The organism is Rhizobium sp. MHM7A (assembly GCF_005862215.1).
Lineage (GTDB): Bacteria > Pseudomonadota > Alphaproteobacteria > Rhizobiales > Rhizobiaceae > Rhizobium > Rhizobium bangladeshense.
Window position 1 is genome coordinate 57,672 of sequence record NZ_VCHT01000014.1, and the last position, 57,064, is coordinate 114,735.

The 57,064-nt window shown below is 61.8% G+C and carries 52 protein-coding genes and 2 pseudogenes (1 of these 54 running past the window's edge); 35 read left to right on the forward strand and 19 right to left on the reverse strand.

Annotation, left to right across the window (positions count from 1 at the left end; all coding sequences use genetic code 11):
- Positions 1-349 precede the first annotated feature (349 nt).
- Positions 350-532 (reverse strand): hypothetical protein, encoded by a 183-nt coding sequence (locus FFR93_RS31805; protein WP_138396128.1) that lies wholly within the window; start codon positions 530-532, stop codon positions 350-352.
- 69 nt (positions 533-601) lie between these two features.
- Between FFR93_RS31805 and FFR93_RS31810 the strand changes: the two genes are divergently transcribed.
- Positions 602-1,243 (forward strand): alpha/beta fold hydrolase, encoded by a 642-nt coding sequence (locus FFR93_RS31810; RefSeq protein ID WP_138396130.1) that lies wholly within the window; start codon positions 602-604, stop codon positions 1,241-1,243.
- A 4-nt stretch (positions 1,244-1,247) separates the two neighbouring features.
- On the opposite strand, the gene FFR93_RS31815 is transcribed toward FFR93_RS31810, so the two are convergent.
- The 3 genes from FFR93_RS31815 to pcaQ all read right to left on the reverse strand — a co-directional run bounded on the left by FFR93_RS31815 (position 1,248) and on the right by pcaQ (position 3,440).
- Positions 1,248-1,943 carry an RES family NAD+ phosphorylase gene (locus FFR93_RS31815; protein ID WP_138396131.1) on the reverse strand — a complete coding sequence of 232 codons (696 nt, stop codon included), beginning with the start codon at positions 1,941-1,943 and terminating at the stop codon, positions 1,248-1,250.
- Positions 1,940-2,452 (reverse strand): MbcA/ParS/Xre antitoxin family protein, encoded by a 513-nt coding sequence (locus tag FFR93_RS31820; protein ID WP_064707313.1) that lies wholly within the window; start codon positions 2,450-2,452, stop codon positions 1,940-1,942. The genes FFR93_RS31815 and FFR93_RS31820 overlap by 4 nt, the downstream gene beginning before the upstream one ends.
- A 70-nt stretch (positions 2,453-2,522) precedes the next feature.
- Entirely contained in the window at positions 2,523-3,440 is a 918-nt protein-coding gene (gene pcaQ, locus FFR93_RS31825) for a pca operon transcription factor PcaQ (protein ID WP_064707314.1), read from the reverse strand.
- Positions 3,441-3,904: 464 nt separating this feature from the next.
- On the opposite strand from pcaQ, the gene pcaD reads away from it, so the two are divergent.
- The 8 genes from pcaD to FFR93_RS31865 all read left to right on the forward strand — a co-directional run bounded on the left by pcaD (position 3,905) and on the right by FFR93_RS31865 (position 10,202).
- Complete coding sequence (gene pcaD, locus FFR93_RS31830; RefSeq protein ID WP_138396133.1) at positions 3,905-4,714, forward strand: 3-oxoadipate enol-lactonase; 810 nt, start codon at positions 3,905-3,907, stop codon at positions 4,712-4,714.
- Entirely contained in the window at positions 4,711-5,109 is a 399-nt protein-coding gene (gene pcaC / locus FFR93_RS31835) for a 4-carboxymuconolactone decarboxylase (RefSeq protein WP_064707316.1), read from the forward strand. Before pcaD ends, pcaC begins: the two co-directional genes overlap by 4 nt.
- Positions 5,110-5,118: 9 nt before the next feature.
- Positions 5,119-5,868 (forward strand): protocatechuate 3,4-dioxygenase subunit beta, encoded by a 750-nt coding sequence (gene pcaH, locus FFR93_RS31840; protein WP_138396135.1) that lies wholly within the window; start codon positions 5,119-5,121, stop codon positions 5,866-5,868.
- A gap of 2 nt (positions 5,869-5,870) precedes the next feature.
- Entirely contained in the window at positions 5,871-6,482 is a 612-nt protein-coding gene (gene pcaG, locus FFR93_RS31845) for a protocatechuate 3,4-dioxygenase subunit alpha (protein ID WP_138396136.1), read from the forward strand.
- Between the two features lie 158 nt (positions 6,483-6,640).
- The gene (locus FFR93_RS31850) at positions 6,641-7,687 is read left to right on the forward strand and encodes a 3-carboxy-cis,cis-muconate cycloisomerase (protein ID WP_138396138.1); all 1,047 of its coding nucleotides are present in this window, start codon (positions 6,641-6,643) and stop codon (positions 7,685-7,687) included.
- A gap of 325 nt (positions 7,688-8,012) precedes the next feature.
- Complete coding sequence (locus FFR93_RS31855) at positions 8,013-8,843, forward strand: MBL fold metallo-hydrolase (protein WP_138396139.1); 831 nt, start codon at positions 8,013-8,015, stop codon at positions 8,841-8,843.
- Between the two features lie 112 nt (positions 8,844-8,955).
- Complete coding sequence (locus tag FFR93_RS31860; RefSeq protein WP_064707321.1) at positions 8,956-9,330, forward strand: GFA family protein; 375 nt, start codon at positions 8,956-8,958, stop codon at positions 9,328-9,330.
- Positions 9,327-10,202: an alpha/beta hydrolase gene (locus FFR93_RS31865; RefSeq protein ID WP_246569454.1), complete on the forward strand. Its 876-nt coding sequence runs from the start codon at positions 9,327-9,329 to the stop codon at positions 10,200-10,202. The genes FFR93_RS31860 and FFR93_RS31865 overlap by 4 nt, the downstream gene beginning before the upstream one ends.
- 60 nt (positions 10,203-10,262) lie before the next feature.
- On the opposite strand, the gene FFR93_RS31870 is transcribed toward FFR93_RS31865, so the two are convergent.
- Together FFR93_RS31870 and FFR93_RS31875 are read right to left on the reverse strand one after the other, a co-directional pair.
- Positions 10,263-11,009 (reverse strand): polysaccharide deacetylase family protein, encoded by a 747-nt coding sequence (locus FFR93_RS31870; RefSeq protein WP_138396143.1) that lies wholly within the window; start codon positions 11,007-11,009, stop codon positions 10,263-10,265.
- Positions 11,009-12,097, reverse strand: a complete 1,089-nt coding sequence (locus FFR93_RS31875; protein ID WP_138396225.1) for a glycosyltransferase family 4 protein — start codon at positions 12,095-12,097, stop codon at positions 11,009-11,011. The genes FFR93_RS31870 and FFR93_RS31875 overlap by 1 nt, the downstream gene beginning before the upstream one ends.
- Before the next feature lie 271 nt (positions 12,098-12,368).
- Here FFR93_RS31875 and FFR93_RS31880 point away from each other — a divergent pair, with 271 nt between their 5' ends.
- Together FFR93_RS31880 and FFR93_RS31885 are read left to right on the forward strand one after the other, a co-directional pair.
- The gene (locus FFR93_RS31880) at positions 12,369-14,078 is read left to right on the forward strand and encodes an adenylate/guanylate cyclase domain-containing protein (RefSeq protein ID WP_138396145.1); all 1,710 of its coding nucleotides are present in this window, start codon (positions 12,369-12,371) and stop codon (positions 14,076-14,078) included.
- Entirely contained in the window at positions 14,078-14,956 is an 879-nt protein-coding gene (locus tag FFR93_RS31885; protein WP_064707325.1) for an FkbM family methyltransferase, read from the forward strand. Before FFR93_RS31880 ends, FFR93_RS31885 begins: the two co-directional genes overlap by 1 nt.
- Positions 14,957-15,297: 341 nt before the next feature.
- Here FFR93_RS31885 and FFR93_RS31890 read toward each other — a convergent pair whose 3' ends face one another.
- Entirely contained in the window at positions 15,298-15,738 is a 441-nt protein-coding gene (locus tag FFR93_RS31890; protein ID WP_064707326.1) for a DUF805 domain-containing protein, read from the reverse strand.
- Positions 15,739-15,903: 165 nt separating this feature from the next.
- Positions 15,904-16,809, reverse strand: coding sequence for an NAD(P)/FAD-dependent oxidoreductase (locus FFR93_RS31895; RefSeq protein ID WP_138396146.1), 906 nt, complete (start codon positions 16,807-16,809; stop codon positions 15,904-15,906).
- Between the two features lie 133 nt (positions 16,810-16,942).
- Here FFR93_RS31895 and FFR93_RS31900 point away from each other — a divergent pair, with 133 nt between their 5' ends.
- Positions 16,943-17,398 carry an Rrf2 family transcriptional regulator gene (locus tag FFR93_RS31900; protein WP_064707328.1) on the forward strand — a complete coding sequence of 152 codons (456 nt, stop codon included), beginning with the start codon at positions 16,943-16,945 and terminating at the stop codon, positions 17,396-17,398.
- On the opposite strand, the gene FFR93_RS31905 is transcribed toward FFR93_RS31900, so the two are convergent.
- Together FFR93_RS31905 and FFR93_RS31910 are read right to left on the reverse strand one after the other, a co-directional pair.
- Entirely contained in the window at positions 17,373-17,918 is a 546-nt protein-coding gene (locus tag FFR93_RS31905) for a GFA family protein (RefSeq protein WP_138396148.1), read from the reverse strand. The genes FFR93_RS31900 and FFR93_RS31905 overlap by 26 nt on opposite strands.
- A 96-nt stretch (positions 17,919-18,014) precedes the next feature.
- A complete protein-coding gene (locus tag FFR93_RS31910; protein ID WP_138396149.1) occupies positions 18,015-18,494 on the reverse strand; it encodes a class I SAM-dependent methyltransferase in 480 nt (159 codons plus the stop codon).
- A gap of 124 nt (positions 18,495-18,618) precedes the next feature.
- Here FFR93_RS31910 and FFR93_RS31915 point away from each other — a divergent pair, with 124 nt between their 5' ends.
- On the forward strand, positions 18,619-19,791 hold the full coding sequence (locus FFR93_RS31915) for a DUF3095 domain-containing protein (protein ID WP_138396151.1): 1,173 nt from the start codon (positions 18,619-18,621) through the stop codon (positions 19,789-19,791).
- A gap of 35 nt (positions 19,792-19,826) precedes the next feature.
- Here the strand turns inward: FFR93_RS31915 and FFR93_RS31920 are convergent.
- The 3 genes and pseudogenes from FFR93_RS31920 to FFR93_RS31930 form a co-directional block, all read right to left on the reverse strand.
- Positions 19,827-20,096: pseudogene (locus tag FFR93_RS31920) on the reverse strand (Txe/YoeB family addiction module toxin); the annotation flags it as partial.
- Between the two features lies 1 nt (position 20,097).
- Positions 20,098-20,349, reverse strand: a complete 252-nt coding sequence (locus FFR93_RS31925; protein ID WP_138396152.1) for a type II toxin-antitoxin system prevent-host-death family antitoxin — start codon at positions 20,347-20,349, stop codon at positions 20,098-20,100.
- Between the two features lie 112 nt (positions 20,350-20,461).
- Complete coding sequence (locus FFR93_RS31930) at positions 20,462-21,799, reverse strand: nucleotide sugar dehydrogenase (RefSeq protein WP_138396154.1); 1,338 nt, start codon at positions 21,797-21,799, stop codon at positions 20,462-20,464.
- A gap of 692 nt (positions 21,800-22,491) precedes the next feature.
- On the opposite strand from FFR93_RS31930, the gene FFR93_RS31935 reads away from it, so the two are divergent.
- From FFR93_RS31935 to FFR93_RS31980, 10 genes are all read left to right on the forward strand, one after another.
- Positions 22,492-23,835 carry an adenylate/guanylate cyclase domain-containing protein gene (locus tag FFR93_RS31935; protein WP_138396155.1) on the forward strand — a complete coding sequence of 448 codons (1,344 nt, stop codon included), beginning with the start codon at positions 22,492-22,494 and terminating at the stop codon, positions 23,833-23,835.
- A gap of 155 nt (positions 23,836-23,990) precedes the next feature.
- Positions 23,991-25,880 carry an ABC transporter ATP-binding protein gene (locus FFR93_RS31940; protein ID WP_138396157.1) on the forward strand — a complete coding sequence of 630 codons (1,890 nt, stop codon included), beginning with the start codon at positions 23,991-23,993 and terminating at the stop codon, positions 25,878-25,880.
- Positions 25,880-27,787, forward strand: a complete 1,908-nt coding sequence (locus FFR93_RS31945; RefSeq protein ID WP_064707336.1) for an ABC transporter substrate-binding protein — start codon at positions 25,880-25,882, stop codon at positions 27,785-27,787. The genes FFR93_RS31940 and FFR93_RS31945 overlap by 1 nt, the downstream gene beginning before the upstream one ends.
- 3 nt (positions 27,788-27,790) lie before the next feature.
- Positions 27,791-28,789 (forward strand): ABC transporter permease, encoded by a 999-nt coding sequence (locus FFR93_RS31950; protein WP_064695601.1) that lies wholly within the window; start codon positions 27,791-27,793, stop codon positions 28,787-28,789.
- Positions 28,789-29,961: an ABC transporter permease gene (locus tag FFR93_RS31955; protein WP_064707337.1), complete on the forward strand. Its 1,173-nt coding sequence runs from the start codon at positions 28,789-28,791 to the stop codon at positions 29,959-29,961. Before FFR93_RS31950 ends, FFR93_RS31955 begins: the two co-directional genes overlap by 1 nt.
- Positions 29,962-30,058: 97 nt before the next feature.
- Positions 30,059-31,267, forward strand: a complete 1,209-nt coding sequence (locus tag FFR93_RS31960; RefSeq protein ID WP_138396159.1) for a glycosyltransferase family protein — start codon at positions 30,059-30,061, stop codon at positions 31,265-31,267.
- Positions 31,268-31,276: 9 nt separating this feature from the next.
- Positions 31,277-32,524 carry a glycosyltransferase gene (locus FFR93_RS31965; RefSeq protein ID WP_138396161.1) on the forward strand — a complete coding sequence of 416 codons (1,248 nt, stop codon included), beginning with the start codon at positions 31,277-31,279 and terminating at the stop codon, positions 32,522-32,524.
- Positions 32,506-33,687 carry a glycosyltransferase gene (locus FFR93_RS31970; RefSeq protein WP_246661387.1) on the forward strand — a complete coding sequence of 394 codons (1,182 nt, stop codon included), beginning with the start codon at positions 32,506-32,508 and terminating at the stop codon, positions 33,685-33,687. Before FFR93_RS31965 ends, FFR93_RS31970 begins: the two co-directional genes overlap by 19 nt.
- A gap of 161 nt (positions 33,688-33,848) precedes the next feature.
- Entirely contained in the window at positions 33,849-36,563 is a 2,715-nt protein-coding gene (locus tag FFR93_RS31975) for an ABC transporter ATP-binding protein (protein WP_064707340.1), read from the forward strand.
- A 98-nt stretch (positions 36,564-36,661) separates the two neighbouring features.
- Positions 36,662-37,129, forward strand: a complete 468-nt coding sequence (locus FFR93_RS31980; RefSeq protein ID WP_004679746.1) for a cyclic nucleotide-binding domain-containing protein — start codon at positions 36,662-36,664, stop codon at positions 37,127-37,129.
- Between the two features lie 107 nt (positions 37,130-37,236).
- Here FFR93_RS31980 and FFR93_RS31985 read toward each other — a convergent pair.
- From FFR93_RS31985 to FFR93_RS31995, 3 genes and pseudogenes are all read right to left on the reverse strand, one after another.
- Positions 37,237-37,491 (reverse strand): annotated as a pseudogene (locus FFR93_RS31985) (hypothetical protein); the annotation flags it as partial.
- 117 nt (positions 37,492-37,608) lie between these two features.
- A complete protein-coding gene (locus tag FFR93_RS31990; protein ID WP_064707341.1) occupies positions 37,609-38,940 on the reverse strand; it encodes an MFS transporter in 1,332 nt (443 codons plus the stop codon).
- 54 nt (positions 38,941-38,994) lie between these two features.
- Complete coding sequence (locus FFR93_RS31995; protein WP_138396164.1) at positions 38,995-39,255, reverse strand: hypothetical protein; 261 nt, start codon at positions 39,253-39,255, stop codon at positions 38,995-38,997.
- 60 nt (positions 39,256-39,315) lie between these two features.
- On the opposite strand from FFR93_RS31995, the gene cyoA reads away from it, so the two are divergent.
- The 6 genes from cyoA to FFR93_RS32025 all read left to right on the forward strand — a co-directional run bounded on the left by cyoA (position 39,316) and on the right by FFR93_RS32025 (position 45,635).
- Positions 39,316-40,467, forward strand: a complete 1,152-nt coding sequence (gene cyoA / locus FFR93_RS32000) for a ubiquinol oxidase subunit II (RefSeq protein WP_138396166.1) — start codon at positions 39,316-39,318, stop codon at positions 40,465-40,467.
- Positions 40,468-40,509: 42 nt separating this feature from the next.
- Entirely contained in the window at positions 40,510-42,513 is a 2,004-nt protein-coding gene (gene cyoB, locus FFR93_RS32005) for a cytochrome o ubiquinol oxidase subunit I (protein ID WP_064713268.1), read from the forward strand.
- A gap of 5 nt (positions 42,514-42,518) precedes the next feature.
- Positions 42,519-43,139, forward strand: coding sequence for a cytochrome o ubiquinol oxidase subunit III (gene cyoC, locus FFR93_RS32010; RefSeq protein ID WP_064707488.1), 621 nt, complete (start codon positions 42,519-42,521; stop codon positions 43,137-43,139).
- Positions 43,136-43,537 (forward strand): cytochrome o ubiquinol oxidase subunit IV, encoded by a 402-nt coding sequence (cyoD, locus tag FFR93_RS32015; RefSeq protein ID WP_064713269.1) that lies wholly within the window; start codon positions 43,136-43,138, stop codon positions 43,535-43,537. The genes cyoC and cyoD overlap by 4 nt, the downstream gene beginning before the upstream one ends.
- 30 nt (positions 43,538-43,567) lie before the next feature.
- Complete coding sequence (locus FFR93_RS32020; RefSeq protein WP_138396167.1) at positions 43,568-44,326, forward strand: SURF1 family protein; 759 nt, start codon at positions 43,568-43,570, stop codon at positions 44,324-44,326.
- A gap of 127 nt (positions 44,327-44,453) precedes the next feature.
- On the forward strand, positions 44,454-45,635 hold the full coding sequence (locus tag FFR93_RS32025; RefSeq protein ID WP_138396169.1) for an acyltransferase: 1,182 nt from the start codon (positions 44,454-44,456) through the stop codon (positions 45,633-45,635).
- An 18-nt stretch (positions 45,636-45,653) separates the two neighbouring features.
- Here FFR93_RS32025 and FFR93_RS32030 read toward each other — a convergent pair whose 3' ends face one another.
- The 3 genes from FFR93_RS32030 to FFR93_RS32040 form a co-directional block, all read right to left on the reverse strand.
- Entirely contained in the window at positions 45,654-47,582 is a 1,929-nt protein-coding gene (locus FFR93_RS32030) for a PAS domain-containing sensor histidine kinase (RefSeq protein ID WP_138396170.1), read from the reverse strand.
- Positions 47,583-47,651: 69 nt separating this feature from the next.
- Complete coding sequence (locus FFR93_RS32035) at positions 47,652-49,058, reverse strand: FAD/NAD(P)-binding protein (protein ID WP_138396171.1); 1,407 nt, start codon at positions 49,056-49,058, stop codon at positions 47,652-47,654.
- A 404-nt stretch (positions 49,059-49,462) separates the two neighbouring features.
- Complete coding sequence (locus FFR93_RS32040; protein WP_138396172.1) at positions 49,463-50,359, reverse strand: LysR family transcriptional regulator; 897 nt, start codon at positions 50,357-50,359, stop codon at positions 49,463-49,465.
- Between the two features lie 113 nt (positions 50,360-50,472).
- Between FFR93_RS32040 and FFR93_RS32045 the strand changes: the two genes are divergently transcribed.
- The 6 genes from FFR93_RS32045 to FFR93_RS32070 all read left to right on the forward strand — a co-directional run.
- Positions 50,473-51,555, forward strand: a complete 1,083-nt coding sequence (locus FFR93_RS32045) for a 4-oxalomesaconate tautomerase (RefSeq protein ID WP_138396173.1) — start codon at positions 50,473-50,475, stop codon at positions 51,553-51,555.
- A 48-nt stretch (positions 51,556-51,603) separates the two neighbouring features.
- The gene (locus tag FFR93_RS32050; protein ID WP_138396174.1) at positions 51,604-52,605 is read left to right on the forward strand and encodes an ABC transporter substrate-binding protein; all 1,002 of its coding nucleotides are present in this window, start codon (positions 51,604-51,606) and stop codon (positions 52,603-52,605) included.
- Positions 52,606-52,617: 12 nt separating this feature from the next.
- Positions 52,618-53,448, forward strand: coding sequence for an ABC transporter ATP-binding protein (locus FFR93_RS32055; RefSeq protein WP_138396175.1), 831 nt, complete (start codon positions 52,618-52,620; stop codon positions 53,446-53,448).
- Positions 53,432-54,205: an ABC transporter permease gene (locus FFR93_RS32060; RefSeq protein ID WP_064707354.1), complete on the forward strand. Its 774-nt coding sequence runs from the start codon at positions 53,432-53,434 to the stop codon at positions 54,203-54,205. Before FFR93_RS32055 ends, FFR93_RS32060 begins: the two co-directional genes overlap by 17 nt.
- Positions 54,206-54,634: 429 nt before the next feature.
- Positions 54,635-56,443: an ABC transporter ATP-binding protein gene (locus tag FFR93_RS32065; protein ID WP_138396226.1), complete on the forward strand. Its 1,809-nt coding sequence runs from the start codon at positions 54,635-54,637 to the stop codon at positions 56,441-56,443.
- Between the two features lie 81 nt (positions 56,444-56,524).
- On the forward strand, positions 56,525-57,064 hold the start of the coding sequence (locus FFR93_RS32070; protein WP_138396176.1) for an ABC transporter ATP-binding protein. The gene runs 1,359 nt beyond the window's last position; 540 of the gene's 1,899 nt are visible here — the first part of the coding sequence; the start codon lies at positions 56,525-56,527; its stop codon lies off the right edge, out of view.

Sequence of the window (57,064 nt, forward strand, 5' to 3'; positions counted from 1 at the left end):
ATCCCGAAATTCCCTCGCTTCGGGATTCCGAAATTCGAGCCGGTTTGCGCGGTGTCTCCGTGGAGAAATAGTCAAGGACTTCAATCCCCCAACCTATTTCGGGATTCCGAAGCGCTATATAGATCTTGGTGGGTATTCACGCTCGCTACACACAAACTGCTCGGACGCACTGATGCCTGAAAAGCAAAAAGGGCGCTCGACCCTTGCGGGGAGCGCCCTTATCCTGTCGGACAGCGAACAGCTCGACGACGTCGATACCGGGCGCATCCATTTTTCAGGCAGGACCGCTATATGGACGCTTGCATTCGCCGTTTCAAGGGGTTTTTGCATCATCTTTAGCGAGCGGCCGCTAGAGAGCGGCGCCGGTCACCGGATTGACCACCGGCCGCTCGCTTTTGTCTCCATCCCCAGCCGGCTGCACGGTCGTTGGCGCCATCGATTCCGCGTCGCCGGGTTCCGGCTTGCCGGGAACGGCATTGACATCCTTGGGGCGGCGCTGCTCGGGCTTTACGTTTTCATCATTCGTCGACATTGTCTGTCTCCTTCCCGGGAAGAAGTCAGAGCCATCGACATGGTTCCCGCGGCGGATGGAGGATTACCGATGCTTGAGAGATTTCTGCTGCAGGGGCCGCAGGATGCGCGCTTCACCATCCTGCTCGCCCATGGCGCCGGCGCGCCGATGGATTCGGCGTCGATGACAGCGGCAGCGGACGCGCTTGCCGGCGTCGGCTTTCGCGTCGTCAGGTTCGAATTCTCCTATATGGCCGCTCGCCGCTCTGAGGAAGGCCGCAAGCCGCCGCCGCGCGCCGAAACGCTCAACCCCGAATATGAGGCGGCGATTGCCGCACTTGGCGCCGGCGGTCCTCTCATCATCGGCGGCAAGTCGATGGGCGGACGAGTTGCGAGCATGGTCGCAGACCGTCTCTATGACACGGGGAAGATCGCCGGTCTGCTCTGCCTGGGCTATCCCTTCCATCCCCCCGACCAGCCAGCCAAGCTGCGCACCGGCCATCTCGCAGGGCTCAAGACGCCCACGCTGATCTGCCAGGGAACGCGCGACGAGTTCGGCACGAAGGACGAAGTGCCGGGCTACGCCCTTTCCGAGCGGATCGAGGTCCTCTGGCTCGAGGACGGCGATCACGACCTCAAGCCGCGCAAGAAGATTTCCGGCTTCTCCGCCGCCGACCACCTTGCGACTATGGCAAAGACGGCAAAGGCATGGGCCGAGCGCCTGCCGGTTTAAACATCTACCTTGCGGCCGTCAGTCGCCGCCGGGTGGAAAGCTTTCTGACATCGATGCGCCGGTCGGCGGCGAAAACGGTGATTTCGAAATGATCGGCCTGCACCACGTCGCGGATATTCCTGGGCCGGTGCGCCGCGACGTTCACCCCACCCCTCAGCCGCACACTGTCGTAGAGGATGCCGGCGCCGCCGCTGGCGCGCACCTGTTCGCCGAGCACCTGCGATGCAGCATAGCTCGCGCCGTCATAGACGTCGGGCCGCAGCGCCTGCTCGCCGCGAATGTCGAGATAATTGCCGATCAGGGTGGCGGCATAGCTTCGATAGCTGCGCGCCATCGTCGCCACCCCACGCGCCACGGCCTCGCGCCTCAGATGATGGCCGACCTCGGCGGCAGCCGTCTTCAGATTGCCGGCGGCATACCAGGCGCCAAGATCGGGGCCGTTGAAGCGCATCCCGCCGGGTGCGACATGCAGGAATGCCGCCATCACGATACTGGCGTTCGGACTGCCGTAGACCCACTCGTTTTCGGGAAGCCGCCGGATGCGATCTGCCACGAGCCGGTCATTGGTCCATCCCACAAGCTCCATCACGGCTTCGAGATCGGCCGCCCTCGCCACCGTATCGAAGAGACCGATCGGCGGAAATTGCGACGGGATCAGCCGGTAGGACGGATGCGGCGCCTCGGCAAAACGCTCGCTCACCGGAAGACGATGTCCGTGTCTTCGTAAGGCGTGAATGCCTCGTCGAGCCTGTTCGGCGGCATGTAGAGCCCGCCGCGCGCGCCGTCGAGGAAGCGGCGCACGGTCATCAGCCCGTCCTGGGTTCCGCTTGTCACGATATCAAGCGGCGGATGGCCGCCGAAAACCGGCGCCTGATGCGGCGCGCGCAGCCAGGCGACGCCGGCGCGTTCGTCGGCAAACAGAACGCCGAGCGCCTGGTGGATGCCGAGCACGGCGGAGATCCGGGTCAGCGTATCGACGTCGAGGGTGAAAGCGCCGTGCTCGCGCGCCTGCTTGGCCCAGCTGTGATAGGTCGAGCGGGAGGGATAGCCGAGCACGAGCAGACGCTGTTCTTCGGTGAGCCCCCAGAGATCGGCGATCGCCAAAAAGGTTCGCAAGGCCGGCGGGCTCAGCCGTCTTCGGTTTGCCGGTGCAAACCGCTCCGCATCCAGCCGCTCCGGCTCCTGTTCCCTGCGTCTTGCCTGTTGCATAAATATCTCCTGTCTTGAACTAGATTTAGTCCAAATCTGGGCATCGGGCAAGCAAATTGGAAGAGTGATTTCAGGAAAGCTCCCCCGCCGCTTCCCGAATTGTCTGCATCAGGATCGATTGCGGCGCCGACGGCACGGAATCGGCGCGCATCGTCAGCCCGACCGGTCCTTTGGTTTCGCCGGTGTCGATCGGCAGAAGCGCCAGCCGCCCATCGGCGACATCGCCTGCTACCACGCCGTTGGAAATGATCCAGATCGCATCGCTTGCCCGCAGAAAGGCGCGGCCGAACGAATCCGATACCGTCTCGATCTGGTTCGGCAGACTGGAGATGCCGTTGGCGATGAGGAAATTTTCGACGACCGGCCGGATGATCGAGCCGCGCGTCGGCATCAATACCGTGTAGTCGCCGAAGCCCGAAAACGGCGATTGCCGACGCCTCAGCAGCGGGTGGCCGATCCGCACGGCAAACACCACCTGTTCGGAATAAAGATGCTCGAAGGAGAAACCCGCCATCTTTTCGGCGCCGGCGAGGCGTCCGACGACGAGATCGAGGTCGCCGACGCGAAGCTCCTCCAGCAGCACGGCGTTTTCGCCGGTGACGATCTTCACCCGGCTCCGCATCCTTTCCTTAAGGAAGAGTTCCATCGCCCGCGGCATGATGCGCGACGAGACCGTCGGCAGGGCGCCGACCCGGATCGGCGGCGCGTCGGCGAACTGCTCCTGCGAGACGGAATCGAGACCCTGGCGCAGCGCCGTCAGCGCCGCCCCGGCATGCCGCAGGAAAACCTCGCCGTAGCGGGTAATCTTGATGCCACGGCCGTCGCGCTCGAAGACGTCGACGCCCAACACCTGTTCCAGTTCACGGATCGTCTTCGTCACCGCCGGCTGGCTGACATGCAGCAACTCGGCCGCCTTCATGACGCTCTTTTGTCGAGCCACCTCTACAAAGGTCTGCAGATGGCGAAACTTGACGCGGCTGTCGATCATCGGCTTCCATAACTCCGAGGTTATCGAAATTCCTTAAAATATCATTTTACTTAACCGGATCAACCGTTCAGTTTTGTCGTCAAGAGGTGTAGGAAGTTCAACGAGAGTCATCCTCGGACTTGAGCCGAGAAGCCACAGCGCGGCTGCTGGTGGATGTCGTGTGGATGCTCGGGTCAAGCCCGAGCATGACGGAGGGTGGGAAGGCACAAGAGCCATTCGGCTAGCCTATGGCCGAATCCATATGACGCGGGCAGAAAAGAAAGTTCGGTTTTGTGAACACGTGATGCGGCGTGTCACTTTTAGACGAGAAGAATTCGGCGGGAAGGCCAGCTTCACATTCCGTCATCCTCGGGCTTGACCTGAGGATCCATGCCGCGGCTGTTGGTGGGCGCCGTATGGATGCTCCGGTCAAGCCCAAGCATGACGGAGGGGTGGTGTGCGTGACTCGAACAGGGAGAAGCGACGTGCAGTTCGCCCGCATAAACGACGTGACCATCCATTATCAGCTCATCGGCGCTCCCGCCGACCGGCCGGTGATCGTCTTCATCAATTCGCTCGGAACGGATTTCCGCATCTGGCGCGACGTGGTGGTGCGGCTTGCCGGCGACTATGCCATCGTGCTCTACGACAAGCGCGGCCACGGCCTTTCCGACGTCGGCCAGCTTCCCTCGTCCATCGAGGACCATGCGACCGATCTTGCCGGCCTGCTTGATCTTCTGGCGGTAAAAGCTGCCGTCATCTGCGGCCTCTCTGTCGGCGGTCTCATTGCCCAGTCGCTCTATCAGCGCCGGCCGGATCTCGTCGGCGCGCTACTCCTTTGCGATACCGCCCATAAGATCGGCACTGCTGAGAGCTGGAACGCCCGCCTCGCCGCCGTTGAAGGAAAGGGCATCGGCAGCATCGTCGACGCCGTCATGGAGCGCTGGTTCACGCCTGCCTTTCGCCGGCCCGAGAACACCGCCTATTCAGGCTATTGCAACATGCTGACGCGGCAGCCGGTCGAGGGTTATGTCGCCGCCTGCGAAGCGATCCGCGACGCAGATTTCACCGAAGCGGCCAAGTCGATCGCTGTGCCGACAATCTGCATCGTCGGCGACCAGGACGGCTCGACGCCGCCCGATCTCGTGCTTTCCACGGCGCGGCTGATCCCGGGCGCCCGTTACGAGATCATCCGCGATTGCGCCCATATTCCCTGTGTCGAGCAGCCGGAGGCGCTGACGGCGATCATCCGCGCATTCCTCACATCGATTTCGCCTGGAGAAAGCAGCCCATGAACGAGACCCCTTCCGAACGTTACCGGCAGGGCATGGCGACCCGCCGCGCCGTGCTCGGCGATGCCCATGTCGACCGTGCCGCAGCCAGCGAGACCGCCTTCGACCGCCCCTTCCAGGAACTGATCACCGAAGCCGCCTGGGGCCATGTCTGGTCGCGCCCGGCGCTGACCAAGCGCGAGCGCTCGATCGTCACCATTGCCCTTCTCGCAGCGCTCGGCCAGGATGAGGAGGTCGCCATGCATGTGCGCGCCACCGCCAATACGGGTGCGAGCCGCGAGGATATTTGCGAGGCGCTCTTACATGTGGCGATCTATGCCGGCGTTCCTGCTGCCAATCACGCCATCAGGATCGCAAAACAGGCCTTTGCGCAAATGGACGCCGAAAAGGCGGCCTGAGGGGGAAACATGTCCGAACGAGCAAACAGCAAGCCGGAGACCGGCGCCTTCTTCGCCCGCGACCGCGCCTGGCACGCGCCGGCGCTGACCCCGGGCTACAAAACCTCCGTTCTGCGCTCGCCGCAGCGTGCCCTGCTGTCGCTCGACGGCACGATCTCGGAAACGACAGGCCCGGTCTTCGGTCATTCGATGATCGGCGAACTCGACAACGACCTGATCCTGAACTATGCGCGCCCCGGCGAAAGCGCGATCGGCGAGCGCATCATCGTCCATGGCCGCGTGCTCGACGAGCGCGCCAAGCCGGTGGCGGGCGCCCTGGTCGAGTTCTGGCAGGCCAATGCCGGCGGGCGCTATCGCCACAAAAAGGAAACCTATCTCGCCGCGATCGATCCGAATTTCGGCGGCTGCGGCCGCGCCATCACCGACGCGGAAGGCCGCTACCATTTCCGCACCGTGCGGCCCGGCGCCTATCCCTGGCCGAACGGCGTCAACGACTGGCGCCCCGCCCATATCCACTTCTCGATCTTCGGCCACGGCTTTGCCCAGCGCCTGATCACCCAGATGTATTTCGAGGGCGATCCTATGATCTGGAAATGTCCGATCGTCGGCACGATCCCCGACAAGGCGGCGATCGAGAAGCTGATTGCGCCGCTCGACTGGGGCAATACGATTCCGATGGATTCACGCGCTTATAAATTCGATATCGTGCTGCGCGGGCGCCGCTCGACGATGTTTGAAAACAGGCTGGAGGGCAACTGATCATGCAGCAGCTCGGCTACCTCAAGGAAACCCCATCGCAGACGGCCGGCCCCTACGTCCATATCGGTCTGACGCCGAATTTCTGCAACATAACGGGCGTCTATGACAGCGATCTCGGCACGCGGATGCTCAACGACAAGACGCTCGGCGAACGCATTACCGTCACCGGCCGCATCTTCGACGGCGCCGGTGCCGTGGTGCGCGACGCCGTCGTCGAGATCTGGCAGGCCGACAGCGCCGGCCTCTACAACAGCCCATCGGAAATGCGCGGCGCCGCCGACCCGAATTTCACCGGCTGGGGCCGCTGCCCGACCCGCGCCGAGGACGGCGTCTACAGCTTCGAAACCATCAAGCCCGGCCGCGTCCCCTTCAAGGACAGTCGCAGACAGGCGCCGCACATCACCTTCTGGATCGTCGCCCGCGGCATCAATATCGGCCTGCATACGCGCATGTATTTTCCGGAGGAGACCGAAGCCAACGCCGGCGATCCGCTGCTTCTGCGCATCGAACATCGCGAGCGCGTCGCAACCCTGGTCGCCATCCGCGACGGCGCGACCTGCCATTTCGACATCCATCTGCAGGGGCCGAAGGAAACGGTATTTCTGGATATTTGAGGATAGGCGGGCTACGTTCGGAGAGCTCCGCGCGAATAGCCCCCTCACCCTGCCCTCTCCCCGAGGGGGTCCGAAGAACGGGTCGAGACCGGCGGCTCGACCCCCGGGTCGGCGTCCACCCCTGCACTTTTGCCTGAAATGCTCGAATAGAGGCATCCATGACCGCATCGCCCTTCGACCACCCCTTCCTCTCCGGCCTCGTCGGTGACGATGAAATTGCACCCTACTTCTCCGCCGAGGCCGATATCCGCGCCATGCTCTCCTTCGAGGCGGCGCTCGCCAGGGCCGAGGCCGTGCATGGCCTCATCCCCGGCGATGCCGCAACGAAGATTGCCGAAGCCTGCGCCGGTTTTTCTCCGGATCTCACCAGCCTTCGCGCGGCAACCGCAAAAGACGGGGTCGTCGTCCCCGAGCTCGTCAAGCAGCTGCGCGAAGCTGTCGGCGAGGAAGCGGGCAAAAGCCTTCATCTCGGCGCCACCAGCCAGGACGTCGTCGACACTAGCCTGATGATCCGCCTGAAAGCAGTGGTTTTCCTGTTTGCCGGCCGGCTTTCCGCCATCTTTGCGACCTTCGACGGGCTCGACCGGCAGTTCGGCCGCAACCGCCTGATGGGCCATACCCGCATGCAGGCGGCGATTCCGATTACCGTTTCCGACCGTCTCAATGCCTGGCGCGCGCCGCTCGCGACCTATCGCGACCGCCTGACCGAGCAAAGCTTCCCAGTCCAGTTCGGAGGTGCTGCCGGCACGCTCGACAAGCTTGGGCCACAGGCTGCGGCCGTCCGTGCTTTACTCGCCCAGGAGCTCGGCCTTACCGACATCAGGCAGTGGCAGAGCGCGCGTCTGCCGATCGCCGATATCGCCGGCCTGTTCACTTCAATTTCGGGCAGCCTCGGCAAGATGGGACAGGATGTCGCGCTGCTCGCCGAGATGGGGGGCGAGATTGAAATGTCGGGCGGCGGCACCTCCTCAGCCATGGCGCACAAGCAGAATCCGGTTGCCGCCGAAGTGCTCGTCTCGCTCGCCCGCTTCAACGCCACGGCGCTTTCCGGCATCCATCAATCCCTCATCCACGAACAGGAACGTTCTGGAGCGGCCTGGACGCTCGAATGGCTGCTCCTGCCCGAAATGACAATGGCGACCGCCGCCAGCCTGCGGCTGGCAAAGGAGCTGACGGGGAATATCAGAAGACTTGGAACCGCCTGAGGTGACGGCTCGAGGTCCGGCAGCGGCAAAGTCGGAGCGGAGCTTCGGGGGCGTTGGGGCGGCAATTGTTTTTTTGGTCGCGCGCAACCATCTAATAGGCATGACTTGCGGAAAACGCCCCGCCCGAGCAGCCCGTTTACCGAAAACCAACCATACTGGGTTGCTTTCCGAAGCGAAAGCCGATTGCTTAGGAGAATATACTTCTTCTTCCGCTAGCGGTTAGGAGAACGAAAGGGGGCGCAGGCAAACTCGTGGAATTCTGCTGCTTCGCATCGGGATAAACTATGATTACGATGGCGATGCGGGAAGGCCGGTTTGAAAAACGATGACGACAGAACTGTTTCAAGTTAAATTTTGGGGCGTCCGCGGCAGTATTCCCGTATCCGGCCCTGAATTCGACCGCTACGGCGGCAACACTTCCTGCATCGAGATTCGCTGCGGAAAACATCGGATGCTTTTCGACGCCGGTTCCGGCCTGCGCGAGGCGGGGCTGTCGCTGCTCGCCGACGGCGTCAGTGACGTGGATCTGTTCTTCAGCCACTGCCACTACGACCACATCATCGGCCTGCCCTTCTTCAAGGCGATCTATTATCCCTCGATCAACGTCAACATCTGGTCCGGCCATCTCGACGGGAAGATGAGCACCAGGGAAATGGTCGAGCAGTTCATCAGCCCGCCCTGGTTTCCAGTCAAAACCGACATCTGTCAGGCGACGATGAACTTCCGCGATTTCCATGCCGGTCAGGTTCTGACCCCGCATGAGGGCATCGAGATCAGGACTTTCACGCTGAACCACCCGGGCGGGGCCATCGGCTACCGTATCGAATGGCAAGGCCGCTCGATCGCTCTCATCTACGATATCGAGCATACCCCCGGCACTCACGATCCGGTCTCCCTGGAGATGATGCAGGGCGCCGATCTCGTCGTCTATGACTGCACCTACAATGAAGACGAGATGCAGCGCTTCAAGGGCTTCGGCCATTCGACCTGGCAGCACGGCACCGAGCTCGCCAAAATGGCGGGCGCCAAGCGCTTCGCCCTGTTCCACCACGCCCCCTCCCGCACGGACGAACAGCTGGCCGAGATGGAAGCGCAGGCCGAGGCCGCTTTCCCCGGCGCCTTCGCCGCCCGCGACAACCAGACCGTTGTGATTTAGGCAGTACGCCGGCGCAAGGAGGCGCCGGCCCATTTGTGCCTTGCTGACGGAACAGATGCCGGGTCCGACCGTTTCCCCGGCAGCGCAAGATCGATGAAACGGGGTATCAGCCATGACCGTGCTCTCCGGACAATGCCTTTGCGGGCAGGTGCAGCTTTCTGTGCGGGGCGAACCGTTGCGCGTCGGAATCTGTCATTGCACCGACTGCCGAAAGGAAAGCGGTTCGGCCTTCACCTTCTATGGAATTTGGCCCGCCAGTCAGTTTGAACATTCCGGCGAAACGGGCGAATTCCACGGCCGACGCTTCTGCACCGGCTGCGGTTCGCGTCTGTTTTCCGCCGATGACGAAGAGGCCGAAATCAAGCTCGGCACCCTCTCGGAGGCGCCGACGCCGCTCGTGCCGCGCTACGAACTGTGGATCAAACGCCGCGAAGCATGGCTGCGACCAGTGGAGGGCGCAGAGCAGTACGAGGAGGACCGAACGTGAACCGGACCACGCTCGTCCGGCATCAGTTCGTTACGGTCGCAGGTATCGAGACTTTTTACCGTGAAGCCGGACCACGGGATGCGCCGGTCCTGTTGCTGCCGCACGGCTATCCCTGCTCGTCCTACGAATTCCGTAATCTCATGCCCCGCCTTGCCGACCGCTGGCGCTTGATCGCCCCGGATTTCCCGGGCGCGGGCTATAGCGGCACGCCCGACGGTTTCGACTACAGCTTCGATGGCTATGCCGCCTGGCTGGAGGCTTTTATCGGCGTGCTCGATCTCGACCGCTTCGCCCTCTATCTCCATGATTTCGGCTCTCCGATCGGAGCGCGGCTAGCAATCAGAAACCCCAGCCGCATCGTGGCGCTGATCATCCAGAATGGCGATATTCCCTATGAGGATGCGCTCGGCCCGAAATATGCTGACATCGAGGCGACGTGGGCGCTCCCACGCGCGGAGATGAGGAGGGCGCTGGCGGAAGCAATCAGCGAGGAGACATTCCGGGAGGAATTCCTCAACGACCTGCCGCCGCCTCTGGCCGACGCTATCCCGCCGGATCTCTGGAAGCTGCACTGGTCGCTGATCACGCCGCGGCGCAAGGAAATCGCCATCGACCTGATCGCCGGGTTGAAGGAGAATCGCGCCTGGTTCCCCGAACACCGGAGATACCTGAGGGAATACCGGCCGCCGACCTTGATCGTCTGGGGGCCGAACGACCACTATATGCCGGAAATGTCGGCACGCGCCTATCTCCGTGATCTGCCGGATGCCGAACTGCATCTGCTCGACGGCGGGCATTGGCTGCTCGAGACGCATCTGGATGAAGCCGCAGCCCTCATGCGGGACTTCCTCGGGCGCGTTCATCCCGGCTGATCGAGTGCTTTAATTGCAATGCCGCCCGCGTCGCATAAATCAAGTCTGATGCAACCCGCTTCAGGCTTTCAGAAGTGCCGCCGCCGGCAACCAGCGGACGGCGGGATGCAGGGCGGTCGCCGCAAACAAGGCCGAGAGGAAATCCCAGGCCACCTCATCATGCACCAGATGGTGAGTGAGGAGGCCGATGGGCTCGTCGTTGCCGGCAAACCTGTCGCCGAGTTCAGCGACCAACTCGGCCACAAGTTCCTCCTCGCTGCGGCCACCACGGGTGCCGTGCCAGTCGATAATGTCGACATGGGTGTTGAGAAACGGGATCGGCCCACCCAGCTCTGCCCGCCCGTAAACCGAAAGCGCCGCAAAAGCGAGTTCCGGCAATGCCGGGATAAGCCCGGCGTCGATCCGGTTCCACGGCGGCACCAGCACTGGCAGGAAGCGGGCGGGATGGAGCCGCTTCAGGAGCTGCAGTCCCTGACGCAGCTCGCCGAGCACCACCTCTGACGGCCGCTCGCCGCCGAGTTCCTGTTTTTTGCGTTCCGGTCCGGCGTGGTTGGTGTGGCACCAGCCATGGACGGCAACGGTGACGGCCGTCTCCTCCGCCAGCCGCGCGGCCAATGCCTCGCCGGTCAGGCCGGGGATGACGGCAAGCGTCAGCGGAATCGCGTTTTCGCCGCTCAGCGCCAGCAGCCGCTCCAGATCAGGCGTCGGCTCGACGGCATCGTCGTCGCGCAGCCAGAACCGCGCCACGCGGCCGGCGGCCTGCCAGCGGTCCAGCTCGCGGCGCAGCGGTTCCCAGCTCATGCTCATCACCTCGCTCCTATTTTGTACGCTTTTCGCAAAATCTCGTCCAAGGCGCGGGCAGCCATCGCAAGCGAGCGCTCCTCCAGGACGAAGCGCCGCGCCGCCTGTCCCATCGCTTCGCGTTTTTGCCCATCGCCGAGCAGGGCCGCGACGGCCGACGCATAGGCAGCAACATCGCCCTCCGGCGTCAGCAGGCCGGTCACCCCGGCCTCGACCACGGCGGGCACGCCCGCCGTTTGCTGCGCAACGACAGGCAGGCCGGCGGCCTGAGCCTCGAGATAGGCAAGGCCATAGGCCTCGCCGCAGCCGGGCCAGACATAGATGCCGCCGCGCGCGAGCAAGCCGGCGATCTCGGCCTCGCCCCGCTCGCCCAGCCATTCGATGCGGCCGGCAAAGCACGCAAACAGCGCCTCCACCTCCCGGCGCATCGGCCCGTCGCCGATGACCGCAAGCGTCCATGGCCGGTCTTCGATCAGCCGCAATGCTCTTGCAAGCATCGCGTAGCTTTCCATCTTGTCGCCGTCACGCATCATCGCGACGGTCATCAGCCGGCTGGAATCGGGCGCCGGCCGTACCGCCTCGAACAGCGCCGGATCGATGAACGGCTTGAGAGCTGCAAGCCGCGCCTGCGGAAAGGTGGCGGAAAGCCCGGCCCGGTCACGCTCGGTGAAGCCGATATTGACCGCCGCCTGCATGATCGCCTCGCCCACGCGCTCCTGCCGGGCCGCCCAGCCGGTCTGGTCGCGTTTTGCCGCATAGGAAGCCTCGGCGGTGACATAGGGAATGGCGAATTCGGCCGAGATCGCAGGCCCGAAGGGATCGGGCGATTTGTAATAGGGGTGGTAGCAGAACCAGAGATCCGGTCGAGGCTCGGATCTCCATGTCAACCGCAGCCGCTCCAGCTCGGCGGATATGGCAGGTTCGAGCGCCGCTGCCGCCTCCGGTGTCGAGGCATGGGTGCGGAATTCGGAGACGACCTCGACTTGATGGCCGGCAAGCTCCAATGCCCGGATCAACAGCCGCGCCATCAGCCGGTCGCCCGAGGGCACCGGATGGTTCGGCGATTTCATCGGCGCATAAAAGGCGACCCGCATGCGCATCCTCTTCATAGACACTCTGTTTCCAATCGGCATTCACAGGCGATCATAGCTATCCGAATTCATCGTGAAATCAGCTTGATGCAGCACGAGGTCGCATTAACTCCGTCCTGGTTTACGGCATCATGCCCGGCGGCAAAAATTTCCCCTGTTGCTGCTTTCCCGAAAACTTGCGCATAAGCATATGGAATGTGATCGCAATGGAAGCAATTCCGCCTCCTTCCCCATCTCTATGGGCCTGCGGTTGCATCGACAAGAACGGGAATGAATGACGACGGCCTCGGTTAAAGGGATTTTTTCAGAACGCTCGATCAGAAGGGCAAGGCTCGGTTCCGGGCTGGTCATCTTCGTTTTCGTCCTCCTGCATTTGTCGAACCATGCGCTAGGGCTTATTTCGCTCGCCTCTGCGGACAAGGCCCGCCACCTTTTCCTGGTCCTCTGGCGCAATCCCATCGGCACCGCCCTCTTTTATGGATCAGTCCTGATCCACATCGCTCTGGTGCTGCGCGCCATCTACATCAGGCGCAGCCTTGTCATGCCGAAGGGGGAAATGGCGCAGATCGTGCTTGGCCTGCTGATCCCGCTGCTCCTGATGGACCATGTCATCGGCACGCGGGTCGCCCATGAACTTTACGGCTATATCGATGACTACGAGACGGTCGTCGAACAGCTGTGGATCAGGGCGCCGGCGAACGGTGTGCGTCAGGTGCTGGGCGTCCTCGCCGTCTGGATCCACGGCTGCATCGGCATCCATTTCTGGCTGCGCTACCGCCCATGGTACGCCGAATGGTCGGCGCTTCTGCTCGCGCCGGCGATCCTCATACCGGTGCTCTCGCTCCTCGGATTCGTCCAGATGGGCCGCACCCTTGCAGACCCCGCCTATCAGTTGACGACCAATCCGTACGAGGTGAACCTCAACGCCCGCTATCTCTCCGATCCCGAGGTCCGCAGCCGCGTCGCCACAGTGCGCGCCGGGCTCTACGGCGCTTTCTCGGCCTCGCTGCTCCTGGTTGTCATCGCCCGCGCCCGACGCAAGCTGAAGGAGCGCCTCGATCAGGTCGTCGTGCATTATCCCGGCGGCGAGGTGATCCGGGTGCCGCGTGGCTTTACGGTGCTGGAAGCAAGCCGGCTCGGCGGGTTGCCGCATTATGCCGTCTGCGGTGGCAAGGGCCAGTGCTCAACCTGCCGAGTACAGATCCTTGGCGATTACCAGTATTTGCCGCCGCCAGACAAGCTGGAGCAGACCACCCTGAAACGCATCAATGCCGGTCCGGACGTGCGGCTCGCCTGCCAGCTTCGGCCGAACGCCGACCTAGCGGTCGCGCCTCTTCTCGTGCCGTCCGTCGAGGCTCCTCCTGCCAACAGCCAGGAGACGAGTCCCGGCCGTGAGCGTGAGATCGTCGTGTTCTTCGTCGATATCCGTCATTTCACCACGCTGACTGAAACCCGCCTCCCCTTCGACGTCGTCTTCCTGCTGAACCGCTATTTCGCCATCATCGGCAAGGCGGTGGAGCAGGCAGGCGGGCGGCTCGACAAGTTCATCGGCGACGGCGCCATGGCGCTGTTTGGCCTCGACACCGCGCCGGAGGAGGCCTGCCGCCAGGCGCTCAACGCAGCCGCGGCGATCGTTGCTGAGATCGAGAAGCTCGCTGCCGAACTCGCCGATGAACTGACGCTGCCGCTTCGCATTGCGATCGGTATCCACACCGGCCCGGCCGTCGTCGGCACGATGGGATATGGTCGCGTGCGCAGCATGACGGCGATCGGTGATACGGTGAACGTCGCGAGCCGGCTGGAAAGCGCGGCCAAGGAATTCGAAGCAGCGATTGTCATCTCCGAACCGGTGGCGGACCTTTCCGGCGCCGCTCTTTCAGGCATCGAAAGCCGTGAAATCAACGTGCGCGGCCGCGCCCTGCCCTTGAAAGTCTATGTCATTCCGAGAGAGAAAGCGGCAGAACCGCTCGAAGGAAAAGCCTGATGCACGGCAAGCCCTGGCTCACCGCCAAATATTGGAGCCGCCGTCTGCGCAAGGCGCGCAATGGCGCTGCGTCGCGCTTCTTCAACACCCGCTTCGGCCGCCGACTGCTGATCGAGAATATCGGTCCGCGCGTCGTCTCAATGACGGTCGATGCCGGCGATCATCTGATGACCTTCTCGCCCGCCGACTATATCGGCCGCAAGGTCTTCCGGAAGGGCCATTTCGAACGCGACGCCGTCGACCGGCTGATCGCCATCCTGCGCGAACGCGGCCTGCTGAGAAAAGACGCGACGCTGCTCGAGATCGGCGGCAATATCGGCACCCAGACGGTCTATTTCGCCTTGAGCGGCACCTACGCCCGTATCGTCAGCGTCGAGCCCGACCCGCGCAATTTCCCGCTGCTTGAACTCAACATCCGTCAGAATCGGCTGGAGGAGAAGGTCCGGCTCGTCAACTGCGCCGCCGGCGAGAGCGAAGGCAAGATCGACTTTTTTTTGAACCTCAACAATCACGGCAAGAGCAGCGCCGTCCGCCAGAGCCCGACCGACAGGAAGATCAGCGTGCCGGTGAAGCCGGTCTCCGAAATCCTCGCCGAACTTTCGATCGATCCGGCCGCAATTGGCCTTGTCTGGATGGATATCGAAGGCTACGAGCCGGTCGCCTGCCGGTCGATGCAGCCGCTGCTTTCCCGCCGCGTGCCGCTTCATATGGAATTCACGCCGCTGTTCTACGGCCCGGAGGGCACGAAGGAATTCATCGCGATGCTGTCAGGTTTCTATGAGGATTGTCTCGTGCTCTTCGAGGACCTCGAGGAAGAGATGAAGGTGCGGGATCTGCCGAGCGACATCGATCAGTACAACGTGCTGTTTTTGCCGTAGAGGCAGCCTTGTCCCGTGGATCCCCTCATCCGGCTTTGCTTCCTCTTCTCCCCAGGCGGGGAGAAGGTGGCCCGCAGGGCCGGATGAGGGTGCTGCACGGCACGGCTTTCATTTGGCTAGCATTTTCAGTCGTCGCTGACGCCGATTGCAACAATGATGCCCCGACCACCTTCAATGCAGACGATGAATTCGGCATTATGCTTGCCACCATCTGGCCCTTTCAAGGACGACTTTCCGCACCACTTTGCGGTTGTCGGGAACCAGCTGCGGCGGCTGTGCGATCGTCGGCTTGAGCGTGACCTGCAATCGAAAGACCGCGGCGTAATGCTTCCGGTCATGCTCTAGGCAAAGACCTCTGCTCTTATTTCCGGACGCAGCGGATCCGCCCCGAACTTGTTCGGACCTTCGGTGCCCGGTAACATGGAAATAATAATGATCACCGGGAATGTGACCAGAACGACATAGGGAACAAAGCTCAGGATGAACAGCGCGAGATACCACCAGCCGGAAATGTTGCGATCATGGAAGCGGCGAACCTGCAGAGATATTAGCGGCAAAAGAATCGCGAGTGTGAATACCATCCAGATGACGACGGTATAATGAATCGGTGACGGGGCTCCACCGCCGCTGGTGGCGAAAGCGAGTACAAAGGCTAGAATTGCTAGTGGAAACAGCGCCAGCGCATAAAATAGCGAGAACCACCAATATTCCGACCGGGAAGCCCTGCCAGAAAATGTCACACATTTCTTGAAGACTGTTCGAACGGCTTCAGTAAACCCCATTTGCGATGCCCATTTCTGCTTGTGGTAGGCGTCGTAGGTTCTGACGCCGTCTTGCCGCTATAGCAGCTCCGATGGAAACAGCTACAATTCAAACGTAAAAATTGCAATAAGTCTCCTGCTTAGTGGTTGGTTGCCGTGTTCTGGGCGCGCGCCATCTCTTAGCGCCTATCCGGCGGGCGGCATCACCATCGACTGATGGCAATGCACGCCGGCGAGCACGCCGGAGGCGGAAGCGAGCGTGGCATTGTGCATGGAGCTTGCAGCATCGCCGGCGGCGAAGATGCCCTTGACGCTGGTCTCCTTGTTTTCGCCAGTGCGGATGACCGGCCCGAACGGACCGTCATCGAAGGCGCAGCCGAGCTGTTCGGCAATGGGGCTCGCCATCGCCGTTTTCGGCGCGACGAATATGGCGTCGAGCGGCACGGTGCGGCCATCGGCGAGGCGCACCGCCTGGAGTTTCGGGCTGTCGCCCAACAGCTCCACGACAGGGCTGCGTTCGATGCGTACGCCGCGGGCGGTGAGCCGTGCCAGCTGCTCTTCATCGGGCTCGAACAGCACCTGGGTGAAGAAGGTGGTCGCGCCCCAGTCCGGGATCATCATCGCCGAATGGGCGGAATGCGGATGGTTTGCGAGGATGCCGAGCTGGCCGCCGCTCACCTCATAGCCATGGCAATAGGGGCAGTGCAGCGCCGAGCGACCCCAGCGCTCCCTGAGACCGAGGATGTCAGGAAGCGTGTCGCTGACGCCGGTTGCGAGAATAAGGCGGGCAGCGCGTTCTTCGCCGCCACCTTCAATGGTGACGACGAACTCGTCACCCTCCTTCTGCGCCCGGAGGACCTTGCCGTCGCGCAGCGTGATGTTCGGATAAAGCGAAAGCTGTCTCTTCCCCTCGCCCATGATCGCCACCGGCGCCCTGCCGTCCTGGCCGAGGAAACCGTGCGAGGCCAGCGAAAACCGGTTTCTCGGCGCGCCCGCATCGACAAGCAGCACCCGCCGCCGCGCCCGGGTCAGCTGCATCGCTGCCGACAGGCCGGCAAAATTGCCACCGATGACGATAACTTCGTAGGACATGCGATCACTCCTTGTGAAATTGACCTCTTATGAATCAACATAAGTTACATGAAATGCGACCGTCAATACTCATGTCACTTGTCTTGTTACAAATTTTTTGTGAAAATGACGCGCCGATCGACAGGATGAAACCATGCGCAACGACAGCCGCCTTTCCCGCATGCTGCACGTGCTGATCCACATGGATCGGCATGAGCATTCGGCGACCTCCGAAATGATTGCAAAGATGCTGAACACCAATCCCGTCGTCGTCCGCCGCACCATGGCCGGGCTTCGCCAACAGGGTTATGTGCGTTCAGAAAAAGGCCACGGCGGCGGTTGGACGCTGGTGCGGCCTTTGTCCGAGATCACCCTGCTAGACGTCTACAACGCCCTCGGCGACCCCCACGTCTTCGCCATCGGCCCCGCCGATGATCAGCCCGAATGTCTGGTCGAACAGGCGGTGAATAACGCGTTGGCAGACGCGATGAAGGAGGCTGAGGCCCTGTTGCTGAGACGGCTGGGCAGCGTGACGCTGGAGGAAATCGCCGCTGAGTTCGAGGCAAAACTGACGGCGCGCTCAGCTACGACCTATTCTTGTGCCTCGTGAGCGGATGCTGCCGGTAGGACTCAGCCGTCACGCCCCTCACCTTCCATGAGGCAGTATCGCGATCGGGGTGCTGGTTGTTGCTCTCCTTGATCGCCGCGGCCCAGTCGGCGCCGTTGTTTTCGGTCGCTCCGGTATTTTCGATGCTCGTGATCGTATCGAACCATGTCACCATGTTCTCGGTGCAGGTATTGGCAAGCGGCGGAAAAGAGTGCGGATTGTCGAGCGAACCGATCATCAGGTTGGTGCGGCCGTTTTCAAGGTGATGGAAGAACAATGGCGTGCCGCAATTGGCGCAGAAGCCGCGCTCGACAAGCTCCGAGCTCTTCCAGACGCTCGGCTTGCCGCGTTCCCAGGTGAGCGCATCGTCGGGGGCGGCGACGAGCGCGGCAAAGATGTTGCCCGAGGCCTTCTGGCACATGCGGCAATGGCAGAGATGCGAATTGTCGAACATGGCGGTTGCGTGGTAGCGCACCGCACCGCACTGGCAGCCGCCGCTCACTTCAATTTCGAGACGTTTCATTTTTCTCCTCCTCCAACCTGCCAAAAAAGAGTCCGGCGCCCTTTCAGGTGAATTTGACCTCGTCGCGAACGCTATTGCCAGCCCGCTTCGGACGCCTCACACCCTCCGATACAGAAAATACCGCCCTTCCTTGATCCCCTCCGGCAGCGGCAGCGCCGCAAGCTCCGGATGCTCCAGCGGCAGACCGCTGACCGCGATACCGTTTGGTGCGAGCACGCCGGCCATCAACTGCGGCAGCCAGGTGAGCGTCACCGCGTCGATCTCGTCGTGACCGGTGCCGATGTCGGCATGGGCGAGAGCAGCGCCGATGCCGAGGAAGGCTTGGCCGGAGTCGCGGATATTGCCGGTGACCATATCGTCCGGCGCCGGGGTCGAGGCCGAGTAGGAGCGAACCTCCCAATCGAAAGCGATGATGCGGCGGCCGGGGAATTTCTCACGCAGGTGATCATAGGTGCGGCCGTTCCCGAGGCCGAACTCCAGCACCGGCCCTTCCATTTCCCCCACCAGATCGGTGATTGCGTTCAGAATGTCGCGTTGGGCCGTCAACCGGCGAATGAAGCTATCGAGGCGGCTCATCGAAATCCGTATCCGTGATGAAAATCGTGAGCGCGTGCTAACACATGAAACCTTGCCAAGTCGATTGCCGTATATGGGATTTGGCGTTGCAGCAGCGACATGGGTCTGTGCTAAGGTCGATGACATGACAATTGTGACCGACGAAGAATTCTTTGCAAGCGTGCCGCTCTTCAGCGCCTTCGAGGGCGTGACCGATGCCGGCAACTACCGGCCGCTGCCGGAGGGATGGGTGCTGGCGCTTGCCGATATCGTCGGCTCGACGCAGGCGATCGCCGGAGGGCGGTACAAGGACGTCAACATGGCGGGCGCCAGCGTCATATCGGCTGTCCTGAATGCCGTCGGCCAGGGCGACTATCCCTTCGTCTTCGGCGGCGACGGTGCGCTGATCGCGCTGCCGGGTTCGCTGGAGAAGACGGCGCGGGATGCGCTCGCCGCCGTGCAGGTCTGGGTCGAGGAGGATCTCGGCCTGATGCTGCGTATAGCTATCGTGCCGGTCGCCGATACCCGCGCCGCCGGCCTCGATGTGCGCGTGGCACGCTATTCCGCGAGCCCCTACGTGACCTATGCGATGTTTTCGGGAGGCGGCACGAGCTGGGCGGAAAGGCAGATGAAGCTCGGCCGATATGGAATCGGGCGCGCCGCCCCAGGAACGCGGCCGGATCTTACCGGCCTTTCCTGCCGGTGGAGCCCGATTGCAGCCGAGAACGGCGAGATCGTCTCGATCATCGCCGTGCCCGGCGAAGGCCGGCCGGGCGAAGACTTCCGCGACCTCGTCAACGGCATCGTCGCCATTACCTCCGAGCAGAACCGGGGCAGCCACCCGGTGCCAGCCGACGGCCCCAAATTCGCCTTCTCGCTGAAGGGCATAAACCGCGAGGCCAAGGCCACCGCCCCGGCCGGCAGGCGGCTGCGGCAGAAGCTCATCATCTTCCTGCAACTCGCCATCATCCTGGCGTGCCACAGGCTCGGCATTCGCCTCGGCCGCTTTGATGCGCGCCGCTACAAACGCGACGTCGCCGGCAATTCCGATTTCCGTAAATTCGACGACGGGCTGAAGATGACGGTCGACGTCGATGCCGAACATCTGAAACGGATCGAAACGCTGCTGGAGGAAGCGCAGGCAAAGGGCGTTGCCCGCTACGGCCTGCATCGGCAATCCTCGGCGCTGATGACCTGCTTCGTGCCGACGCCGGTCTCGCGCGACCACATGCATTTCATCGATGGCGCCGCCGGCGGTTATGCAGTGGCCGCCAGCCGGATGACGGGTAAATCGCTTTCAACAGCGACCGTATCGTAGGCGCAAAAGGCGACCGCGAGCATCGTCGAACATTTTTTTTCGTAATGAAATCGGCACTGGATAATTTCCAACTGCTGACTGGCACCCCTGCCTGTCACACAGTACACGAGCCGATGCTCTCCAAGGATGCGCCGTGACCAAAATCCGGAAAGATCGCCCTTCAGCGGCTCTGGCTTGCCAAGACCTTTAAAGGGCGACCTTTTGGTATCCCTGAGCAGCTCGTTAATCTTCTCGACCATCTTCTGGTCGGTTTTCTGCCAGTATTCGTATTCTTCCCAGGAATTTGGGGTCCAGAGCAACTTCATGTCAAAGAGTTGGATCTTTCTCTATCCCCTCCCCGCTACGAAGCTGCCCAATACTTTCGCGTAGCCGGGCAGAATTGGCGGGGGTCGAGAGCAGGTGCAAAGTCTCTTGCATGCTTTCGTACTCGCTTTCGGCAATCAACACCATTGCTTCCGAACCTTGACGAGTCACGAGCAGAGGAGCGCGGGAAGACAGGACCTGATCAAAATAGGTTGCGATGTTCTGTCGGAACTCCGTCAAACGAACATGTGCCATCGAGCACCCCTTTCTGAGAAGCGCCGCGCAGGAAGGCGCAGCGGTTTTCGCTATCGAGCGTACAGATATATGTACAGATTTCTCGAAAGTCAAATGCCAGGTTGGGTTCCCGTCACGCCTTGATGACGTGGCCCGTCGCAAGGCCAAGCCGGTCAAAGACGTTGCGGGTGTCGACGATCAGCGAAGCAGTTTTAGCAAGCGCCGCATAATCGACCCTGTCATGATCCGTTGCGACCAGAACGGCATCATAGCCGGCCACCGCCTCCGGCGTCAGCGCCACCGACTTGCGCCCCTTCAGCGCCTGGTATTCGCGAGTCGGCGGAATTTCGGTGACGAAGGGGTCGTGGTAATCGGCGCGGCCGCCGCGTTCCTCGATGATCTCGATCAGCCGCAGGGACGGGCTCTCTCTTATATCGGCGACGTTCTTCTTGTAGGCGAGCCCCAGCACAAGCACACGGCTGCGGCTCAGCGCCTTGCCGGCGCGCATGTCGAGCGCTTCGGCAAGCTTGCCGACGACATAACGCGGCATTGCCGAATTGATCTCGCCTGCAAGCTCGATGAAGCGGGTCGGCAGCTCGTATTCGCGTGATTTCCAGGTGAGGTAAAAGGGATCGATCGGGATGCAATGGCCGCCAAGGCCCGGGCCAGGATAGAAGGGCATGTAGCCGAAGGGCTTCGTCTTGGCCGCGTCAATCACTTCCCAGACATCGATACCCATGGCCGCATAGACGGTCTTCAGCTCGTTGACGAGAGCGATGTTGACCGAACGGAAGATGTTTTCGGTCAGCTTCACCGCCTCGGCCGTCGCATTCGAGGAGACCGGAACGACGGTCGACACCGCAGCACCGTAGAAGGCCTTCATCAGGGCCAACGCCTCGGGCCCGTCGCCGGCGACGACCTTCGGGATGGTGGCCGTGTGGTAGTGCTGGTTGCCGGGATCCTCGCGCTCGGGCGAGAAGCCGACGAAAAAGTCCGAGCCGGATTTCAGCCCGGTGCCTTCAAGAATGACCTTCACCACGTCGTCTGTTGTGCCGGGATAGGTGGTCGATTCCAGCGCGACGAGTTGGCCGGGGCGCAGGTGCTGGGCGATCGAGCGCGACGTCGCCTCTACGAAGGAAAGGTCGGGATCGCGGTGTTTGGTCAGCGGCGTCGGCACGCAGATGATGATGACGTCGCATTCGGCAAGGCCGGCAAAATCTGTCGTCGCCTGGAACCTGCCCGCCTCGATCTCGGCGGCAAGCGCCTCGTTTCTGACGGCGTCGATATAGGAGCGGCGGCCCTCAAGCGCCACGATCTTGCCGGGATCGATGTCGAAGCCGGTGACCGCAAAGCCGCTGCGCGCCACGGCGATCGCCAGCGGCAGGCCGACATAGCCGAGCCCGATGATGCCGGCACGCGCCGCGCGGGTTTCGATCTTCTGCAGAAGCGTATCGAAGGTGGAGGTGGCCAAGGCGAGATCTCTCAAACGAAACAGGGGTAGCTGATCTAGTGCATGATCGCGTGGAATTAAACCCGGCTCCCATTCTCCGCGGCGCTACCCCGCGCTCCGTCGTTCTCGGCTTGACCCGATGACCCACGCCGGCCTCCACGCCAGCAGCAGGCATGGATCCAGGCTCAAGGCCTGGGATGACGGAGCATGGGGGCCTGTTTCTGCCAAACTCGACGTCGGCGCAACGGACAATGAATCACACTTCCTGGTCCCAGGCGTTGCCGCGCGCCTCTCCATCGGCCTCCCACGACGTCTGCTCAGCTCGAGCCACGTTTCCCTACCCCGTGCCCTTAGAGCGTAGGAGAGCTGGTCGTGCCGATATCCCACCTCAGAATCCCCTCCGGAGATGTGGCCGAAATGCCCCGGAACCACCCTTTGCTGCAACTTGGGCGCACAAAAAACTCCGGGTCCCATTGTTTCGCATTTGCGGCATACCTATCTGAGTTTGATATTGAACCATCGAGAAAGGACTTCCCGTCCGATCCCCGTACCGGGGAAAATGAGGGGGCGCCGCTGCCGGGCTTTCGGCAGATCGTTGACACTATTTTACCGCTCGTACATCCTGATTTCCTTGTGACCTGCGCATGAGAATGTGCTGGCCTGAGGATTTTTGGCTCTTGGGGATGGCGTGCCTTATGAGGATCATACCGCGAATGAGCACGATCGAATCCAGCGTGTCCTCCATCCTGTTGGACCGGGTCGCCGAATGGCTGACGCATTCCTCGCTGGCAGGCGACGACCTCGAAAACATCGTGCGCGGCTTCTGCGAAAGGCTTGCCGCCGCCGGCCTGCCGATCGCGCGCGTACACCTGACCTTTTCGATGCTGCATCCACTCTACGATGCGTTGAGCTTCACCTGGCGCCGCGCCAGCGGCGTCACCATCGAGGGCTTTCGCATGCCCGCCGGCCAAAAGCCGGACCGCTTCCTGCAGAGCCCCTATTATTATCTGCTCGACAATAACCTGCAGCACATACGCCGCCGGCTGATGCAGGAAGGGCCGGCCGAATTCCCGATCTTCGAAGACCTGCGCAAGGACAGGATGACCGATTACCTCGCCTTCGTGCAGCCATTCGGCGACGACTCGGTGCAGGGAATGATGGGCTCCTGGTCGACCGACCACCATAACGGTTTCACCGACGACATGATCGACGCGCTGCTCCGGATGCAGAACCATCTGGCGGTCGCCGCCAAGATGGCGGTACTCGGTAAGCTCGCCAACAACATGCTGACCACCTATCTCGGCGGCGACGCCGGCAAACGGGTGCTGAACGGCCAGATTCGCCGCGGCGACGGCGAGACGATCCGTGCGGCCCTCGTCATGGGCGACATGCGCGAATCCACCATGTATGCCGAAAAGGAAGGCAGGCAGGCCTATATTGACACGCTGAACCAATTCTTCGATGCGATTGCCGCCCCTTTCAACCGCAATGGCGGCGAGATCCTGAGCTTCCTCGGCGACGGCTTCCTGGCCGTCTATCCCTGCGGACGTCACAAAGACCCGTCCAAAATCGCTTGCGAGGCAGCCCTTTCGGCCGTGCACCAGGCGCAAGCACGGGTGGCCGAACTCAACCGCGATCGCGAGGAGAAGGGTCTATCCAGGATCGGTTACGGCATCGGCCTGCATGTCGGCAATGTCATGTTCGGCAATGTCGGCCTCAAGGACCGGCTGACCTTCTCCGCCTTCGGCTCGGCGGTCAACGAGGTGCAGCGTTTGCAGATCCTGACCAAGAAATACGGCCGCGAAGTCGTCGCCAGCCAGGCCTTCGCCGGCTATTGCGGCGGCGAATGGACGACGCTCGGCGAGGAGAAGCTGCGCGGCATACGCCAGAAGGTGACGGTGCTGCAGCCGCGCGCCCCGGCCTCGGAGATTCACGTCGACGAACACTTCCGCGAGGCCGTGCAGAACGGACTTTCCGAAGCCGAGCAGGTCATTCTCCTGCACCGCGACGCCAAGAAACAGGTCAAGCGCACAAGTATGGAGAAGTTCATCCAGTAAAACGCAAGGTTGCGGCCGCTAAAGCTGCGTGTTTCTTCCGGACAGAGATGGTGAAACACGGCCTTTCCCCTTGATTGTCATCAGCTAGACACCCCGTTTGCGGTACGATAGTGTTACCATAACGGGAACATAGAAGACTGGGGAATTTCATTGGTATGGCGTCCGCTGCCGATCTGTTGCGTATTGAGAATCTCGACGTCTCCTTCTCCGTTTTCGGCGACCGCCTGCGTGTCGTAAAGGAAGCCAATCTCCGCATTCTTCCGGGCAAGGTCACCGCTCTCGTCGGGGAATCCGGTTCCGGCAAATCGGTGATCAGCCAGGCCGTCATGGGCATTCTGCCCAATCCGGCCAGGGCCTCCGGCAGCATCCTCTTCACCGACCCCCTCGACGGCAGCACGACCGATATCCTGTCGCTCTCGCGCGATAGCGAGGAGATGCGCGATCTGCGCGGCCGGCGCATGGCGACGATCTTTCAGGAGCCGATGACCTCGCTCTCGCCGCTGCACACAGTCGGCAACCAGATCAGCGAAGCACTGCTGATCCACACCGAGACCGACAAGCAGGCGGCGCGTGAGAAGACCGAGGAAATGCTCGGTCTCGTCGGCTTTTCCAATCCGCGCCGCACCTACGACATGTATCCGTTCGAACTGTCAGGCGGCATGCGCCAGCGCGCCATGATCGCCATGGCGCTGATCTGCAAGCCGGCGCTCTTGATCGCCGACGAGCCGACGACGGCGCTCGACGTGACGATCCAGGCGCAGATCCTCGAACTGCTGCGCGACCTGCAGACCAAGCTCGGCATGGCGATGCTGCTCATCACCCATGATCTCGGCATCGTCGCCAATATGGCCGACGAGGTGGTCGTCATCTATCACGGGGAGATCATGGAAGCCGGGCCGGTCGAGGCGATCTTCCGAAATCCGCAGCATCCCTATCTCAAGGCCCTGATGGCGGCCGTCCCGCATTTCGACATGAAACCAGGCGAGCGGCTGAAGGCGCTGCGTGACGTGCCGGTCAATCTCGAGACGCTGGTCGGCAAGAAGAAGCCGCTGCAGGCGGAAACGCCGGGCGTACTGCTTTCGGTCAGCAATCTGTCGAAGACCTTTAAGACGCGCAAGCGCGGTTTCCTCGGCAAGCAGGAAGCCGCCGTCCTGCGCGCCGTCGACGATGTCAGCTTCGATATCCGCCGCGGCGAATGTCTCGGTCTGGTCGGGGAGTCCGGCTGCGGCAAGACGACCCTCAGCAAGATCCTGATGCGTGCGGTAACCCCTGATAGCGGCGCTGTCGTGTTCAACGACGGCAAGGACGTGATCGACGTGCTTTCCGTGCGCGGCGATGCACTGCAGGATATGCGCACCAAGATCCAGATGGTGTTCCAGGATCCGGTCTCTTCGCTTTCGCCGCGCATGACGGTGCGCAACATTCTCAGCGAACCGCTGGAGATCCACGACCGCGGCGACAGTGACGAGCGCAAGCGCAAGGTCGAAGGGCTGATGGGCGCGATCGGCCTCGACAAGCGATATCTCAGCCGTTACCCGCACAGCTTCTCGGGCGGCCAGCGCCAGCGCATCGGCATTGCTCGGGCACTGGCACTCGGCCCGAAACTCGTCATCCTCGATGAGCCGGTGTCGGCGCTCGACGTCTCGGTGCAAGCGCAGATCCTCAACCTCCTGAAGGATCTGCAGAAGGAGTTGGGGCTTACCTATCTCTTTATCTCGCACAATCTTGCGGTCGTCGATTACATGGCCGACCGCATCGCGGTCATGTGCAAGGGCCGCATCGTCGAGATCGCGCCGCGCGAGATCATCCTGCGCGATCCAGTGCATCCCTATACGAAATCACTGCTTGCCGCCGTCCCCTTCCCCGATCTCGACCGGCCGCTCGATTTCAAGGCGCTCCGGGAAAACGGCGCCGCCGACAAGCAGAACTGGGGCGTTACCTTCACCGCCGAGCATGACGATGCTTCCGAGCTTGCCTATGCCGACCTCGGCGACGGCCATCTGGTGCGCGCCCGCAAGGGCGTCGATATCCGGGAGTTGCGCTGATGGTGACGCGTCGCACCTTTCTGGGCGGCCTTGTCGGCGCCGCCATCGCCCCCGCCGTCCTTCGCGCCGAACAGGCGGGCGAACCGGAATTCCTCAAGGAGAAGCTGACATCAGGCAGCCTGCCGCCGATGGCCGAGCGCATTCCCGCCCGCCCGCGCATCGTCAATCTGAAGGAGATGGGGCTCGAACCCGGCGCCTATGGCGGCACGGTGCGCACCATCATCGGCAGCCAGCGCGACATCCGCTTCATGACGATCTACGGCTATTCCCGCCTGATCGGCTACAACAAGCACCTGCAATTCCAGCCCGATATCCTGGCCGACTTCTACGCCGAAGACGACAAGGTCTTCACCTTCATGCTGCGCGAAGGCCATAAATGGTCCGACGGTCAGCCGTTCACCGCCGACGATTTCCGCTATTGGTGGGAAGACGTCATCCTGAACGACAAGCTGACGCCGGGCGGCGGTGCGCTCGAGCTTCGTCCGCACGGCAATCTGCCGCGCTTCGAGATGCTCGATCCGCTGACGGTGCGTTATACCTGGGAGAAGCCCAATCCGATGTTTCTGCCGAGCTTGGCAGGTCCTCAGCCGCTCGTCATCTTCGGACCGGCGCACTACCTCAAGCAGTTCCATAAGAAGTTCCAGCCGGACGAGGCGAAGATGGAACAGATGATGAAGGAGAGCCGCGTCAAGAAGTGGCAGGATCTTCACATCAAGATGGCGCGCTCCTACCGGCCTGAGAATCCCAACCTGCCGACGCTGGATCCCTGGCACAATACGACGGCGCTGCCGGCCGAGCAGTTCGTCTTCGAGCGCAACCCCTTCTTCCATCGCGTCGACGAGACCGGCAGGCAGCTTCCCTATCTCGATCGTTTCGTCCTCAACGTCTCTTCTTCGTCGATCATTGCCGCCAAGGCCGGTGCCGGCGAGGCCGACCTGCAGGCGACCGGCATCGATTTCAACGACTATACCTTCCTGAAGGAGGCTGAGAAGCGCTTTCCCGTCAAGGTCAATCTCTGGAAGGTCGCGCGCGGCTCTCGCATCACGCTCCTGCCGAATCTCAACTGCGCCGACGAGGTGTGGCGCGGCCTTTTCCGCGACGTGCGCCTGCGCCGGGCGCTGTCGCTGGCGATCAACCGCCACGAGATCAACATGGTCGCCTTTTATGGCTTGGGCACGCCGAGCGCCGATACGGTCCTGCCCGACAGTCCGCTCTTCAAGCAGGAATATGCCGACGCCTTCGTCAAGTTCGATCCCGATGAGGCCAACCGCCTGCTCGACGAGCTCGGCCTGAGCAAGCGCGGCGACGACGGCATCCGGCTGCTGCCGGACGGGCGGCGCGCCGAGATCACCGTCGAGACCGCCGGCGAAAGCAATCTCGACACCGACGTGCTGGAACTGGTGCACGATCACTGGGCCGATATCGGCCTTGCGCTCTATACCCGCACCTCGCAGCGAGACGTCTTCCGTAACCGGGCCATGAGCGGCACGATCATGATGTCGATCTGGTACGGCCTCGACAACGGCGTGCCGACGGCCGACATGTCGCCGTCCGGCCTTGCGCCGACGCTCGACGATCAACTGCAATGGCCGCTCTGGGGCATGCATTATCTCTCCGCCGGCCAGGAAGGCGTGGCGCCCGATCTGCCGGAGGCGGCCGAGTTGGTCGATCTTCTCAAACAATGGGGCTCGACGGCGAAATTCGAGGAACGTCAGGCGATCTGGCACAGAATGCTGTCGCTCTATACGCAGCAGGTCTTCTCGATCGGCCTGATCAACAGCACGCTGCAGCCGATCCTGCGCTCCGCCAAGCTGCAGAACCTGCCGGAAAGAGCACTCTACGGCTTCGATCCCACCTCCTATCTCGGCATCTATATGCCGGATGTTTTCTGGTACAAGGAGGCCTGAGGCGTGCTCAGATACATTCTCTGGCGCATGGCCGCCATGGTGCCGACGCTCTTCGTCATTTCGGCGCTTGTTTTCACCATCATCGAGCTGCCGCCGGGAGACTTCTTCGAGAGCCAGATCGCGGAGCTGCGCGCTTCCGGCGAGACTGCCAACCTCCAGGAAATCGAGGAAATGCGGGAGCAATACGGCTTCGACAAGCCGGAGATCGTGCGCTACTTCTACTGGGTCGGCGGCATGCTGCACGGCGATTTCGGCTATTCCTTCGAATACCAGCTGCCGGTCTCGGACGTGGTCGGCGAACGGCTATGGCTGACGATCCTCGTCTCCTTCACGACGATCCTGCTCACCTGGCTGATCGCCTTTCCGATCGGCATCTATTCGGCGACGCACCAGTATAGCTGGAGCGATTACGGGCTGACCTTCCTCGGCCTGCTCGGCATCGCCATTCCGAACTTCATGCTGGCGCTGATCCTGATGTATTTCGCCAATGTCTGGTTCGGGCTGTCGATCGGCCATCTGATGGACCAGCAATATCTCAACCAGCCGATGAGCTGGGAAAAGGCGAAGTCGATCCTCGCCCATCTCTGGATCCCCGTCATCATCGTCGGCACGGCCGGTACGGCCGGCATGATCCGGCGGCTGCGGGCCAATCTTCTCGATGAGATGCAGAAGCAATATGTGACGACGGCTCGCGCCAAGGGACTGCATCCGATGCGGGCGCTGGTCAAATATCCACTGCGCATGGCGCTCAATTTCTTCATCGCCGATATCGGCTCGATCCTGCCATCGATCATCTCGGGGGCCGAGATCGTCGCGATCGTTCTATCGCTGGAGACGACCGGGCCGATGCTGATCAAGGCGCTGCAGAGCCAGGACATGTATCTCGCCGGCTCCTTCCTGATGTTCCTCGCCTTCCTCAACGTTATCGGCGTGCTGATCTCCGACATCGCCCTCGGCTTCCTCGATCCCCGCATCCGTCTGCAAGGCAGGAGCACCAAATAATGTCGCCCCTTCCCGCACCCGGCGCGCCGCTGCCGCACTACGTCTCCACCGCTCCGTTCGATCCGCATGCGACCGAAACCATGACGGCGGCGCGATCGCGCATCCATCTCGCCTCACAGAAGCAGCTGATGTGGTGGAAATTCAAGCAGCATAGGCTCGCCTTGATCTCCGGCATCTTTCTCGCGGCAATCTACCTGATGATCATGATCGTCGAGTTCCTGGCGCCGTATGGCCTGCACACCCGCAACGTCGATTTCATCCATGCGCCGCCGCAGCGCGTCCATTTCTTCGACAAAGGCGAGTTCGTCGGTCCCTTCGTCTACGGCCGCAGCATGACGCTCGATCTCGACACGCTGCACCGCGTCTATACCGACAGGCCGAACGACGTGCAGCCGATCCGCTTCTTTTGCCGCGGTGATTCCTATAATTTCTGGGGTCTCGTCGCCTCGAACTATCATCTCGTCTGTCCGGCGATCGGCGGCCAGATGTTCCTGCTCGGCACCGACCGGCTCGGCCGCGACGTGCTGTCGCGCATCCTCTACGGCGCGCGGATATCGCTGACGATCGGCCTGATCGGCATCGCGATCAGCTTCGTGCTCGGCGTCGTCATCGGCGGCCTTGCCGGCTACTGGGGCGGCATTTTCGATCTCATCGTCCAGCGCCTGATCGAAGTGCTGCAATCGCTGCCGAGCCTGCCGCTATGGATGGCGCTGGCCGCCATCATGCCGGTAACCTGGAGCCCGATCGTCATCTATTTCGGCATAACGGTCATCCTCGGCATCATCGACTGGACCGGACTGGCGCGGGCGGTGCGCTCCAAGCTCCTGGCGCTGCGCGAGGAAGATTACGTGCAGGCCGCGCAGCTGATGGGCGCCAGCACGCCCCGCATCATCGGCCGCCATCTCGTGCCCGGCTTCATGTCGCACCTGATCGCTTCCGCGACGATTTCGATCCCCGGCATGATCCTCGGCGAGACTGCGCTTTCCTTCCTCGGCCTCGGTCTTCGTCCGCCGATCACCAGCTGGGGCATTCTGCTGACGGAGGCAAAAAGCGTCAGCGTCATCGCCTTCTATCCTTGGCTGCTCTTTCCGATCATTCCTGTTGTTCTTGTCATTTTGGCGTTCAACTTTCTGGGAGACGGCTTGCGCGATGCGGCAGATCCCTACAAATAGCAGGAAGCTCGGCGGCGCCTTCCGGCACCGCCCCCGCCTCTTGGCCTCCGGACGGTGGGGGTACTAATTCATGTTGTTCACCCCGGAGGGGACACCCATGGCCAGACGTCTCGAAGATGCTCGCATCCTCATGTACAGCCACGACACCTTCGGCCTCGGCCATCTCAGGCGCTGTCGCACCATCGCCCATGCGCTGGTCGAGGATTATCGCGGCCTCAATATCCTGATCATTTCGGGTGCGACGATCGCCGGCGCCTTCGACTACCGCGCCCGCGTCGATTTTGTGAAGATCCCCAGTGTCATCAAGCTGCGCAACGGCGAATATACATCGCTTGCCAGCCATATCGACCTGCACGAGACGCTGAAGATGCGCGAATCGAGCATCCGTCACACGGCCGAGACCTTCCAGCCGGATATCTTCATCGTCGACAAGGAGCCGATGGGTTTGAAGGGCGAGGTCGAGGATACGCTCGCCTATCTCAAGGCGCGCGGCACAGTACTGGTTCTTGGGCTGCGCGAGATCATGGACGCGCCGCATCTGCTCGAGGCTGAGTGGAAGAAGAACAGCGTCATGCAGAAGATCGACCAGTACTACGATAGCGTCTGGGTCTACGGTCCGCCTGACTTCTACGATCCGCTTATTGGTCTCGACGTGCCGGCCAGCCTGCGCCGGAAGATGGACTTCGTCGGTTTCCTGCAGCGCAGCGTCTCAAAAGGCAAGAGCTCGGTCAACGCCCGCAAGGACAATTACCTGCTCGTCACGACAGGCGGCGGCGGCGACGGTTCCGATCTCGTCCATGACGTCATGAACGCCTATGAGGCCGACCCCATGCTGACGCAAAAGGCGCTGGTCGTGCTCGGTCCCTATATGCCGGCCGCCGAGCGCGTCAAGCTGGTGCAGAAGGGTGAAGCCATTCCCTATATCGAGGTGATCGAGTTCGACAATCACATGGAGGAACTGATCGCCGGCGCCACCGGCGTCGTCGCCATGGGCGGCTACAACACCTATTGCGAGATCCTCTCCTTCGACAAGCCGGCTCTGATCGTGCCGCGCGTCAAGCCGCGCGAGGAACAGTTGCTGCGCGCGAAGCGGGCAAGTGAGCTCGGCCTCGTCGACATGCTGCTGCCGGAAGAATCGGCCGATCCCAGGATCATAGCCGAGGCACTGAAACGCCTGCCTTTCCGCCTGCCGCCGTCGAAAAGCGGCAGCAACATGCATCTCGAAGGGCTGGACCACATCTCGCAGACCGTCGGCCGGTGGCTCGACGGCCGCGGCAGCCATCTTTCCCTCGTCGGCGCGGAATAGGGCACAGCCTTGCCACCACGCCGCAAGATGCTCGTCGTGCTGAAAGGCTATCCCCGCCTATCGGAAACCTTTATCGCTCAGGAGCTGCTCGGCCTCGAAAGGGCCGGCTTCGACCTGACGCTGATTTCCATGCGCCGGCCGACCGACAAGAAGCGCCATCCCGTGCATGACGAGATCAAGGCGCGCGTCGTCTATCTGCCTGAATATCTGCACGAGGAGCCGATCCGCGTTCTGAAAGGCATGGCCGCCGGCTTGGGTAAACCTGGCTTCAAGGTGCTGATGAAACGCTTCTGGGCCGACCTCAAGCGCGATCTCTCCCGCAACCGTTTCCGCCGCCTCGGCCAGGCCCTGGTGCTGGCGCGCGAATGGCCGGATGGGGGCGAATGGCTGCATGCCCATTTCATCCATACGCCGGCCTCGGTAACGGAATATACGAGCATCCTGACGGGCACGCCCTGGACCTGTTCGGCGCATGCCAAGGACATATGGACGTCTCCCGACTGGGAGCTGAACGAGAAGCTGAAGAGCGCCCGCTGGACCGTCACCTGCACCCGGACCGGCTATGAGCACATGCGCATGCTGACATCGCGCAAGGACGCCGTGTACTTGAGCTATCACGGCCTCGATCTCGCCCGCTTCGGCCATTTTTCCGGTGCGCATTCCGCCCGCACCGGGAGCGACCCCGACAACCCGGCCTTCATCCTCAGCGTCGGCCGCGCCGTCGAGAAGAAGGGCTACGACGTCTTGTTGCGGGCGCTGGCGCTGCTGCCCGCCGACCTGCATTGGCGCATGGAGCATATCGGCGGCGGCGACGAGCTTGCCAGACTGAAGGCGCTAGCCACCGAACTCGGCCTCTCCGGCCGCGTCGTCTGGAAGGGCGCCATGGCCCAGGAAGACGTGCTCGATCACTACCGCCGCGCCGATCTCTTCGCGCTGGCCTGCCGCATCGCCGCCAACGGCGACCGCGACGGCTTGCCGAACGTGTTGGTCGAGGCCTCGAGCCAGCGCCTCATCTGCGTCTCGACCGCCGTGTCCGGTGTGCCGGAACTGCTGACGGATGGCGAAAACGGCCTCGTCGTGCCGCCGGAGGATCCGGCGATGCTTGCGAAAGCCCTGGAGGCGGCGATCCGAGACCCGGCGCTGCGCCAGCGCCTCGGTGACGCTGCCGAGAGACGGGTGCGCGAGAATTTCGACTATCATTCCAGCATCAGACAGCTCACCGGCCTGTTCGAGGCCGAATGGCAGAGGGCGTCATGACGGCACCGCGCATCTTCTTCTACGTCCAGCACCTGCTCGGCATAGGCCACATCGCCCGCGCCAGCCGCATCGCCAACGCTCTTGTCAAGGACGGTTTCGATGTCACCGTCGTGACCGGCGGCCTGCCCGTGCCGGGCTTTCCCGGCGAGGGTGTCAAAACAGTGGCCTTGCCGGCGGTCGTCGCCAGCAATGCAGGTTTCTCCGGCCTCGCCGATGCCGATGGCCGGCCGGCCGGCGAGGAATTTCTCGCTGCCCGCCGGCAATTGCTGCTCGACGCCTTCCGTGCCGCAAGACCCGATATCGTCATCATCGAGGCCTTCCCCTTTGGCCGACGGCAGATGCGCTTCGAACTCCTGCCCTTGCTTGCGGCAATCGAGAAGGCCGAACCACGGCCGAAGCTCGCAAGTTCAGTGCGCGACATCCTGCAGGAAAACCGCAAGGCCGGCCGCGACGCCGAAACAGTCGCCCTGGTCAAGGATCATTTCGACGTCGTTCTCGTTCACGGCGACCCCGCCTTCGTCAGGCTCGAGGATACTTTTCCGCTGACGGCGGAGATTGCCGACAGGCTACGCTATACCGGCCTAGTCGCTCCGCCGCCGGCGCCAGACCCGGCGGAGACCTTCGACATCATCGCTTCGGCCGGCGGCGGCGCGGTCGGCGCCGAGCTGATCGGCGCGGCGAAAGAGGCGGCAGCTCTCCTGCCGGGCGATCTTCGCTGGCTGCTGATCTCTGGCCCCAATCTGCCGGAAGACGATTTCGCCGCACTGTCGCGAAACATGCCTCCAAACGTGACGCTTGCGCGCTTCCGCAAGGACTTTCCTTCGCTCTTGCGGGGAGCCAGGGTGTCGATCTCGCAGGCCGGCTACAACACCGTCGGCGACCTTCTGCGCACCAAGTGCCGGGCGATCCTCATCCCCTTCGTCGCCGGCGGCGAGACCGAACAGACGGTGCGCGCCGAACGGCTGCAGGCCCTTGGTCTTGCCGATATCCTGCCGGAAGAAGGGCTGACCTCCGTCCATGTGAAAGAGGCGGTTGAAAGGGCGCTCGCGGCCCCTCGACAAGGGCCGGTCCCGCTCGATCTCGACGGGGCGGAGAAAACGGCCGCCATCATTCGCTCCATGATTGCCGAATCGCTCGCCCAATTCAAAAATCCTGTGATATAAGCAGAGTTCCGGCGAGAATCGGCCTTTCTGCAGCCGGTCCCTTCGCCTTGTTTTCATTGCGATAACGGCGGTCCGGCTGCATGGTCCTGTTCTCAACAATTCCTCCCGTCCCCGCGTCCGGATCGCGCCTTCGGAATTTCCCAGCAAGCTGACGGTTAGCCATGGAAAAGAGCCTCGCCCGCTACATCTGGAAGAACACGCGGCTGCAGCAGCTGTGGATCCTGGCCGTCGTCGCGGCCTCGATGATCCCCTATTTCCTGTCCTTCGACCTGCCGAAGCAGATCGTCAACGGACCGATCCAGGGTGATGGTTTCGAGGGACCGGGCGCAACCCAGAAATTCATGCACATCGCCTATGACATTCCGCTGATCGGCCATGTCGAATTTTTTCAAGGGGTGGAGCTCAACCGTTTCCAGATGCTGATGGCCCTCAGCCTGGTGTTCCTGGCACTGGTGGTGCTGAACGGTCTCTTCAAATTCTACATCAACACCTATAAGGGGCGGCTCGGCGAACGCATGCTGCGCCGCATCCGCTTCGAGCTGATCGACCGGGTGCTGCGCTTCCCGCCTGCCCATTTCAAGCGGGTGAAATCGGCCGAGATCGCCACGATGATCAAGGACGAGGTGGAGCCGATGGGCGGCTTCACCGGCGACGCCTTCGTCTCGCCCGCCCTGCTCGGCGGCCAGGCGATCACCGCGCTCGCCTTCATCATCGTGCAGAATTTCTGGCTCGGCATGATCGCCGCCGGCATCGTCGGCGTCCAGGCGGTCGTTATTCCCCGCATGCGCAAGCGCCTGCTGGAGCTCGGCCGCCAGCGGCAGCTGACGGCGCGTGAGCTTTCCGGCCGCGTCGGCGAAATCGTCGAGGGCATAGGCACGATCCACGGCAACGACACATCGAACCTCGAACGCGCCGATATCGCCTGGCGGCTCGGCCGCATCTTCTCAATCCGTTATGACCTTTATCAATGGAAGTTCCTGGTGAAGTTCATCAACAACTTCCTTGCCCAGGTCACACCCTTCCTGTTCTACGCGATCGGCGGTTATCTCGCGCTGCAGGGCCGGCTCGACATCGGCCAGCTCGTCGCCGTCATATCGGCCTACAAGGACCTGCCCGGGCCGCTCAAGGAACTGATCGACTGGGACCAGATGCGCCAGGACGTGCAGGTGAAATACCAGCAGGTCTACGAGCAGTTCAATGTGGAGCCCTTGATCGACAGCCGCATCCAGGAATTGGCGACCGCACCCGTAGGCACACTGACCAGCGCGCTCGTCGTCACCAACCTGACACTCTCCGACGACAGCGGCGCCCGTCTCGTCGACCACGTCTCCGTCGAAATCAAGCCGAACGAAACGGTTGCGATCGTCGGTCCCAACGGCAGCGGCGCCGAAGCCTTCGCCGAGGCGCTCGGCCGGATGATCTGGCCTGACTCCGGCCGCATCACCATCGACGGACGCGACCTGCTCGAGCTGCCGGAATCGATTACCGGCCGCCGCATCTCTTATGCCTCGGCCGACACCTTCTTCTTCCATGGCACGCTTGCCAGCAATCTGCTCTACGGCCTCAAGCACGCGCCGATGATCGACGCCGTCTACGACGAGAAGGAAGCGCAGGAATACAAATGGCACTCCGCCGAGGCGGTGAAGGCCGGCAACCCGACGCTCGACCTCAACAGCGATTGGGTGGATTACAAGGCGGCCGGCGCCAACGGGCCGGATGATCTCCTGAAAGCGATCCGGCCGGTGCTCGACGCCGTCCAGATTTCACAGGATATCCTCGACCTGGCGCTGCGCTCGAACGTCAATACCGACGTGCACGTAGCGGTCAGCGACCACGTCGTGGCGCTGCGCGCCTCGCTGCGCGACCGGCTGCGCGACGAGGGTCTCGACGGCATCGTCGTGCCTTTCGACTTCGACGCCTACAACGCCCAGGCGACGGTCGGTGAGAACCTGCTCTTCGGAACGATGAAGCGGCCGCTGATGACCAACCGCCGGCTTGCCGCCCATCCCTATTTCCAGCAGCTCTTCCGCGAGACGGGCCTCAGCACCGATCTCTACGCCATGGGCCTTGAGATCGCCGAGAACGCCGTCGAACTCTTCCACGACCTGCCACCGGACCACCCTTTCTTCCAGCAGCTGACCTTCATGACGGCGGACGACATTCCGACCTATCAGGCTCTCTTGCAGAAGCTCCAGAGCCGCCGCTTCGAGGACGCCACACCCGAGGAGCGCTCCGCCATCATCCGGCTGAGCTTCGCCTATATCGAGCCGCGCCACCGCTTCGGCCTGCTGACCAATGAGCTGATGGACAAGATCGTTAGCGCGCGCAAGCAGTTCCACGCGCATATCCCTGCCGATCTCGCCGAGCTGATCGAGCGCTACGACGCCGAGCGCTTCACGCCGTCGGCCAGCCTGATGGACAATGTGCTCTTCGGCCGCATAGCCTATCAGCAGGCCGATGCCTCCGACCGCATCCGCGCCATCATGGGCGAGCTCTTCGACGCGCTCGACCTATATGACGATGTCCTGTCCATCGGTCTCGAATTCGACGTCGGCTCCGGCGGCAAGCGGCTGACCATGGTGCAGCGACAGAAGCTGAACCTTGCCCGCGCGCTTCTGAAGCGCTCGGATTATTTCGTCTTCAACCGGCCGCTGTCGGCACTCGATCAGCGCGTTCAGGATCAAATCACCCGCAACATCATCGAAGACCTGCACAAGGAAGGCCAGCGCCCGGCGATCATCTGGGTGCTTTCGAATGCGCGGCTCGCCGAGATGTTCGACCGAATCCTGCTCTTCGACCGCGGTGGGCTGGCGGAAGCCGGAAACTATCCGGAACTTTCCGAGAAAAACGGTATGTTCAAGGAACTGTTATCGTAATATTCTATGGGGGCGGCGATGGTAGGCGTTCCCGGGGGAACGCCCGGAATTGAAGGCGCCTGGTTCCAAGAACCCTGCGTCAGGGGATTGAAACGCTCATGCTGTTGAGAGACGAAGTCGAAATGCTGCGCCGGGTGCCGATCTTTTCGAGGATTGCGCCAGCGAAACTCAAGCTTTTGGCCTTCACCTCCGACCGCATGACCTACAAGGCGGGTCAGGATCTCTTCCACCAGGGCGATGTCGGCGACGCCGCCTATGTCATTCTTTCCGGCAGCGCCGATATCATCGTCTCCTCGCCGGCAGGCGAGATCAAGGTCGCCGACGTCGAGCTGAATTCCATTGTCGGCGAAATCGCCATTCTCTGCGATGTCTCGCGCACGGCAACGGTGCGCGCCACCTCGCCGCTCGAGGTGCTGCGCATCAGCAAGGAGCACTTCCTGAAGCTGCTCAGCGACTTCCCGGAAATGGCCGTGGAAATCATGCGCGTGCTCGCCGACCGCCTGAACCACACGACGGCGGAGCTGACCGCGGCGCGGGCGGCCAAGCAGCCGCAGATGGCGCAGTAAGATTTCGGCGGCCATTGCTGGGCGACGTGCAGGAGACGGAGTATCTCCACTCATCTTTTCTTTTACGCAAGATGAGCCTCGGTTACCTTCAGCCTTAAGCCGCTGCGTCATCTCTCCTCGACGAGTTCATGCGGAATCCAGACGGCGTCGGGATCGTCGGCTTCCCGAGTCGCTTCCCTGACCTGTTCGCGGAACTACTTGTCATATTCCGCCGCCCCGTGGATGCGGCGCAGAGCTGCGGCCCGATCCGGACGCGATGCCCTCTCAGGAACGTTCAGCCGCATCGACATCGAGCTGTGAGATGCCGACATCCTGAGGTTAGAAACCAGGGTATCCATGCGCTTGGACACCCGTGCCTGCCGGCCCTCGCGAAAGATTGAGGGACGGAGACGGTGCGGCATGTCCCTTCTCCCCGCGCGCGGGGAGAAGGTGGCGGCAGCCAAAGGGGCTGCGTCCTTGGCGCAGGCCCGAGTGTTCAACTATTCCCGCTGTTCCAGTGCCTTGCTGAAGGCGAGCGCTGCCAGGGTGCAGACGGCGCCGGACAGCAGGTAGTAGCCGACGAAGGTCAGGCCGAAGCGGCTGGAGAGGCTGAGCGCCACCAGCGGCGCGAAGCCGGCGCCGACCAGCCAGGCAAGGTCTGAGGTGAAGGCGGCACCGGTATAGCGGTAGCCGCGGCCGAAGCGCGACGAGATCGAGCCTGTCGCCTGGCCGAAAGACAGGCCGAGCACGCCGAAGCCGATGATGACGAATGCGTCGTGGCCGTTATTGCCCGATGCGATCAGGATCGGCCCGATGAAGCTGAAGACGGCGATGATGACGGCGCAGATGGCAAGCTGGGCACGGCGCCCAATGCGGTCGGCGATCAGGCCGGAGGCGATGATGGCGAGGACGCCGACCATGGCGCCGATCACCTGCACCACCATGAAGGTGCCGATCGGCTGGTTGCCGTAAAGGCTCATCCAGCCGAGCGGGAAGATCGTGACCAGGTGGAACATGGCGAAACTGGCGAGCGGTACGAAGGCGCCGATCAGGATGTCGCGGCCGTGAACGCGCAGCACCTCGAGGATCGGTGCTGCCTCGAGCTCATGCTGCTCCAGGAGTGTGCCGAACTCCTTGGTCATGACCAGGCGCAGACGCGCAAACAGCGCCACGACGTTGATCGCGAAGGCGACGAAGAAGGGGTAGCGCCAGCCCCAGGAGAGGAAATCCTCGCTGGAAAGATTGGCGACGAAATAACCGAAGAGCGTGCTTGCCAGCGCAAAGCCGATCGGCGCGCCGAGCTGCGGGATCATCGCATACCAGCCGCGGTGATTGGGCGGCGCGTTGAGCGCCAGCAGCGATGCCAGGCCGTCCCAGGCGCCGCCGAGCGCGAAACCCTGGCCGAGACGGAAGAGCGCCAGCAGGGCGATCGACCAGGCGCCGATCTCCGCGTAACCCGGCAGGAAAGCAATCGAAGCCGTGGAGCCGCCGAGCAGGAAGAGCGCGATCGTCAGCTTCGTGCCGCGCCCGTACATCCGGTCGATCGTCATGAAGACGACGGAACCGACGGGGCGGGCGAGAAAGGCGAGCGAGAAGATGGCGAAGGAATAGAGGGTCGCCGTCAGCCTGTCCGGCGCAAAGGGAAAGACGAGCTGCGGAAAGACCAGCACCGAGGCGAGGCCATAGACGAAGAAATCGAAGAATTCCGACATGCGACCGATCACCACGCCGATGGCGATGCTGCCCGGGGAAACCGGTTTGTCGTCGTGAATGCGCCGCGCGTCGCGTTCCAGCGACGATGACGACGGTCCGTAATGCGATGCTGTGGCCATGAAACGCCTCCCTCGTTAAGGCGCTTCCGGCACGGCGCCTCAACCTGATCTTGATCAAACCTGCAAGCTTATCAAGTCTATAAGATGCAAATAGTTCATCATCGCGGCGTAAATAGAGCCCGAATGGGCAAATTGCGTGATCCCTGCCGTGATTTTCCCGTGCAAAAGCTGGCCGGGACGGCTCTCGCGGATATATTGAGGGGACATGCGCGTGCAAAAAATCCTTCTTGATTTCATCCGGATTTCAAAGCGGTAGCGCAACATGATTTCTGCCGCACTGCGGCATCTTTGCTGCACTGCGACTTTCCGCCTCATGTCGCTATCGGGTTCAGTGCTTTAGTCGCGGATAAAACGAAACAACAAGAGCTTAGAGACGTGCAAAAACTCGTGAAGTTTTCCCGCCTTCTATCCGTCTTGCCGCTGCTTTTCCTGGCAGGATGCAACATGGTGGTCATGGCGCCATCCGGCGACATCGCCCTGCAACAGCGCGATCTCATCGTCATCTCGACGGTGCTGATGCTTTTGATCATCGTCCCGGTGATCTTCCTGACGCTGCTCTTCGCCTGGCGCTACCGCCGCTCCAACACGGCCGCCACCTACGCGCCGGAATGGCATCATTCGACCCGCCTCGAAATCGTCATCTGGGCGGCGCCGCTGGCGATCATCATTGCGCTCGGCGCCGTCACCTGGATTTCCACGCATAAGCTCGATCCCTACCGCCCGCTCGACCGGCTCGATGCGGAGCGCGCCATCCCGGCCGATGCCAAGCCGCTGACCGTCGAAGTTGTAGCGCTCGACTGGAAATGGCTGTTCTTCTATCCCGAGCTCGGCATTGCCACGGTCAATGAGATGGCAGCCCCCGTCGACACGCCGATCAATTTCAAGATCACCGCATCCTCGGTGATGAACTCCTTCTACATCCCCGCCCTTGCCGGCCAGATCTACGCCATGCCCGGCATGGAGACGAAGCTGCACGCCGTCATCAACCGGGAAGGCGAATATGAGGGCTTCTCCGCCAATTACAGCGGCGCCGGCTTCTCGCATATGCGCTTCAAGTTCCATGGCCTTACCAAAGAGGGCTTCGACGGCTGGGTGGGACAGGTGAAGCAGCAGGGCACGATGCTCAACCGTGACGCCTATCTGAAGCTCGAAAAGCCGAGCGAGAAGGAGCCGGTGCGCTACTATGCCAGCGCCGACGCCGACCTCTACAAGGCCATCCTCAATTTGTGCGCCACGCCGGGCAAAATGTGCATGAACGAGATGATGCACATCGACATGATGGGCGGCGCCGGCAAGGAAAGCGCGGAGAATCGCGAGAAGCTGCAATATGACAACCGCCACGCCGGCGAAGGCGTCGTCCAGCCGGGCGCAACCGTGCCGGCAACGGGCGTTCCGGCAAAGGCCGAGCCGCCGCGTAACTCAGGTGACGGCAGCATGCAGCACGACATGCAGCATGAGGGCCATTCCATGCCCGGCTCGGCCAACGGCACCGATCCGGCGCCGGCGCAGCTCAACAACAACAATTAACCTGGCGCTTTGCGTCGCAAGACATAATGAACGGGTTGTTCCATGTTTTCCAATCCTGACCTCCTGAAGTTCATCTTCGGCCGGTTGACACTAGACGCCATTCCCTATCACGATCCGATCCTGGTCGTGACCTTCATAGGCGTCGTCATTGGCGGTCTCGCCGTTCTCGGCGCCATCACCTATTTCAAGTTCTGGGGTCCGCTCTGGCGCGACTGGATCTGCAGTGTCGATCACAAGAAGATCGGCATCATGTATGTGATTCTGGCCGTCATCATGCTGTTGCGCGGCTTTTCCGACGCGATCCTGATGCGCGTCCAGCAGGCAATCGCCTTCAACGGTTCGGAGGGCTACCTGCCGCCGCACCATTACGACCAGATCTTCACCGCCCACGGCGTGATCATGATCTTCTTCGTGGCGATGCCCTTCGTCACCGGTCTGATGAACTTCGTGGTGCCGCTGCAGATCGGGGCGCGCGACGTCTCCTTCCCCTTCCTCAACAACTTTTCCTTCTGGATGACGACCGCCGGCGCGGTCATCATCATGCTGTCGCTGTTCATCGGCGAATTCGCCCAGACCGGCTGGCTCGCCTATCCGCCGCTATCGGGCGCCGCCTACAGTCCGGGCGTGGGCGTCGACTATTATATCTGGGGCCTGCAGGTGGCAGGTGTGGGAACGACGCTATCCGGCATCAACCTGATCGCCACCATCGTCAAGATGCGCGCCCCCGGCATGACCTTCATGAAGATGCCGGTCTTCACCTGGACGGCGCTCTGCACCAACGTGCTGATCGTCGCCTCCTTCCCGATCCTGACGGCAACGCTCGCCCTTCTGTCGCTCGACCGCTATGCCGGGACGAATTTCTTTACCAACGACCTCGGCGGCAATCCGATGATGTACATCAACCTCATCTGGATCTGGGGCCATCCGGAGGTCTATATCCTTGTGCTGCCGGCCTTCGGCATCTTCTCGGAAGTCGTCGCCACCTTCTCGGGAAAACGCCTTTTCGGCTACGCCTCGATGGTCTATGCGACCTGCGTCATCATGATCCTGTCCTACATTGTCTGGTTGCACCACTTCTTCACGATGGGATCGGGCGCCAGCGTAAACTCCTTCTTCGGCATCACCACGATGATCATCTCCATCCCCACGGGAGCGAAGATCTTCAACTGGCTCTTCACCATGTATCGCGGCCGTATCCGTTACGAGGTGCCGATGCTGTGGACGGTCGGCTTCATGGTGACATTCGTCATCGGCGGCATGACCGGCGTCATGCTCGCAGTGCCGCCGGCCGACTTTGTGCTGCACAATTCGCTGTTCCTCATCGCCCATTTCCACAATGTCATCATCGGCGGCGTTCTCTTCGGCATGTTCGCCGGCGTGAACTACTGGTTCCCGAAGGCCTTCGGCTTCAAGCTCGATCCCTTCTGGGGCAAGACCAGCTTCTGGTTTTGGCAGATCGGCTTCTGGTTCGCCTTCATGCCGCTCTACGTGCTCGGCCTGATGGGCGTCACCCGCCGCATGAGCCAGTTCGAGGACCCGTCGCTGCAGATCTGGTTCGTCATCGCCGCCTTCGGCGTCGGCCTCATCGCGCTCGGCATCGCCACCTTCCTGATCCAGATCGTCGTCAGTTTCATGAAGCGCGAGGAATTGCGCGATGACAGTGGCGATCCCTGGGACGGGCGGACGCTGGAATGGTCGACCTCCTCGCCGCCGCCGGACTACAACTTCGCCTTCACACCCGTCGTCCACGATCATGACAGCTGGTACGACATGAAAAGGCGCGGCTACGAACGCCCGCTCGGCGGCTTCAAGCCGATCCACATGCCGAAAAATACCGGCACCGGCGCCATTCTGTCGGCGATCAGCGTCGCCCTCGCCTTCGGTCTGATCTGGTACATGTGGTGGCTGGTCGTCGTCTCCGCCGTCGCGCTGCTCGTGGTGGCGATCGGCCATACGTTCAACTACAAGCGGGACTTCTACATTCCCGCCGATAAGGTGACCGAAACGGAAGGCAAGCGCACGGTGCTGCTTGCCGAGCAGGTGTAATGACCATGAGCGATAAAACCATCGACACGGCCGAAAAGCCTGAATTCTATCTGACGGAAGACCATCATCCGGAGAACAGCACCAATCTCGGCTTCTGGCTCTACCTGATGAGCGACTGCCTGATCTTCGCCGTGCTGTTTGCCACGCACGGCGTCGTCGGCCGCAACTATGCCGCCGGCCCGTCGCCGGCCGATCTCTTCGATCTGCCGATCGTCGCCCTCAACACTTCGATGCTGCTCTTCTCGTCGATCACCTATGGCTTCGCCATGCTGCAGATGGAGCGGAACGCCAAGGCGGAAACGCTGTTCTGGCTCGCCGTCACCGGCGTTTTCGGCGCGGCCTTCATCGGGTTGGAACTTTACGAGTTCATCCACCTGATCCACGAGGGTGCCGGGCCGACGCGCAGCGCCTTCCTCTCCTCCTTCTTCACGCTCGTCGGCACCCACGGCCTGCACGTCACCTTCGGCATCATCTGGCTGATTACGCTGATGGTGCAGGTGTCGATGCACGGGCTGATCGAGGCCAACCGCCGCCGCCTGATGTGCCTTTCGATGTTCTGGCACTTCCTCGACGTCGTCTGGATCGGCGTCTTTTCCTTCGTCTATCTGCTCGGAGTTCTCGGATGAGTTCGCAAGCACCCGCCCATGAAGATGCCCACGAGGCCCATCACGGTCACAGCCACGGCCACCAGGCCGGCCACGGCACGTTCCGCAGCTATATGGCGGGCTTCGTGCTCTCCGTCATCCTGACCGCCATTCCTTTCTGGCTCGTTATGGCAGGCGTGTTCGAAAGCCCGACGCTGACAGCGGTGCTGGTGATGGGCCTCGGCGCGATCCAGATCGTCGTCCATATGGTCTTCTTCCTGCACATGAATCCCCGAAGCGAAGGCGGCTGGACGATGATGGCGCTGATCTTCACCATCGTCATCGTCGCCATCGCACTCTCCGGCTCCCTCTGGGTCATGCATCATCTCAACACCAACATGATGCCGATGAGCCCAGAGATGATGAAGAACATGCCGTAACGAAGGGGCGGCCGAGCGCGCCCTAAGCCCATGAGCGAAGCCTCGACGGAAAAATCGGAAAGACGGCATTTTCGGGCAAAACGCGCCCTCTTCGCCATCTGCCTGACGCTGCTTGCCGCCATCCTCTTTGGTCTCGGCACCTGGCAGGTTCAGCGGCTGGGCTGGAAGCGCGATCTCATCGCCCGCGTCGACCAGCGAGTGCACGCAGCCGCCGTGCCGGCCCCGGCGCGCGCCGACTGGGACAAGGTCAACACCCGCGACGACGAATATCGCCGGGTGACCGTCGAGGGAATGCTGGCAAACGACAAGGAAACGCTGGTCTATGCCTCGACCGTGCTCGGTCCGGGTTATTGGGTGATGACGCCGCTGACGCTCGCCGACGGCACTGATATCCTCGTCAATCGTGGCTTCGTGCCGACGGACAGGCGCGATCCCGCTTCCCGCCGTGATGGTCAGGTGTCAGGCCCGATCGAGATCACCGGGCTGCTGCGGATGACGGAACCGAAGGGATCGCTGCTCCAATCAAACGACCTAGCCTCGGACCGCTGGTATTCGCGCGATGTCGCAGCGATCGCGCAAAAGCGCGGCCTCGGCGCGGTCGCGCCCTATTTCATCGATGCCGACGCCGCTGCCAATCCCGGCGGTCTGCCTGTCGGCGGCCTGACGGTCATCCATTTCCCCAACAATCATCTCGTCTATGCGATCACCTGGTACGGGCTGGCGGTGATGGTGCTGGCATTGCTGGTATTTGTCGTTCGCGGCGAGATCGGCAGAGGCCGCCAGGAGTAACCAAGGCACCCAGCCTCGCCTTGCAGTGACCGGGAGCGCTCCGCCAAGCAGTTGCGCGGCCCGGATTAAGTTCTTGTAAAGTGATCTCCGATACTGCTTGCCCGGACAGAACATATAAAAGCTGCACATGAGCCGGCCGGATTACATCCCCAGTCTCGATGGTCTGCGCGGTATCGCCGCGCTTCTGGTCGTGCAAGCCCATATCGGGCTTGTCTTTCCAAATACAGCCTTGCATTTCATCACTATGGGCAGCGAAGCCGTCGGCTTGTTCTTTGCCCTCAGCGGCTTTCTGATGGCCCACCTCTACGGCTCACGGCCGGTGACCAGAGAAGCCGTCCTGGATTTTCTTGTTAGCCGCTTTGCCCGCATCTATCCGGTCTATCTGGCCGCTGTCCTGCTCGTGGCGATGCTTTCCGGCGTCCAGGATCTAGGCTTCATTCAGCCGATCACCGGCAGCATCGACTTTGTGCGCCATGTCTTTCTTCTGGGCTCGAGTGGCGTTTTCTGGTCAATTCCACCAGAAATTCAGTTCTATCTCCTCTTCCCCATCCTATGGCTCTGCTTGGCGCGCCCGCACCGTTATGACGGCGTGATCGTGGGCTTGGCGGTGCTGGTCGTGGTGGATGGCCTGCTTGAACTGCCGGGGCCAGGAATACTGCTTCTTTCCAAGCTCCCTTACTTTCTTTTCGGCGCACTTGCCGGGGCGATGCATTCCTACTGGGATAAATGGACGCCATCCGCCCTCACGGGAGCTTTCGCGCTGTTCCTTCTGGCGGTGTTCTTCACTTACAGACACGTCTTGCCGCATTTTTCTCCTGAGTTCTGGGGGCTGCAAAGCGCGGTCGCCGCAGCCGTAATCGTGGCACTCGTCGCTCGGCAACCGCCCATCGCAGCACATGTTTTGGCGGCTGCGCCCATGCGGTTTTTAGGGGCGGTCAGCTTTTCGCTCTATCTATTCCACGTTCCGATCATGTTCCTTGCGCGCCGCGCTTTCGATGGACTGATACCGGAACCGGCGATCATTGTGGCGGCGCTTGGCGTTGCGGCAGCAGGAGCATGGTTCATACATGAAACGGTAGAAGTCCCGAGCCGACGCCTGCTCGTCGGGTGGTGGCGGCATCATCGGTGGCGCTCGGGCGAAATTCCGGCTGAGAAGATCGAACAGGCGATCCTCGATCTGCAAGAGGCCGAAAAGCGCCTTCTGAGCAGCGCAATTCTGGCACAAGAAATCTCGACGACCTCAGAAGTCGGAGAGGGAGCCGGCCGCACGGTCATCGAGGATAAAGGCGACGAGAAGCTTCGCGCCTGAGCGCCGGTCCGGCTTACACTAAACCGCAATCCGGCTGATCGCTTCGGCAAGCTGCGCCTGCGAGAAGGGTTTGCCCAGGCGGGGCAGATTGGTGGCGCCGGTACCGTCCGGCAGATCGGCGTAACCGGTGGCGAGAATGATCGGCATTTCAGGCCACTCGCTGCGGATCGCCTCGGCGAGTTGCGCCCCCGTCATCCGCGGCATGGCGTGATCGCAGATGACCAGATCGACCGGCTCCTTGCGCAGAATGTCGAGCGCCTCGGGACCGGCCATCGCCTCGAAAACGGTGTGGCCGAGATCCTCCAGCATCAGCGTCGTATTCATCAGGACCAGGCCGTCGTCATCGACGGCTACGATCCGCAGCCCCTGCGGCGCGTTCACCGGGCGTTGCGGCACGTCGACCGACGCCGCGGCGGCCTGTTCGGCAATGACGACAGGAAACCATAGTTCGGCCGTCGTGCCTTCACCGAGAGTGCTCTTCAGGATGAGCCGGCCGCCGGACTGGCTTGCGAGACCCTGCACCATGGAAAGGCCGAGACCGGTGCCCTTGCCGACACCCTTGGTGGTGAAGAACGGCGTCACCGCCTGCTCCAGCGTCTTCGCATCCATGCCTTCGCCCTCATCGATCACCGCGATACGAATATAGCGGCCGGCCGACAGCGGGCCCTGGCCCACGCTGATCGTTTCCTCGGATGCACGGAGCACGATGCGGCCGCCGGTGGGCATGGCATCGCGAGCGTTGACGACAAGATTGAGGATCGCCATCTCCAGCTGGTTGGGATCGGTGAGGATGGTAGGCAGCCTCACCGGGAAGGAGGTCTCGATCGTGGTGAGGGGACCGAGCGACCGGCTGAGAATGTCCAGCATGCCACGCACCAGACCCGAGACGTCGATCGGCTCCATGTGCAACTCCTGCCGGCGGGAGAAGGCAAGCATGCGCTGCGTCAAGGCAGCACCCCGCTGGGCGCCTTGCATCGCATTGTCGACCAGCGACGTCAGCGAGAGGTCTTGTGGCATGCGCTTCTTCAGGATTTCGAGACTGCCGATCACCGCCATCAGCAGATTGTTGAAATCATGCGCGATACCGCCGGTCAACTGACCGATCGCCTCCATCTTCTGCGACTGGAAAAGCTCTTCGCGCGCCTGCTCCAACGCCCGCTGGGTTTCCATCTTTTCGGTGATGTCGCGGGTAATCTTGGCGAAACCCAGCACTTCGCCTTCTTCGTCGCGGATGACGTCGACGACGACGCTGGCCCAGAAACGGCTGCCATCCTTACGGACACGCCAGCCTTCCCTTTCGAACCGGCCTTCGGCCCGCGCGACGCGGAGCGCCTTTTCCGGCAGGCCGGCCGCGCGATCCTCGGGCGTGTAGAATGTCGAGAAATGCCGGCCGATGATCTCCTCCGGCCGATAACCCTTGATGCGCTCGGCACCGAAATTCCAACTGCTGACATTGCCGTCGGGATCGAGCATGTAGATCGCATAGTCCGAAACGCCCTGGACGAGACGGCGAAATTGCTCCTCGCTCTGGCGGATCGCCTGTTCGGCTGCCCTGCGTTCGGTCAGATCGCGGGTGATCTTGGCAAAGCCGACCAGTTCGCCGGAGGGGTGGCGGATCGGATCAATGACAACATGCGCCCAGAAGCGGCTGCCGTCCTTGCGCTGGCGCCAGCCCTCACCTTCGAACCGACCCTGCTCCACCGCCGTGGCGAGCGCGCGCCCGGGCAAGCCCGCGGCGCGATCCTCTTCTACGTAGAAACGAGAAAAATGCTCGCCAAGAATTTCCGAAGGTTTGTAGCCCTTGAAACGTTGAGCGCCGGTATTCCAGCTGGTGACGATGCCTTCCGGGCTCAGCATGTAGATGGCATAGTCGGTGATGGCATCGACCAGAAGACGAAAGCGCCCCTCTTCATTGAGAGACGTATCATGTCGATCCAGCACTTCCATCTGCCCCTCTCGGTCACCAGCGCCCTTAACGCGGCACCGGGCAGATGGTTCCGAAAATATCACACTTTTTCACACTGCCCTGACCTGCGGATGGAACAGCTCGCAAATATGCTCGGCAGCAGCATAGGCCTGCGAGACGATCTCCGGCACCAGATCGATGTCTGGCAAGCTGCCGAGACCAAGCGGGCCGACGGCAAAGAGGCCTGCGACCGTCGAACCGTCCTCCAGGAAGGGCTCTCCGCGGGCATTGACCGCCACTCCGAGCGAAAGTTCGTCCGGCATGGCGAGGCCCGCGGAAAACAGGCTCTGCATCAGTGGCGCCGAAAGATCCGGCGCCTGACAGCGGCAATCGATGATCCGCTCGGCATGGATGATCTCTTCGATTGGGGAACCGGCCGGCGTGAAGAAGAGACCACTCAAGCCCCGCCGGCCGACCCGGCCGCGGCGGAGCACAGTGCGGCCTTCGGCCAGCTCGCGTTTCAGGCGCAGGTGCATCGCCTCCGGCAGACGATTTCGGTGGCTGTCGTAGATCGCCCTCAGATGGCGGTTGAACTGGTGTTTGTCGCGGGCCGGCAGCGATCTCCAGAGGGAGCGCGCATGTTTCCTCAGACCATTCATTACCGATTGCCAGCTTCGCCCCTGCTCTTCCGCCTCGCGACAAGCCTGGCGGATGAAGCGCACGATGTCAGGCAGGCTCTCAGGCAGGGCTTCGGCCGGAAACACCGGATCGGCGGAATTCGGCGTATGGCTCTGGGGCAGGAAGCCGCGCCGGGAAATGATCGTCACTTGCCCGGCATAACCGGAATCGCGCAGCTGCAGCAACTGATCGACGACGCGAATGCCGCTGCCGAGCAGCACGGCATGCGGCCGCGCTACGAGACGCTGGGCCCGGACCGGCGAAGCGGCAGGGTCTTCGGCCTTCGGATCGCTCAGGCCGTAGCCGGTCGCAAGAATCACCGTGTCGAACAGCGGGTTGGGCGGATTGGCGCTTTCGAGCAGGAACCGGTCACCATGGCTGCGGCGGATCGCCACCACAGGATCGTTGCAGACCTGAACGGTAATGTCCCGGCGCGCAGCGAGGGCTTCCGAAAAGCGCTGGTAGACGTAGTCGCTGAAGATTTCCTTCGGCACGAAGATCTGCCGGAAACCGGGAATGGCGGCCGGCACGGCGGCGCGGAAAGCGGCATTGCTACACAGCCAGTCGTTGAAATCGTCGCTGTCCCCGACCGAAACCGAGAGATCACGCACGCGGGTGTTAAGGATCGTCGACGCGCGGGCCGAGGCCAGCGCCTGCCCGCCACTGACCGAGGAATACGGATCGAATAACTGCAGATGGAAGGGGGCGCGCACGGTCTTCATCAGTGCAATGGCCGCCATCATTCCGGAGAAGCCGCGCCCGACGATCGCTATACGCGGTACGGCCGAGATCTGCGCCGCCGCCTTGGCCCTTCCGGAAAAAAGTCCCTGAACCGTCATCGCAACTCCTTTGCGCTTCTTTCGCAGCCTGGGGTCGATCGAGGTTTCAACGCATAAACAGCGGCTCACGCGTTGATGAGGGTCACGCGGCCATTCCCGCCGCAGCTCGGGGCTCAACCGGGGGAGCCCGCAAGAGAACGAGGGCCTAATCCCTCGCGATAGTCTATCAATCTGGTCGTGTATGAAAGCGCCAAAAACCGCAAGTGGCAAGAGGTTTGTTTGAAACGAGTCTTAAGTCTCTGAGGGTGCAGAATATTTTTCCACCTGCGCTCAAAGTGGCAACGCTGGTCAGTCGCCGTCACCCGATCGTTGCCTTCATCAACTGCTCCGCACTTCCTCTTAGCGCGTGTCCAACTTGACAAGTCTGCTCGGAATGCTCGGACCATCCGGATGGCGCCGTTCAATCAAGCTCCCCATACGCCTATCAACATCTTGAGAAACCGCTCCGCCGCCGGCGACAAGGTGCCGCCGCGGCGGCGAACCACACCGATCGTACGAGATATCTCGGGATTGCGAATGGGGCGAGTGATCAGGAACGGATGATCTTCTCGCGGGGTTGCCATTCGTGGCAGCACCGAAATCCCAAGGCCCGCCTCCACCAGCCCAAGGGAGGTGGACAGATGAGTTACCTCATAGAACCAGCGTAGCTTTATGTTCGATTTTGCCAGTGCCGCGTCGAGCAGCGTTCTGTTGCCGCTCGACCGATGGACGGTGATCACGTGATAAGGCTCCAACTCCGCCCACTCGACCCATTGTTTTGCTGCAAGAGGATGATCCTTGCGCGCTGCAAGTACGAACGGGTCTTCCGCGAGCCGCTCGAACGTAAGGTCCGGGTCGGAGGTGCCCATGATATTTATTCCGAATTCTACTTCTCCACTTGCCACGGCTTGAAGACCGTCGGTGGCCGGCAGATCGAGGATACGAAAACGGATGTTCGGATATTCTTCATTGAACTGGCGAATGACCGTCGGCAGGAAGTAGAATGCTGCGGTTGGAAGACATGCGATGGTCACCAACCCCCCTCGATTTGGTCCAACGTCACGTACAGCGAAGAGGGAGCCATCGAATTCTTCCAGCATGCGTCGGACGAGGGGCACCAGTTCCGTGCCGAGAGCCGTCGCGGACACATGCCTGGTTGTGCGTTCCAGGAGCGGTGCCCCAATGGCCTGCTCCAATTTTTGAATGCGGCGGCTCAAAGCGGGCTGCGACATATGCAGGGCATCGGCCGCCCGATTGAAGCTCTCCAGTTCTACGACGCTCAGGAAGGCTCGTAGGTCGAAGATCTCACAATTAATGCTCATATTGCATCAATCCTCCAATTTTTAGCATTTTACAAATAAAAAATTCTTTCAATAATTGGATCAAAGGACGCCAATTAATACGGCGAAGGCATAATTCCGGCGAAAGCACACCGATGAACGATTTGATGGCTATTCCCTGCGTTCTGATGAGAGGCGGCACCTCGAAAGGCCCGTTCTTCCTCGCCAGGGATCTTCCCGCGGACGCTGACCAGCGCGACAAGATTCTGCTTTCAATCATGGGCTCAGGTCATCCCTTGCAAATCGATGGAATCGGTGGCGGCAACCCAGTCACGAGCAAGGTGGCCATCATCGGACCTGCCAGCGTTGCCGACGCCGACGTCGATTATCTCTTTGCCCAGGTGCGGGTTGACCAACAGATCGTCGACACGTCCCCGAATTGCGGCAACATGCTCGCTGCAGTCGGCCCTTTCGCGATCGAAGCTGGACTTGTACCGGTTCGCGGAGAAACGACGCTCGTTCGCATCCATAACGTCAACACCGGAAAGCTGATCGAGGCCGAAGTTCCGACCCCGAACGGCAGCGTCTCCTACCTCGGTGAAGCTGCGATCGATGGCGTGCCCGGTCGCGCTGCGCCGATCGCACTGACTTTCATGGACGCCGCCGGGGCTCGTACTGGACAGCTCTTTCCCACCGGCAAGCCCGTCGATCTGATCGATGGCGTGGCTGTCACCTGCATTGACTGCGCCATGCCAATGATCTTGATCGAGGCAGCGTCGATCGGCGCAACCGGCTTCGAAACAGCGGCTGAACTCAATGCTGACAGGAAGTTGCTGGAACGGCTGGAAAAGCTGCGCATTGCAGCTGGCGTTCGGATGGGCCTTGGAGACGTGCGCAATCAGGTAACGCCAAAGCCGGTGCTCATCTCCCGACCAAAGACCGGAGGCGACATCAGCGTGCGGTATTTCATGCCGCATCAATGTCATCCATCCCTCGCGACCACGGGCGCCGTTGGAATCGCCACAGCCTGTATCAGCCAGGACACGGTCGCTTCGCTTTCGATCGGCAGGCGAGCCCCCCCGGTTGTTCTTTCCATCGAGCACCCCAGCGGCCACCTGGATGTCAAACTGTATGAGCGCGACGGCAGGGTCGTCGCCGGAATTCTTCGCACCGCCCGCCGGCTGTTCGAAGGACATGTGTTAGCAAAACCTGTCACGCAACTGGGTTGCGCGGCATAATAGCTCTGGCCGCCGGGAGGGCGCCATCAACAGGAGGAGAATGTCATCATGCGCAAGCTCATGCTCGCCCTCGCGGCAACCGTCGCGTTTACCGGATCCGCATTGGCGGATCCCGTCCGCATCAGCGTCGGATCCTACAACCTCAACAATCTCCCCTTCCCTGTCGCTCAAGGGCTCGGACTTTATGAAAAGGAGGGGCTGGAGGTGACCGTTGAAAATTTCGCGTCGGGCGGTTCTAAGACGCTTCAGGCGCTTGTTGCCGGCTCAACCGACATCGCCGTCGGCTTTTACGATCATACGATCCAAATGCAATCGCAGAACAAGGCCGTCGTCGCCTTCGTGCAGCTCGCCCGCAATTCAGGGCTCGTGCTGGCCGGGGGTAAAGAAAGTAAGTTCGATCCGGCAAAGCCTGAAACGATCAAAGGCGCAAAAGTCGGGATCACCTCGCCGGGTTCGTCTTCCGACTTCTTCGTCCGCTACTACCTGCAACGCAACGGCTTGTCCGCAAACGACGTGTCGCTGATCGGCGTCGGCTCCGGGTCGGCCGCTGTCGCAGCGCTCGAACAGGGCAAAGTCGACCTACTCGTCAATTACGACCCGGCTGCGACCTTCATCGAGGCCAAGGGCGTCGGCAATATCCTGATTGACGGGCGCAGCGACGACGGCGCCAGAGCGATCTATGGCGGGATTTACCCAACGTCTGTCCTCTACGCCACACAGGACTACATCGATGAAAACCCCGAGACCATTCAGAAGGTCACCAATGCGACCGTCAAAGCGCTCGAATGGATGAATAGTCACTCCGCCGAAGAGATCGTAGACAAACTCCCGAAGGAGTTTATTTCCGGCGACCGCGACACCTACGTCAAGGCAGTCAACAACGCAAAGGCGATCTTCTCGAACGACGGACGCATAAACGAAGAAGATATCAAAATTCCGCTCGCCGTTCTGAGGAGCTTCAACGAAAAAGTCGCAGCGGCTGAAATCGATCTCACCAAAACCTACACGAACGAATTCGTTGGTAAGGTCCCGAACGCCGCTGCCAACTGATAGGAGGAGGTCATGGAATTGGCCCTAGTGAAAACCGCACCGCCGACGAACAGCCAGAATCTTGCAAAGCCCATGGTTTCCATCGACGCGGTCACCATGTCCTTCGGTGCTTATGTGGCTGTACAGGACGTCAATCTAAGTGTTTCCGATGGTGAGTTCTTGGCCATCGTTGGACCGACTGGATGCGGCAAAAGCACCATACTTAATGCGATTGCCGGCCTCCTTAAGCCTGCGAGTGGCACTGTTTCCATCGATGGTCAGCCGGTGCGAGGGGTCCGGAATGACATCGGTTATCTATTTCAACAGGATGCATTGCTTCCTTGGAAAACCGCAATCGAGAACGTAGAACTCGGCCCCATGTTCAAGGGTGTCGGCGCTGCCGACCGGCGCGAGCAGTCGATGAGATGGCTGGCGAAGGTCGGATTAAAAGGGTTCGAGCATCGATATCCGCATCAACTTTCCGGCGGTCAGCGCAAGCGTGTGCAGATGGCACAGGCACTGATCACCGGCCCCAAGGTCATCCTGATGGACGAGCCTTTCTCCGCGCTCGATATCCATACCCGCCACCTGATGCAGAACGAGCTGCTGCGGCTCTGGCAGGAGGAACGACGCGCAGTGGTGATGATAACGCACGACCTAGAGGAGGCGATCGCCCTCGGCGATCGAGTCGTCGTGCTTGCCGCCGGACCGCGCTCGCGCGTGATCGACAGCTTCCCCGTCGGCCTCGAACGCCCGCGAGATGTCGCCGAAATCAAGCTCGATCCGCGCTTCTTGGATCTTTATCGTAACATCTGGTCATCGCTGCGCGGCGAAGTGGAGAAAAGCTATGAACGTCATGACTGAACGCCTCATTCAAATCGTGCTGCTCGTGGCAATTATCGGCGGCTGGCAGCTCGGTGTCGCGGCTGGCGTCATTGACGTCTTCTTTTTCCCGGCTCCGGTCGACATTTTCGAGCAGGTCGTATCTTGGGTAGCGGACGTCAGCTTCTATAGCCATGTCGCCATCACCCTGACGGAAACCGTGCTGGGCTATCTCTTCGGAACGGCACTTGGGGTGGCAGCGGGCGTGTGGCTCGGCCTCAGCCGTTCGGCCGCTCGTATTCTGGACCCCTTCATCAAGGGACTGAACGCTATTCCTCGCGTCGTGCTCGCGCCGATCTTCGTGCTATGGCTGGGTCTTGGACTGTGGTCCAAGGTGGCGCTCGCCGTGACGCTGGTGTTCTTCGTCACCTTCTTCAACGCGATGCAAGGGGTGCGTGAAGTCAACCCGGTGGTGCTGTCGAACGCCCGCATTTTGGGAGGCAATCGGAGGGACCTGCTTCGCCATGTCTACTTCCCGGCAGCGGCGAGCTGGATTCTGTCGTCGTTGCGCACTTCGGTCGGCTTCGCCGTGGTGGGGGCGATTATCGGCGAATATCTCGGCTCCTCTGCCGGGCTCGGCTACCTGATCGCGCAGGCCGAAGGCAATTTCGATGCGGTCGGCGTCTTCGCCGGCATCCTGATCCTTGCGATCTTTGTCTTGATTATCGACAGCATTCTGGACATCGCGGAGAAGCGTCTCATCAAGTGGCGCACAAGCGCTGCCGAGCGGCCGGCCTGACGATCGTCAGCGTAAACTATAAGAACTGCTAGCAAGCGCTCTCCCTTTCCTCGAAGGGAGAGCGCAAACATTGTGAGCGACGGCGTACTCCGGTCAATACGTCTTCGTGGCGCCGCGGGCCTTCAGCGTACGCTGAGCGATGCTTTCAGCGACCCGGCTCTCTCCTAGCGGTTGCCTGACATGGGAGTGCTGCGGCAACCCAGCCGAGCGCCGATTGTTCCCGCTGGAGATGCGAAGGAGCCTCACGTAAAAATAACCAACTGGTGAATTCTTTACTTGAACCCCCAGTTGGAATCGGCAAAAATAAGGGTGCTATCAATCCCTTCATGGATTTGCCGTCTTTTCGGGCCAGCGTCCGAGCACCACATCTATTGGAAAAATACCGTGAGCAGCGATGCGTCAACACGCGCGACGAAGCATTCGGCTTCGATGGCGCTTGCAACTGCGGCAGGCTGGGGCCGAGGCCTCTATACACTGGTGCGCATCACCGTAATGGCCTTCCGCCACCCCTGGCAAGCCGGCTTTGCGATCGGCGCCACTCTCATCGCCTCTACCTTCCAGCTGATGATCCCTCGCCTTCTCGGCCAGGCAGTCGACCACACGCAGATGGCGATGGGCGGCGGCGCGGCGGGGCAGGCGGCGCAGGACGCACTTTTGGCCACGGCGCTGCTCTTGCTGGGCGCCAGCGTGCTGCGCGGTCTCTTCACCATGGTGCAGAACTACTACAGCGAATCCGTCGGCCACCACATGGGCTACGAATTGCGTCTGGCCTGCTACGAGAAGATCCAGCGCCTGTCCTTCAGCTTTCACGACACGGTGCATTCCGGCGATCTGATCACCGTCGGCCTGCTCGATCTCGAAGGCGTGCGCATGTATTTTTCGACGGCGCTGGTCCGCATGATCCTGCTGTCGATCCTGATCGGCATCGGCGCCTATATGCTGCTATCGACCGATGTCGTGCTCGGCTTGCTGGCGCTCTCCTTCGTGCCTTTCGTCGGCTGGCGTTCCTCGGCAACGCAGCTCAGGCTGCGCGCCACCTGGCTCGACCTGCAGGAACGGCTGTCGGTGCTGACCCGCATCATGGAGGAGAATCTCGGCGGCATCCGTGTCGTGCGCGCCTTTGCCGCGCAGGAGCACGAACTGTCGAAATTCGAGGCGGCCTCGAAGAACGCACTGGCGCTCGCGCATCAACGCGTCGGCATCCGTGTCGTCAACACCAGCGCCATGACCTTCTCCTTTTTCGCGGCGATGGGGCTCGTGCTCTGGGTCGGCGGCGGCAAGGTGATGTCGGGCGAGATCACCGTCGGCACGCTCGCCTCGTTCCTGACCTTCATGACCATCCTGCAGATGCCGGTGCGCCAGCTCGGCCTGATGGTCAATGCCTTTGCCCGCGCTTCCACCTGCGGCACGCGGCTCTTCAATCTGCTCGACCTCGACATCGCGATCAAGGACGCGCCGGATGCCAGGGAGCTCGACGTAACGGAGGGCGTGCTGCGCTTCGAGAATGTCAGTTTCGCTTATCCCGGCTCGGAAAAGCGCACCATACTCCACGATGTCTCCTTCGAAGCCAGGCGCGGCCAGACCATCGGCATCGTCGGCCCTCCCGGCAGCGGCAAGTCGACCATCGCCCATCTGATCCCGCGCTTTTACGATGTGACGGGCGGCAGGATCACCATCGACGGCCAGGACATCCGCAAGGCGACGCTGCAGTCGCTGCGCCGGGCGGTTGCGGTCGTCCAGCAGGATTCATTCCTTTTCACGACGACGATCGAGAACAACATCGCCTATGGCGATCCCTGGGCGAAGGAAAGCCGCATCGAACGCGCCAGCGAAAGCGCTCAGCTGCACAATTACGTGCTCGGCCTTCCCACCGGCTACGGCACCGTCGTCGGCGAACGCGGCGTTTCGCTGTCCGGCGGTCAGCGGCAGCGCCTTTCGATCGCCAGGGCGCTGATGCTGAAGCCGGCGGTGATGGTGTTCGACGATTCGACGGCGGCAATCGATGCGGCCACCGAGCAGCGCATTCGCAGCGCCATGCGCCGCTATGCCGCCGACCGCGTGACGATCATCGTGGCCCATCGCCTGAGCTCGCTGATGCATGCCGATTTGATCCTGTTCGTCGAAGACGGAAGGATCGTCGAGCGCGGCACGCATCAGGCGCTGCTTTCGCTCGGCGGACGCTACAAGGCGCTCTACGACCTGCAGGTGCGGCCGGGCGACGAGGTGCTGAGCGCATAGCGATATCCCCACGTCTGCCCCTGGGGAGAAGAGCGACGAGCGATAGATGCGACCACCTGATATGGCCGCGGGAGGAAAGGCATGGCCGAAGAATTGGAAACCGAGCGTCCCGACGTTCGCGAGGATGGACGCCGCCCGCCGCGGGCGGTGGTCGGTTCTCACCGCGTCGAGGAGGAAATGTTCGGCAAGGCTTTCGACGGCAGCATCATTAAGCGCATCTGGGCTTTCGTTCGCCCCTACCGCACCCAGGTTGTCTGGGCCGTTGTCGCGGTGCTGACCTTCACGATGATGCAATTGCTGATCCCGCTGATCATCCGTTACGCGATCGACCACGGCATGTCGCCAGGGGGCAATCATTCGGCGCTGATCTGGGCGATCGTCGCCTTTACCATCGCCATCCTTATCAACTATGCGGCCAGCTACGCTCAGGAAACGCTGGTCGGCAATGTCGCGGAAGAGGTGCTCTTCGACATCCGCAAGGCGATGTTCTCGCATCTCCAGCGCGTCTCGCTCTCCTTCATGGACAAGACCGAGGTAGGGCGGCTGATGTCGCGTCTGCAGGGCGACGTCAACTCGATGCAGGAATTCCTCGAAACTTCGGTGCTGTCAGTCGGCGACATC

Excerpts from the sequence above, each read along its gene's own strand:
- FFR93_RS31805 (WP_138396128.1), bottom strand. The coding sequence starts at position 532 with ATGTCGACGAATGATGAAAACGTAAAGCCCGAGCAGCGCCGCCCCAAG.
- FFR93_RS31810 (WP_138396130.1), top strand. The coding sequence starts at position 602 with ATGCTTGAGAGATTTCTGCTGCAGGGGCCGCAGGATGCGCGCTTCACC.
- FFR93_RS31820 (WP_064707313.1), bottom strand. The coding sequence starts at position 2,452 with ATGCAACAGGCAAGACGCAGGGAACAGGAGCCGGAGCGGCTGGATGCG.
- pcaQ (WP_064707314.1), bottom strand. The coding sequence starts at position 3,440 with ATGATCGACAGCCGCGTCAAGTTTCGCCATCTGCAGACCTTTGTAGAG.
- pcaC (WP_064707316.1), top strand. The coding sequence starts at position 4,711 with ATGAACGAGACCCCTTCCGAACGTTACCGGCAGGGCATGGCGACCCGC.
- pcaH (WP_138396135.1), top strand. The coding sequence starts at position 5,119 with ATGTCCGAACGAGCAAACAGCAAGCCGGAGACCGGCGCCTTCTTCGCC.
- pcaG (WP_138396136.1), top strand. The coding sequence starts at position 5,871 with ATGCAGCAGCTCGGCTACCTCAAGGAAACCCCATCGCAGACGGCCGGC.
- FFR93_RS31850 (WP_138396138.1), top strand. The coding sequence starts at position 6,641 with ATGACCGCATCGCCCTTCGACCACCCCTTCCTCTCCGGCCTCGTCGGT.
- FFR93_RS31855 (WP_138396139.1), top strand. The coding sequence starts at position 8,013 with ATGACGACAGAACTGTTTCAAGTTAAATTTTGGGGCGTCCGCGGCAGT.
- FFR93_RS31860 (WP_064707321.1), top strand. The coding sequence starts at position 8,956 with ATGACCGTGCTCTCCGGACAATGCCTTTGCGGGCAGGTGCAGCTTTCT.
- FFR93_RS31870 (WP_138396143.1), bottom strand. The coding sequence starts at position 11,009 with ATGAGCATGAGCTGGGAACCGCTGCGCCGCGAGCTGGACCGCTGGCAG.
- FFR93_RS31875 (WP_138396225.1), bottom strand. The coding sequence starts at position 12,097 with ATGCGGGTCGCCTTTTATGCGCCGATGAAATCGCCGAACCATCCGGTG.
- FFR93_RS31880 (WP_138396145.1), top strand. The coding sequence starts at position 12,369 with ATGACGACGGCCTCGGTTAAAGGGATTTTTTCAGAACGCTCGATCAGA.
- FFR93_RS31885 (WP_064707325.1), top strand. The coding sequence starts at position 14,078 with ATGCACGGCAAGCCCTGGCTCACCGCCAAATATTGGAGCCGCCGTCTG.
- FFR93_RS31890 (WP_064707326.1), bottom strand. The coding sequence starts at position 15,738 with ATGGGGTTTACTGAAGCCGTTCGAACAGTCTTCAAGAAATGTGTGACA.
- FFR93_RS31895 (WP_138396146.1), bottom strand. The coding sequence starts at position 16,809 with ATGTCCTACGAAGTTATCGTCATCGGTGGCAATTTTGCCGGCCTGTCG.
- FFR93_RS31900 (WP_064707328.1), top strand. The coding sequence starts at position 16,943 with ATGCGCAACGACAGCCGCCTTTCCCGCATGCTGCACGTGCTGATCCAC.
- FFR93_RS31905 (WP_138396148.1), bottom strand. The coding sequence starts at position 17,918 with ATGAAACGTCTCGAAATTGAAGTGAGCGGCGGCTGCCAGTGCGGTGCG.
- FFR93_RS31910 (WP_138396149.1), bottom strand. The coding sequence starts at position 18,494 with ATGAGCCGCCTCGATAGCTTCATTCGCCGGTTGACGGCCCAACGCGAC.
- FFR93_RS31915 (WP_138396151.1), top strand. The coding sequence starts at position 18,619 with ATGACAATTGTGACCGACGAAGAATTCTTTGCAAGCGTGCCGCTCTTC.
- FFR93_RS31925 (WP_138396152.1), bottom strand. The coding sequence starts at position 20,349 with ATGGCACATGTTCGTTTGACGGAGTTCCGACAGAACATCGCAACCTAT.
- FFR93_RS31935 (WP_138396155.1), top strand. The coding sequence starts at position 22,492 with ATGAGCACGATCGAATCCAGCGTGTCCTCCATCCTGTTGGACCGGGTC.
- FFR93_RS31940 (WP_138396157.1), top strand. The coding sequence starts at position 23,991 with ATGGCGTCCGCTGCCGATCTGTTGCGTATTGAGAATCTCGACGTCTCC.
- FFR93_RS31945 (WP_064707336.1), top strand. The coding sequence starts at position 25,880 with ATGGTGACGCGTCGCACCTTTCTGGGCGGCCTTGTCGGCGCCGCCATC.
- FFR93_RS31955 (WP_064707337.1), top strand. The coding sequence starts at position 28,789 with ATGTCGCCCCTTCCCGCACCCGGCGCGCCGCTGCCGCACTACGTCTCC.
- FFR93_RS31960 (WP_138396159.1), top strand. The coding sequence starts at position 30,059 with ATGGCCAGACGTCTCGAAGATGCTCGCATCCTCATGTACAGCCACGAC.
- FFR93_RS31970 (WP_246661387.1), top strand. The coding sequence starts at position 32,506 with ATGGCAGAGGGCGTCATGACGGCACCGCGCATCTTCTTCTACGTCCAG.
- FFR93_RS31975 (WP_064707340.1), top strand. The coding sequence starts at position 33,849 with ATGGAAAAGAGCCTCGCCCGCTACATCTGGAAGAACACGCGGCTGCAG.
- FFR93_RS31980 (WP_004679746.1), top strand. The coding sequence starts at position 36,662 with ATGCTGTTGAGAGACGAAGTCGAAATGCTGCGCCGGGTGCCGATCTTT.
- FFR93_RS31990 (WP_064707341.1), bottom strand. The coding sequence starts at position 38,940 with ATGGCCACAGCATCGCATTACGGACCGTCGTCATCGTCGCTGGAACGC.
- FFR93_RS31995 (WP_138396164.1), bottom strand. The coding sequence starts at position 39,255 with ATGAGGCGGAAAGTCGCAGTGCAGCAAAGATGCCGCAGTGCGGCAGAA.
- cyoB (WP_064713268.1), top strand. The coding sequence starts at position 40,510 with ATGTTTTCCAATCCTGACCTCCTGAAGTTCATCTTCGGCCGGTTGACA.
- cyoC (WP_064707488.1), top strand. The coding sequence starts at position 42,519 with ATGAGCGATAAAACCATCGACACGGCCGAAAAGCCTGAATTCTATCTG.
- cyoD (WP_064713269.1), top strand. The coding sequence starts at position 43,136 with ATGAGTTCGCAAGCACCCGCCCATGAAGATGCCCACGAGGCCCATCAC.
- FFR93_RS32020 (WP_138396167.1), top strand. The coding sequence starts at position 43,568 with ATGAGCGAAGCCTCGACGGAAAAATCGGAAAGACGGCATTTTCGGGCA.
- FFR93_RS32025 (WP_138396169.1), top strand. The coding sequence starts at position 44,454 with ATGAGCCGGCCGGATTACATCCCCAGTCTCGATGGTCTGCGCGGTATC.
- FFR93_RS32030 (WP_138396170.1), bottom strand. The coding sequence starts at position 47,582 with ATGGAAGTGCTGGATCGACATGATACGTCTCTCAATGAAGAGGGGCGC.
- FFR93_RS32035 (WP_138396171.1), bottom strand. The coding sequence starts at position 49,058 with ATGACGGTTCAGGGACTTTTTTCCGGAAGGGCCAAGGCGGCGGCGCAG.
- FFR93_RS32040 (WP_138396172.1), bottom strand. The coding sequence starts at position 50,359 with ATGAGCATTAATTGTGAGATCTTCGACCTACGAGCCTTCCTGAGCGTC.
- FFR93_RS32045 (WP_138396173.1), top strand. The coding sequence starts at position 50,473 with ATGAACGATTTGATGGCTATTCCCTGCGTTCTGATGAGAGGCGGCACC.
- FFR93_RS32050 (WP_138396174.1), top strand. The coding sequence starts at position 51,604 with ATGCGCAAGCTCATGCTCGCCCTCGCGGCAACCGTCGCGTTTACCGGA.
- FFR93_RS32055 (WP_138396175.1), top strand. The coding sequence starts at position 52,618 with ATGGAATTGGCCCTAGTGAAAACCGCACCGCCGACGAACAGCCAGAAT.
- FFR93_RS32060 (WP_064707354.1), top strand. The coding sequence starts at position 53,432 with ATGAACGTCATGACTGAACGCCTCATTCAAATCGTGCTGCTCGTGGCA.
- FFR93_RS32065 (WP_138396226.1), top strand. The coding sequence starts at position 54,635 with ATGGCGCTTGCAACTGCGGCAGGCTGGGGCCGAGGCCTCTATACACTG.